This window comes from Neobacillus massiliamazoniensis, assembly GCF_001048695.1.
GTDB classification, from domain to species: domain Bacteria; phylum Bacillota; class Bacilli; order Bacillales; family Cytobacillaceae; genus Neobacillus; species Neobacillus massiliamazoniensis.
Genome location: NZ_CVRB01000001.1, coordinates 1 through 57671 on the forward strand (window position 1 = coordinate 1; position 57671 = coordinate 57671).

A 57671-nucleotide genomic window follows, 5' to 3' on the forward strand; every position below is an offset into this window, starting at 1 on the left:
AAGTAAATAGTCTGGTGGCGATAGCGAGAAGGTCACACCCGTTCCCATACCGAACACGGAAGTTAAGCTTCTCAGCGCTGATGGTAGTTGGGGGCTATCCCCCTGTGAGAGTAAGACGTTGCCAGGCTGTTATATATGGAGGATTAGCTCAGCTGGGAGAGCATCTGCCTTACAAGCAGAGGGTCGGCGGTTCGATCCCGTCATCCTCCACCATAATTTTTTACAATGCCGGTTTAGCTCAATTGGTAGAGCAACTGACTTGTAATCAGTAGGTTGGGGGTTCAAGTCCTCTAGCCGGCACCATTTTTTTGTTTGAGCCATTAGCTCAGTTGGTAGAGCATCTGACTTTTAATCAGAGGGTCGAAGGTTCGAGTCCTTCATGGCTCACCATTTTAAACGAATATGCGGGTGTGGCGGAATTGGCAGACGCACCAGACTTAGGATCTGGCGCCGCAAGGCGTGGGGGTTCGACTCCCTTCACCCGCACCATTTAAGTGATTACGCGGAAGTAGTTCAGTGGTAGAACACCACCTTGCCAAGGTGGGGGTCGCGGGTTCGAATCCCGTCTTCCGCTCCAATGTTGCCGGGGTGGCGGAACTGGCAGACGCACAGGACTTAAAATCCTGCGGTAGGTGACTACCGTACCGGTTCGATTCCGGTCCTCGGCAGTAGCTCAGTCGGTAGAGCATCTGACTTTTAATCAGAGGGTCGAAGGTTCGAGTCCTTCATGGCTCACCATTTTAAATGAATATGCGGGTGTGGCGGAATTGGCAGACGCACCAGACTTAGGATCTGGCGCCGCAAGGCGTGGGGGTTCGACTCCCTTCACCCGCACCATTTAATATGCGGAAGTAGTTCAGTGGTAGAACACCACCTTGCCAAGGTGGGGGTCGCGGGTTCGAATCCCGTCTTCCGCTCCAATTTTGCCGGGGTGGCGGAACTGGCAGACGCACAGGACTTAAAATCCTGCGGTAGGTGACTACCGTACCGGTTCGATTCCGGTCCTCGGCACCATTTTAATAAAATATTGCGCCCGTAGCTCAATTGGATAGAGCGTCTGACTACGGATCAGAAGGTTATGGGTTCGACTCCTTTCGGGCGCGCCATATTTCGGGAAGTAGCTCAGCTTGGTAGAGCACTTGGTTTGGGACCAAGGGGTCGCAGGTTCGAATCCTGTCTTCCCGACCATTCTCAATATCTTTTGGGGCCTTAGCTCAGCTGGGAGAGCGCCTGCTTTGCACGCAGGAGGTCAGCGGTTCGATCCCGCTAGGCTCCACCATAATTTAATTATATATTTGGCGGTGTAGCTCAGCTGGCTAGAGCGTACGGTTCATACCCGTAAGGTCGGGGGTTCGATCCCCTCCGCCGCTATAATAAACAATTAATACTAACGTTAAAGTTGGTATTAATGGACCCTTAGCTCAGTTGGTTAGAGCAGACGGCTCATAACCGTCCGGTCGTAGGTTCGAGTCCTACAGGGTCCACTTTAATATGGAGGAATACCCAAGTCTGGCTGAAGGGATCGGTCTTGAAAACCGACAGGCGGGTCAAACCGCGCGGGGGTTCGAATCCCTCTTCCTCCTCCATTAATTAAAAAGTAATATTATAATCGTCGCGGGGTGGAGCAGTCTGGTAGCTCGTCGGGCTCATAACCCGAAGGTCGTAGGTTCAAATCCTGCCCCCGCAATATGGTCCGGTAGTTCAGTTGGTTAGAATGCCTGCCTGTCACGCAGGAGGTCGCGGGTTCGAGTCCCGTCCGGACCGCCATTTTTATCCAGTAGGCTAACTCTACTGTTGATATAGATATATTTTTTGTGGCTCAGTAGCTCAGTCGGTAGAGCAAAGGACTGAAAATCCTTGTGTCGGCGGTTCGATTCCGTCCTGAGCCACCTTTAAATTTAATGAGTTATTTAGTGGAGGGGTAGCGAAGTGGCTAAACGCGGCGGACTGTAAATCCGCTCCCTCAGGGTTCGGCGGTTCGAATCCGTCCCCCTCCACCATTATGGCGGTTGTGGCGAAGTGGTTAACGCATCGGATTGTGGTTCCGACATTCGTGGGTTCGATTCCCATCAGCCGCCCCATTTATTTTATTATTATTGGGCTATAGCCAAGCGGTAAGGCAACGGACTTTGACTCCGTCATTCGTTGGTTCAAATCCAGCTAGCCCAGTCATGGCAGCATAGCCAAGTGGTAAGGCACAGGTCTGCAACACCTTTACCCCCGGTTCAAATCCGGGTGCTGCCTCCAATTAAATGCGGGTGTAGTTTAGTGGTAAAACCACAGCCTTCCAAGCTGTTGTTGTGAGTTCGATTCTCATCACCCGCTCCAATATGGGCCTATAGCTCAGCTGGTTAGAGCGCACGCCTGATAAGCGTGAGGTCGATGGTTCGAGTCCATTTAGGCCCACCATATTAATCTATTTTCTGTTCCGCAGTAGCTCAGTGGTAGAGCAATCGGCTGTTAACCGATCGGTCGTAGGTTCGAGTCCTACCTGCGGAGCCATTTTTATGTTTATGGGGAAGTAATAGGTCGGATAACCGGCACGAGGGTCCATATAACCCTTCTCCGCCATAGATATCATGCGCCTTTAGCTCAGCTGGATAGAGCATACGCCTTCTAAGCGTACGGTCAGAGGTTCGAATCCTCTAAGGCGCGTATAAAAACAGAGCGATAAAGCCCGCCAGATAAGCGTTTTATGAAGTTAAATGAAACGGTCAAATTCGGATATGCACCCGATGAACGACCGCTTGATAAATTTAACGGCATAGGAGGCTTATTTTTTTATGACGAAAAAGTAAGTGGTACTTACAATTACAGCGATAGGTTTATTAAAAAAGGTGCAAATATTGTTTACATATCAAAGACATTAGGGCATAGTAATTTGGCGGTTACTAGTCAATACCTACATCTTGATAAAGCAGAAGTTGTAGAGAACTAACGACAGTTCTTAAGACCATTCATAAAGAAACTTTGGGGCGCTTAGGCGCTCTTTTTTTCTAAAGCTGCCTCTTCTTTTCGTTGTATAATGGACTAAAATACGAAAGGGAGCGGCGCATATGAACATGGCACGTCCAAACTTTATAGATAGCGAATATTTTTATTGGAATGAGGAAGGTTTTACCGTACGTGAGCGCATGTGTCTATAAATAAAAAATGCGAGGTTTATCCCCGCCTGGTTTTATATTTTTGCAACATATTGATCACGATGCCGAAGTCCACGATCGTCCTGTCGACCTTTTGGAACCAAATCGAGAAACTGGTATGTGATATTCATCATGTCAATGCCACGAGCGTAAGTCGAGTAAGTATGAAATATTTTTCCTTCTTCATCTTTGTAAAAAACGCTTACGCCCTCCCTATCAGTACTCATAGGATTCTGCAGTGTATAGTTGTAAAATGCTTGCTTTTTCTCTACTTCTTCTTCGGTAAAAGATGCTTGAAAATCATAATTAAAATCCGTATGTCCCGATGAATACCAAGGAAATGTCCACTCCATTCGTTTTTTGAATGCTTCCAGTTTTTCTAACGGTGCACGGGAAATACAGACAAAAGTAACATCGCGGTGATATAAGTGTGGAATCATCCCACTGTAGTGATCTGCCCAAAAAGAACAATGTTTGCAGCCTTGATTCCAACTAGGATCGAACATGAAATGGTATACAATCAACTGACTTCTTCCATCAAATAAGTCTGCTAGTGACATCTTACCGTGTGGACCTTCAAATGTGTATGACTTGCTGACAGCTTCCCACGGCAAATCTCGTCTCTGCTGCGTGAGTTCATCCAGCAACTTCGTAAATTCCTTTTCTTTCTGTAGCAGTTCTTTCCTAGCTTCGATCCATTCATTCCTTAGCAGAACTTTATGTTCCATAACAACACCTCATCATCTCGTTTTTCCCATTTATTCTTTCCAATATTACATCTGGTAATGCTTTTGCCTCTTCCATATAAGTTTAAGTTGTTATGGCACCTCTTTCATTTATAGAAAGTAAGATTGTGGAAAAATGTACGAACGGGTGCGATTGTGGAATAAAGGCAATCGCTTTTTTTCTTCTTGAGCTAAAGGTTTAGGTTAGTTCAATTATGAAATCTTTTAAAGGAGAAAGGTATATAGAAAGGGAATTGTTTACTTATCAGAATTTAGGAGGAAATTTTAAATGAGTGAGAAATTATTAAGGGTCGGAACCACATATATTCCAGTAACTAATGTGGAACTTTCATCTGTATGGTATGTAAATAAATTAGATGCAGAATTAAGCTATAAAGATGAAGATAAAGCGATTTTAAATCTTGCAAACCAAAGCATTTTTCTTGTTAAATCAAAAGAACATCAAAGTTCCAATTTCATTGATATTTATGGTGAGGAACGTTTTTCTTTAACATTTGAAGTGAATGGTTTAGATGCTTTAGAAACAATACATAAGGATTTTATAGGTAAAGGGATTAGAGTTGGAGATATTGAAAACAGAGGTCACTCTGGAAGGAATTTTGTTTTTTATGATTTAGATAGTAATAAATTCGATGTATGGAGTGAACTTAGTCCAATTTTCAGAGAAAAATATTTTATCTCAGAATAATCAAGAATTATTATTTATTGTTGTGCTAACGGGTCCATTCCTCTAATAAGGGATGCTTTTTCTTATTGAAGTAAAGGGTCAGGTTCAATATGGTTTAAAAGAAAAAGAACACATTAAGTGTTCTCGATCTCATTTTGTATTTTGGGGAGGCTTACTGTGTTCGTACTTAATCAATTCAACTGGTGGATATTCTTTAGGAAGATTCTTCATTGTTCGACGAGATGACTCGACCGCAAAGTATTAAGTGTCAGTTACAAAGATTTTTCCATTACTGGATGAAGGAATTAAGGTGATTTTCAAGACATATGAATATTTTTCCAAACCTTTGTACTATTTATTTCCTTTAAACGAAATAGATACCGTTTCAATTTGTGAAGGTGTTGCATAGACGTTAATATTGGTATCGAAATATTTTTAAGAAAAATAGTTGACACCCTGGCTACTCGGTGTTACGATGTACTTATAATAAGTAATACTGAATAGCGTGATTTCCCAAAAGCTATTCAGTAAAAATTTACCTCGGTACTATGTTATACTGAATATAAGTCAGACAAAATAGAGGTGGTTCTGAACATGGTAAATTTTTAAGAAAAATAGTTGACACCCAACGCTACTCGGTGTTACAATATACTTGTAATGAGTAATACTGAATAGTTGGATTTCCCGAAAGCTATTCGGTAAAAATTTACCTCAGTACTATGTTATACTGAATATAAGTCAGACAGAATAGAGGTGACTCTGAACATGGAAAATTTAACTGAAATGCTGAAGGGTTCGCTGGAAGGCTGCGTGCTGGAAATCATCAGCCGCCATGAAACCTATGGCTACGAGATTACCCGCCGCCTGAACGAGCTTGGGTTTACCGAAGTCGTGGAAGGGACGGTCTACACCATCCTCGTGCGATTAGAAAAGAAAAAACTTGTGAGCATAGAAAAGAAACCGTCAGATATGGGGCCGCCCCGCAAGTTTTACTCACTTAATGAGGCTGGCCGCCAGGAACTTGAATTGTTTTGGGAAAAATGGGATTTTGTATCATCAAAAATCAACGTCTTAAAATCAATCTAGCTTCATAAAATATTACGTCCGATATTTTTGGAGTGTCTTGTTCAGCTTTATAAAAAAAGGAGGAAAAATAACATGATGGAAATGTTCAAAAAAATGATTGGTGATAAAAAAGAATACAAGATGATGATGGCACGGGTTGAAGCCCTGCCAGAGGACTACCAGTTTGTATTTAAGGAAATTCAAAACTACATGTGGAAATTCACAGCGGGCAACGGGATGGATATGCTGCACATACAGTATGAATTAATCGATTTGTTCGAAGCCGGTGCAGCGGAAGGCAGACAAGTGCTGGAAATCACTGGGGACGATGTGGCGTCCTTTGCCGACGAACTAGTGGCAAACGCTAAAACCTATTTCGCCAAGTATCGTGAAGATTTGAATCAGAGTATCTTGAAGCGACTGGGAAAAAATAAACTCATTAAATAATACTGACTGAATAGCTGGTTACAAATATGAATTGCCACCTTCGTTATTCAGTTATATTTTTAGCTTAGTAATAAGTGGTACGTATTATCAGTGAGACTAAATAGTAGAGTTTAGGCAATCTAGCTCCGCAAGGAACTTTTAATAAGGAGGAAAATAGTATGAGCAATGCAGCGATTTCTGTAAAAGGGTTAAAAAAATCCTTTAATGACAAGGAAGTCTTAAAGGGGGTGGATTTTGAGGTGCGGCGTGGCGAAATTTTCGCACTGCTGGGCTCAAATGGAGCGGGCAAGACGACGACGGTCAACATCCTCTCGACGCTGATGAAACACGACGGCGGAGAAGTAAGTATTTGCGGCTTTGACGTCCAGCGTCAACCGGATCATGTTCGCCAGAGCATCAGCCTGACAGGGCAGTTCGCAGCTTTAGACGGAATGCTCACCGGGCGGGAAAACCTGATAATGATCGCCAAGTTGCGGGGAGTTTCCAATCCCGTTCAAGTCGCCGACAATCTGCTTGCAAGATTCAGCCTGACCGATGCGGCCAACCGCAGGGCGGACCAATATTCCGGCGGGATGAAGCGCCGGCTTGACATCGCCATGAGCCTGATCGGGAAGCCAGCAGTCATTTTTCTCGACGAACCGACAACAGGGCTTGACCCAGAAGCGCGGATTGAAGTCTGGAATACCGTCAAGGAGCTTGCAGGCGGCGGCACGACCATCTTGCTGACGACCCAGTACTTGGAGGAAGCCGAACAAATGGCGGACCGTATCGCTATCCTGCATGGCGGAAAAATCATCACGACCGGTACCCTTACCGAACTCAAAGAGATGTTCCCGCCAGCAAAAGTGGAGTACATCGAGAAGCAGCCGACATTGGAGGAAATTTTCCTCGCGATCATCGGCAAAAAGGAGGAGATGTAAATGAAAAGCAAAACAGGGGTATTACTAGGGCGTTTAATGCGCAACATCATGCGCAGCCCGGATACGATTATCACGGTGGCGATTACGCCGATTATGATGATGCTGCTGTTTGTCTACGTATTTGGCGGCGCCATAAAGACAGGAACGGACAACTACGTCAATTATTTATTGCCGGGAATCTTGCTGATGGCCATCGCATCCGGAGTCGCTTACACTTCCGTGCGGCTGTTTACGGATGTAAAGAGCGGGCTGATGGCGCGTTTCATTACCATGCCCATCAAGCGCTCGTCGGTATTGTGGGCTCACGTGTTGACATCGCTTGTTTCCAATGCGCTTACTCTCGTGGTGGTTTTCCTTGTCGCGCTCTTGATGGGCTTCCGTTCTAACGCTGGTATCCTGGATTGGCTCGCGGTAGCTGGGATACTCGGGCTGTTTACTCTGGCTCTGACATGGCTAGCGATCATTCCCGGATTGACAGCGAAGTCTATGGAAGGGGCGACAGCCTACTCGTACCCGCTGATTTTCCTGCCGTTTATCAGTTCGGCCTTTGTTCCCACCGAAACCATGCCTAAAATTGTCCGTGCGTTCGCTGAGAACCAGCCCGTGACTTCAATCGTGAATGCGATTCGTGCCCTCTTGTATGGAGGGTCGGTTGGCAACGATATCTGGATCGCGCTTGCCTGGTGCGTCGGCATCATGGTCATCGCTTACATCTTCGCCAGTAAACAATTTAAACGCCAGTTAGGGTAAGTACACCATTATGGGATTAGCCATATCAATAGTCAGCCGCTGCGATGAATGCATTTGCTATCACATGGAAGGCTGTTAAAATGCCGGGCAACCATCGATGAAATCATGGAAACCCTCAAAATTGGTGTGATTGGTGGCGGCTCGATTACTTATCCCAATGCGAGGTTTGCCATACATGCTTTAGAAGAATTTACAGGGTGCAATAGTTAAATTTTTAGGGGTTCTTGCAAACAATTTTGAAAAATGCTATTCTAAATATGAATTATTTTTGTTCGGTGTAAAGGATTTGTATTAGTTTAAACTTTTCGTCTTGATGATCACTGAGAGCAAGGATAGTATTACATTGTGTGTATCTACACACTAGGAGGCAACAAAAATGGAAAACGGTAAAGTAAAATGGTTTAACAGCGAAAAAGGCTTCGGATTCATCGAGCGTGAAGGTGGAGAAGACGTATTCGTTCATTTCTCAGCTATCCAAGGCGAAGGTTTCAAATCTCTTGAAGAAGGTCAATCAGTTACTTTTGACGTTGAACAAGGTAACCGTGGACCACAAGCTGCTAACGTTCGTAAAGCTTAATTAAAAACAACAGATGGACTCCATTTTGGAGTCTGTTTTTTTATGCTTAAAAAAAAGAACCCCATTCACGAATGAATAGGGAACATGAAAACAGTAAATCAAATGGTATACAAAGTGTAACATACGATTAAGGAAAATCCTAATTTTTAAAAGAGGGCTGGTGGATCGCGTTATGTCCATCTTCATCTTAGCAACGATGTTAAACAAATTCTAACCACAATTCTAATTGTTTCACCGCTTCTGGATTAATCGTCTTCATTGGTTCAATAAGTATTTCACCTCGTTGACGCTTTATTTCTTTGGCCAGGAGTGGAATATCATCAAACAAACCTTCTTCTTCAATTGAAATCTTTAAGTACTTCATCCTAAAAAACTCGTTTTCTATAGTGTTTATTTCAAAATGTTCGATTAACATTTCAACCCAGATATCTAACGATTCTCTCATGTAATCATCTCCCATATAGTAACTATTACTTCAACATTATCGTTGACCACAATATTGCTGCAACCTATTTCCATTGAGAAAATAAATTCACACATGCTATTCGTGTATAGTAATAATTCTACATTGGGTCTATGTAATCCTATCGGATAATAAAAACCGTTAAATGCGCAGAAGTTTACTTCCAATTTTATTGGTAATATAATGGAATGGACAATGATAATAGGGGGATTAATAAATTGAGAAATAACTCTATTGAAGCTATTCCGCTGATTCATGATTTTTGTCATTGGCTGAAGGAACAAAAGAAATCTCCTAACACGATTACAACCTACAAGAGGGACTTGGAAAGGTTTCAAGAGTGGCTTCAAGAGAAAAAATCGGATATTAACCATTTAACAAAGGATGATATCCAAGCATATATCTCATTTTTAGAACAGAAGCAGAAAAGTGTGGCAACTATCGATAAGACAGCAGGTGCTATACGTACGTTTGCTAAATTTTTAGAGAAACCAGATTTGATTTTCGGGATAAAGTTAGAGCCAGTTACAAAAGAAGATATTGAGGTGTTGTCTTCAGACCAGTATGAGCTGCTTTTAACTCAGGTTAAAGACGATGGAAATCTCAGAGATATCGCGATCGTGTATTTACTTTTGCATACAGGTCTACGTGTTTCCGAACTATGCAGCTTAAATCGTTCTAGTGTTAATTTTTTTAAAAATGAATTAATCGTAGAAAAAGGTGAAGAGAGACGCACAATCCCTCTTTCAAATGATGCTAAGACTCGTTTAGAAGATTATCTAAAGTCTCATTCATCTAAGGAAGCAATATTCATTACAAAATTAGGTGAACGGATTACCGAGAGAACTGTTCAATATATGCTTAAGAAATATAATGTCAATCCCAATAAATTAAGACATACGTTCTGTCAAAGGCTTGTGGATTCCAGGGTTGATTTAGATGTTGTTTCAAGACTTGCTGGAATTAAAGACCTTAATGTCATTAAGAGGTATGTAAAAAGCTCACAAATAAAAGAGAATAGCCTAGGAGAGATCATAAATAATTCATTTATGGAACACTAGGTTGGGTTGTCACGCTATGAGTTTTTGGAGAAACATTGGCAGTAGAATATAAATTAGCGTATTAGATCGCATACCAAATGGTTTGCGATTTTTTGTTGTTATAGCAATGTAATAATTCTTATTACTTCTATTCTAAAGGTAAAATGGCCTCTACTCTACCAGTCCATCCCCTTTGGTACCAACGCAAAAGTGTTAATTCAATTTAGCGAGAGAAACATTCATCTCACCTACCAGCACAGCTCCTTTCAAATTATGTCGAAAGACCTGCACCTAACTGACGATGAAGCACTCGATATCTTTAAACATTTTGCTGTTAAAGAAGGTAAAAAGTTGCCTACCTAGCCAACGGCCAGAGAAAACCACAAAAAAAGCAGCAGATTATGGCAAGAAAAGCGAGCAAAAAAATCAAGTACTAAGTACTAAAGGTTCACTTCGCTGATACTTCAGTACCACTTTGGTGCCTGACACCTCTGTAAAATCGTTATAATTTGGCAAAATTTCTTCCTTTATGACAAATTGAGAAGGAGATTTAATGATTTTGTAACATAGCTGGCATATTCTTTTGTTAAACTTCCTGAAGAAGGGGGAAAAAAGTATGACATTTTTAAAACGAATTACAATCGTCATGTTTACATTGATGTTATGTGTACCTTTTTCTTTGGAAACGCATGCACAATCAAACACAGATGCCCTACAAAATCTCCAGCAACAACTTAATCAGAAAGCAAATGAAAAGCAAGCTGTGAAAAATGAGATGGACAGTGTTCAACAAGAAATGCAGTCGATTTCTACATATATTTCACAAAACAAAGACGCGATGGCAAAAACCGAGCAGAAAATTGCCGATACTAACCGTCTGATTGAACAGAAGAAAGAAGAGATTGTCACTCTTGAAGATAAAATTCTTGCTCGTAAGGATGTCATGAAGAAGAGACTTGTGGCGCTCCAGCAGCGTGATGATAAAATCGGATTAGTTATCAGCGTATTTATGGATGCGAAAAATCTTGACGATTTTATTCAACGCGCTAGTGCAGTGAGCACACTGTTTGGTGCGGACAAGGATATTCTAAATGCTCAGCAGGATGACCTAAACCAAATTGAAGTAGATAAAAAAGAGATTGATAAACAAGAACAAGTTGCACTAGCAGAGCAAAAATCGCTTGCAAAGCAGCAAGCTGATCTTGATCAAAATCTGCAAAAGAAACAAGCAGACTTAAACACATTACAGCAGCAAAGCAGTCAAATTGATCAGCAAATTACAGCTGATTCCCAACAAAAGGCTAATATTCAAGCACAGATCAAAGCTGCACAAGATCAGATTCTTCAACAACAAGCAGCAGCAAGAGCTGCGGCTCAAGCAGGAGCAGGTGCAAATCAGCCATCCGCACCACAACAACCATCCGGAGGCGGCCAAGAATTTTATGTCACGGCAACTGCCTACAGCTGGGAAGATGGTGGCATCATCACAAGATTAGGCTACAACATCAAAGATAATCCTAATATGAAACTAATTGCTGTTGACCCGTCTGTCATTCCATTAGGAAAAAAAGTATGGGTAGAGGGCTATGGAGTAGCGATTGCTGGTGACACTGGCGGTGCCATTGTCGGCAACCGAATCGATGTCCTAATGCCTTCAACGGCTGCCTCAAATGCATGGGGTAGAAAAACGGTGAAAGTAGTTGTTTTAAATTAGTAGTTTACTATAAAAATAGCGAGGAGACCTGACATGAACGTGTTGGGTCTCTTTTTTCGTAGACTGATATGAAAAATATCCTGGACAAAACGGCACAAATAATTTTAAAACGGCACATATCTAGGCCAAAACGGCACATAAACCATTTTTACCTCTCAAACCTTAAATCCACCCATCAAAAAGCAAAAATCAGCCCGCCTCGTTCGTGAGGCGGGCAATTCTTTACAATTGGCGAGTTCCAACATTTTCGACTGTCCACTGGAGAAAGACAAATGTCCACGGACGGTGCCTGACACCCAATCTCACCCCAAGTGCACCAGGTCTCGCAGTTCGTCGGTGGAGAGTTCGGTGATCCAGTTTTCGCTTTGGATGATTTGGTCGTTCAGGTGTTGTTTTTTCTCGAGCATGGCGTCGATTTTTTCCTCCAATGTGCCGGTGCAGATAAGTTTGTGCACGTGGACAAATCGTTGCTGACCGATACGATAGGCGCGATCGGTTGCTTGGTTTTCGACGGCAGGATTCCACCAGCGGTCGTAGTGGATGACGTGGTTCGCAGCGGTCAGGTTCAGACCGGTGCCGCCGGCTTTCAACGAAAGTAAGAATACAGGGAATTCCTGGTTCTGGAACCGATCAATCATCGAATCGCGCTGTGCTTTCGGTACGCTTCCATTCAAAAATGGCACTTCAACCCCAAACTTCTTTTTCAACGTTGTTCTAATCATTTCACCCATTTCAATATATTGTGTGAAAATGAGACAGCTTTCGCCCTGTTCTAAAACGGCATCTACTAAGTCAACCAGCTTCTCCAGTTTATTAGAGCGATCAAGGAGGTGCCGGGTCGCCCCATTTTCTTTTAAATAAAGAGCGGGGTGGTTACAGAGCTGTTTTAAGCGGCTTAGCATTTGTAAAATTAATCCTTTGCGTTCAAAACCGGTTAGTTTTTCAATCTCAGCAAACGTATCGTGAATCAGCTGCTCGTAAAGTGAAGCCTGCTCGGCCGTTAGTGGGCAGTATTCCTTTTGTTCCTGCTTATCAGGGAGGTTGAGGGCAACCTCTTCATCCTTTTTCGTGCGGCGGAGCAGGAATGGCCGGATTAGCCCCTGAAGCTGCTGCACTTTTTCCTTCTTCTCATCCTTTTCAATCGGAATAACGTATCTTTTTTGAAATTGTCCCAAGCTGCCAAGATAGCCGTGATTGGTAAAATCAAAAATCGACCACAGCTCGGAGAGACGGTTTTCCATCGGCGTTCCCGTTAAGGCGATGTGATGGCGGCCCCTTAGCTGGCGAACAGCCTTCGATTGCTTTGTTTGGGCATTCTTGATATTTTGGGCCTCGTCAATCGCAATCGAGCTCCAAAGCAGTGATTGGAACTCAGTGGAATCCAGATGGCTCAGTCCATAAGAAGTGAGCACGACATCGACATCCTTAGCTTTCTCCGTAAACGCCTCTTCCTTCAGGCGGTTGGAGCCATAATGCAAATACACCTTCATCTCAGGAGCAAAGCGCTCCAACTCCTTCTGCCAGTTCCCTAGAACCGAAGTCGGGCAAATGATCAATGCAGCCTTCGTCGGAACCTTGACGGGAACCAGTGCAGGAGCAGGGGAAGCCCCTTCATCCTTCTTGCGATGACCTTTTTTGGTGCCACTTTTGGTGTCAGGCACCTGGTTTACATAACTCGTGTTGTCAGGCACCACATCGCCTTCCTTCACCTTCAACAGATAGGTTATGAGCTGGACGGTTTTGCCGAGACCCATATCGTCGGCTAGGCAGGCGCCGAAACCGTACTGTCTTAGGAACCAAAGCCAGCTCATTCCGAGTTGCTGGTAGGGGCGGAGCTCGCCATTTAATCCCGCAGGCACCGGTTGTTCTGGAATTTCGTTCGAATCAGAGAGCTGCTTGACCATTTGCTTCCATTGGCGGTTCAACTCAATTTGAATCCGTGCAAATGCTTTTGGATTTTCCAATTCGTCCTCGGAAGCGGCGCCGGACTCCACCATCTCTTGCTCAAGTAGGTCACGGACATGCAGACCTTCCTTTTCGGCTCGCTTCATTAAATCTTGAATTTGCCGAATGAATTGCGGATCAAGCTTTACCCAACGACCTCGGATATAAACGAGCCGTCTTTTTTCTTCGACGAGCTTGGCGAATTCATCTTCGGACAGATCGACACCGTTCATCGAAAACCGCCAGTTAAAGTCCAGCATCGCATCAAGACCGACAAACGATGGACGATGGCTCGATGATCCTTTCACCGACGCCTTAACTCGCAAGTTGGCATTTTTCATCGCCTGCCACCAGGAAGGGAGAAGGATTTCGACATCAAGCGCAACCAAGGTTTCACTGGCCTCGGTTAAAAACATCCACGCTTCATCCTCGGTCAAGTGGTTTTTGATGAGAACGGGACCGTCCTCGTCATGATCCTCACCCAACCATGGAATCAGTCGAACGAAGCGGCTCTTTTCCCGATCCACCTTTTCTAAATATGGCTGCCATTTTACCGGAACCTTTAATACGCCATCCAATCCAACCATTTCATCGGGATTTTTTTTACTGCGCAAAAATAAATCCAGGCTCCAAAGTCCTTCACCATCTACCGGTTCCTCAAGATGTAGCCCAATCGTAAATGGTGTATCGCTTTCCTTGATTCCGACCCATTCCAGCCAGCTTTCCTCGTCAAAATAACGGGCAAGATCCCCGCCAGAAATATTCTGCTTTTTCAAAAGGTCCAGCTTCGGTCCGAACAGCTCTTGCATTGAAGCATTTCTCGTCAAATAACCATCGAGTGCGCCGTTGTATAAATCGGAGATGAAATCAATAGTGGGATGACCGTTTACTAGCTGTTCCCAAAAGGGCGAAGCGAACTCATCCTTTACTCGATCCGGAAGCTGCCAGCGGAATTCACCGTGCTCCCATACCGAGAAGTCGGGGAGCCACTCTTTTTCCAAAATGCTTTCATAAAGGGCATGTGCTGCAGCAAGGCAAACTTCCGACTGCTCGCTCCAATCCCAATCGATGAAGCGGTTGAACGACTCCTTGGCAAAAAGGGAAACAAGCTGCCAGCCACTCAGCGGCACCCCCTCTATCCCGTTCGCGATCTCGCTCTCAAGAAGAGTCCCGAAAAAACTCTCCTCATGGCGGCTAAACACAAGATTTTTCCAGACAGAAGTAGCCATTACCTGATCCTGTTCGTCTTGCGCCGTCAGCAAATAGCGACCATCCTCTAATTTAGTTGTCAGCAATTTAATAAATCTATTTTTAAGCATCAATTTATATGCTCCTTTGAGGCAAAAGCCTCGAATTCTTTCAAAAACTTATCATTATTTATGGTACGGTACGCGAAATGAAGTGGAATCATAGAATTGAGTTATTAGCGCTAAAACAGAGCTTAGAGTCTCTAAAAATGTAACTAATAAACGTTATTGGCGTCAAAACAGAGCTTAGAGTTTCAAAAAATGTAACTAATAAGTCTTATTAGCGTCAAAACAGAGCTCAGAGTCTCTAAAAATGTAATTAATAAGCGTTATTAGTGTCAAAACAGAGCTTAGAGTCTCTAACAATGTAACTAATAAGCCTTATTAGCGTCAAAACAGAGCTTAGTGCCTCTAAAAATGTAACTAATAAGCGTCATTGGCGCCAAAACAGAGCTTAGAATCTCCAAAAATGTCGTTAATAAGCGTCATTGTCGACAAAACATAACCGAGAATCTCCAAAAGTGTCGTCAATAAGCCTCATTGCCGAAAAAACTATGCTTTTGTCTACAAAAAGGGTGTCAGGCACCACTAATGTCACAACTAATCACAACTGTCCACCCAGGGCGTACAAATGTCCACGAGCGGTGCCTGACACCCAATCTACAACACCCAATCCAATCTACCCCTCGATCAGCTTCCCGCGCTGGCATTCTTCGTGGAAGGCCCGGAGGCGTTTGGTTCGGTCGAGCAAGGTGTTAAGGAAGTAGTGCCAGTCGTCCTGGCGCTTCATTTTTTTATATAGTGTGCGCAGTTTTTTCAGGTGGCGGACGGCCAGTTTGTAGCTTGGGCGGTTTTTTTGGTCGATTTCAGCTTGGACTGTTTGGTGGAGGATGCCGAGCAGCACCTCAGGCTGTTCTTTTTCGACGATTTTCACTTTGCTCGACGGAAGATCGGCATAGTTTAGCCCCACGAATGCTTGGAGCTCACCCCAGCGTTCGTAGTGGCCGCGTTCAAAGAGCATGTATTCATAATCGGCAAAGCTGTAAGGCAGCGTCTGCAACAACGCGCGCTCGAACAAGTCGGTGCGGTTCGTTTCGACACAATACGGCGCTATCGTCTTCAGCGCCTCCCTAGTAAAGCCCGTGCACGAGTGGTAGCTCCGGAGCTCATCCAAATACCCTCTGATTTTTTGTAAAAATAATTCAATCATTGTCCCGACGCGTTTCCAGGCTTTTAACTGTGTCAACTGGTCAATCCAATGAAGCATAAAAGGGGTCGCAATGTCATCCTCGATCTGCCTAAGCAAATTCAGCGCCGACTCGTCGTCACCCTGTAAATAATGCAAATGAATGCTGGCAATCAATAGCGGCACCGGATTCTCACCCTCCCGCAAATCCTTCAGGCCGAGGCGAATCTTTTCGGTCTCTTCAGCGCGCCAAGTCTTGTTGCGAAACAACCCTGACCACAACAGGCGATAGAAGGAAATCCGCTCTTGCTCCAATCCACTGACGCACGTCAGCAAGGTAAACGTATCATCCTTTAATTTTAAAATAAATGCATCAAAATCAAACGGCAGCGATTGCACGCCGATTTTCGCTACCAAATCCTCGACATCATCGATCATTTGATGGAACAGGTGAAGGTAAGACCGCTTCACCATGTCCTCCGTATGCCCAGCCTGCTCACTCAAAACGGCAAGCTTGCGAAATGAAACAACCGTCGCGATGAGCTCATAGAGCATACGCCATTCCTGCTCAAGCGGTGCACTGGCAGAAAGTCGCCGCTCGTAAATCTCAAATAAATCAGCCACGACAAACGGGCTCATCGTCTTTTTCGTCTGCACTAGCGTATCAAAGCTGTCCTCGAAAGAACGGACCCAGCCCTCATAATCCGGCTTCAACACTCCATTTGCCTTGATCAAATCCTTTGCTTTCTGGATGCCTAAGCTCGTGAGTGACTTTTTTTCCATCATCGGTTCGCGCCACTCCTCAAGCCACTTGGTCACACTGCCTACAGTCGAAAAAGCCGCGAAAAAAACCGCTATCTTGTGCCGGCATAAGTCTTCAGCAGGGCACGAGCACTCGCTCAAGCCCAAGAAGTTGAGGTCAAGCTCAACCTTGCACGGGGTCACATCTTGGACGACAGCTGTAGCCAAATATTCGTTTATATGTAACTGATGCACCATCCCCTGCCGGTACAGCATTAACCCCTTTTGAACGAGCCGCGCATCTTCGGTAGACGATGGGTTTAAGAGTTCTTTTATATCATCGGAAAGGCTATGTATTAACTCCAAGCGAGAAGCCCCCTTTTTAAATAGTAGAATGAAAAAACAATATGGCTACGCCACTTTTAAAAAAATCCATATTCCTTAATTATACCCAAAAAACTGTTGTTCGAGGAGGGTGAATCTATGAAAAAAACACCTTGCTTAGCAAGGTGTTTAGTAAAAGCGCTTAAATCCTTCAAAATGATTTTTGAAATAGCCGGTTAAGCTCGAGATGGCAATGCCACGGTTTTCATCGGCGTGGATGAATTGGTTGTCACCAAGGTAAATGCCCACGTGGGAGATGCCCTTTTTATATGTATTTTGGAAAAAGACAAGATCCCCAGGCTGCGGCTGGTCGACATAATGGGAGCGGCTGTAGAAGCCTTCCGCAGTTGTGCGGCTTGTCGAAAAACCAGCCTTGTTGAACACATAATAAATGAAACCGCTGCAATCAAAGCCTTTCATGCTGCTACCGCCCCAAACATAAGGGACGCCCATGACGGCTTTTGCTTCACGAATGACATCTGTCGCCAGGTTGGAGGTACCAGGCTGCCCTGTAGTTGGAACGGACTGACCTGCAATCTGCAATTTTTGCCCGACGTAGATGAGATCGGAGACCAGGTTGTTCTGCCTTTTAATGCTGCTGACAGTAACACCGAACTGGGCGGCAATTCTTCCGAGGGTGTCACCATTTTGAACAACATAATTCGTCACCTCAGAAGGAGCGGCAGGTGGAGCAGGCGGAGCAGGTGTCGGCGGTGCTGTCACTGGAACGCTTCCTCCCGAAACCTTTAACGTTTGACCCACATAAATCATGTCAGAGATCAGTTGGTTTTGCTGCTTCAAATCATTAACCGTACAGCCGAACTTGAGAGCGAGTGCCCCGAGAGTATCGCCGCTTTGGATGACATAATTCGCCACCGTACCAGATGAGTCAGATGCACTAGACCCACCAGATCCACCAGGACTCGTAGGGACTGCCGGCGGTGCATCGCCATTATTCGCTACCTTCAGCTGAGTTCCTGGAAAAATAAGCGAGCTGTTCAGGTTGTTCCACTGCATTAAATCCGAGAGCTTAATCCCGAATTTATAGGCGATGCCACTAAGCGTGTCCCCGCTTACGATCGTATAAACGGAGGCAGCCGAAGCCGCTGGCGGAACTGCTGGCGGAGCTGCCGGAGGAACTAGTCCCGGCGTAGAACTTGAACCGATTTGAAGAACCTGGTTGACGCGGATAAGGTCGGATCCAAGGTTGTTCAGTTTCTTAATATCTTGGACACTTGTTTGAAAATTCTTCGCAATCTGCGAGAGCGTGTCCCCTTTTTGAACCGTGTAAGTGCTGGCGGAAGCCGCTCCTGCATATGTAGACGATAGGATTGCAACGGTTGCCACCGCAGATACGACTTTTTTCTTCATTAACAATCACCCCAGACTATTTTTTCTCTATTTTACCACATTTATCCGCTTGTTTTTACAAAATGTAGCAATATTGTTATCGGAAAAATGGCAAAGTTGTTTAGATTCCAAAGACATAGGTCTTTTATTCTGTTTTCTAAAAAAATTCCAAAAAACCAAAAAAAAACACTTCAAATTTCTTACTTAGAGAGGTTTAATAGAATATGTTGGTTTTTATAAGACAATATACCAAAACATACGACAAATTATGCTATACTAAACATGTTTTGACATACATTTAGTAGTACAGGAGGACAAAATGGAAGAAACGATTAGTTTAAAAGATCTACTTGAAACCTTAAAAAAAAGGTTCACGTTAATCCTATCGATTACATTAGTTGCCGCGATAGCAAGCGGGGTTGTCAGTTACTTTTTCATCACCCCTATATATCAAGCCTCGACGCAAATTCTGGTCAATCAATCGAAAAATAACCAAACGATGTACACTCCCAATGAGGTGCAGACAAACCTTCAATTGATCAATACATACAATGTCATTATTAAAAGCCCGGCAATCCTTGATAAAGTGGCAGAAGATCTTCATTTAAAGCTGACCACCGTACAACTGAATAAAAAGATTACCGTTGCAAGCGAAAAGGACTCTCAGGTTATCAATATATCCGTTCAGGACTCGGATCCAAAAATGGCAGCAGATATTGCCAACAAGATAGCAGCGGTTTTTCAATCGCAAATTTCAACAATCATGAAGGTCGATAACGTTAGCATTCTAGCAAAGGCCAATGTTGGCGACAATCCGTCACCGATTAAGCCGAAAAAAGCAATGAACGTCGCGATCGCTGTTGTTGTTGGATTAATGGCAGGTATCGGGATCGCTTTCTTGCTCGAATACTTCAATAACACCATTAAAAACGAACAAGATGTAGAAAAAACACTCGGGCTACCGATTCTAGGGACTATTGCTCATATTGACGATCAAAAAATAGAAGAGTTAAGAAGACAGCGCGCATCAAGAATGTCAACAAGAAGGGGTGAGACTATTGACTCTTAAGAAAAAAACGACGAAAACAAGTTCAAGACGGAAGCTCGTGACCATACTCGATCCAAAATCACCGATTGCGGAGCAATATCGAACGGTTCGGACTAATATCCAATTCTCCTCCGTTGATCAGGAACTGAAAACCATTATGGTAACGTCATCCGGCCCAGGAGAAGGGAAGTCGACGACAGCTGCCAATTTAGCAGTAGTATTTGCGCAGCTTGGAAAAAAAGTATTAATTGTGGATGCCGACCTACGTAAGCCAACCGTTCACCATACGTTTGGGATCAACACTCACATTGGTTTTTCAACGGTTTTGACCAAACAAGCTGACCTTACCAGTGCAATAGTAAAAACAGAAGAAAAGGATTTATATGTGTTACCAAGCGGGCCAATTCCCCCTAATCCATCAGAGCTGTTAAGTTCCAAATCGATGGAACAATTTATCGCCGATGTAAAAACCGTATTCGACTATATTATTTTCGATACGCCGCCATTGTTAGCGGTCGCTGATCCACAAATTCTGGCAAATCAGTGTGATGGTGCCATTTTGGTGGTGTATAGTGAAAAAACCGTACGAGAGCATGCCGTAAAAGGCAAAGAAATGCTTGAAAATGTGAAAAGCAAGCTGCTTGGGGTCGTTTTAAACCATAAAGAACTACAAAAAAATGATTATTATTATTATTATGGGAACAAGTGACAAATTTCGACACCTTTTGCCATTTTCTTTGTGTTATAATCTGAAAGTCCTATGAAAATTATCCTATTTCGGAGAGAGTGTAGCGAAAATGATCGATTTACATTGTCACATCCTGCCTGGAATTGACGACGGGGCACCAAATTTGTCAGAAAGCATCAGAATGGCCAAGAAAGCTGTCGAACAAGGAGTACACACCATCGTCGCAACACCGCATCATATGAATAATCAATACGAAAACCGAAGGAACAGTATTCTTAAACGAGTCGAGGAATTAAACCAAGCCCTCCTTCAAGAACAACTGAATGTAAAGATTATTCCCGGACAGGAAGTGCGGGTATATGGAGAGTTGGTCGAAGACTTTCTTACTGGGGAGATTCTGCCGATCAATGATAGTCCATATGTACTAGTTGAATTTCCATCCAGCCAAGTCCCACGCTACACGGAAAAACTTTTTTACGACATGCAGTTAAATGGACTGATTCCGATTATTGTGCATCCGGAGCGCAACCAGGAAGTGATCGAACATCCGAATCTCCTCTACCGCCTTGTGGAGAAGGGGGCGTTCACGCAGATCACGGCTGCTAGCCTCTGTGGTGATTTTGGAAAAAAAATCAAGCAATTCTCCCAGCAATTAATCGAGGCTAACTTGACTCATTTTATTGCCTCAGATGCTCATAATACGAGCAATCGAACCTGTCGAATGCGAGAAGCGTTTGATATCGTTCAAAAGAAGTATGGCAATGAAATGCTGTATATCTTCCAAGAAAATGCAGAAATTGTGTTAGAAGGCGGTCATCTATATAAGGAAGTACCTGAGCGAATTCAAAAAAAGAAATTCTTCAAACTATTCTAGTCAAAGCAGCTAAGTTTTTCCCAAAAGTTGTATGATACATCTATTCAAGTAGTGAACTTGAACGGCGAGGCTTCCTGTCCGTTATCCATGGGGGCACTCGATCATGCTGTGGGTCCCGCTTTCGGGACCTTAGATGCAGGTCGTCGAGAGCATGATGTGAGGATGGGTTAGATGCCCAATTTATAAAAACCTTAAATATCTAATGAAAGTACAGGTGTCACGACACATGAGTTTCCATTAGGTATTTATTTTTTTGTCAAAATACTTTAAAGGTACAAGTATATTTGAACATGTTTATAGAGAGATAATGTGGGGGAATGATGAATTGTCATATAAAGCTCGCCTTTTTACATTAGGAATATTAGATTCCTTACTGATTTTTTGCGCTTATTACTTAGCTTATTTTCCGTTACAGCCCTCTATCCCTGATCCTGATTGGGAGGAAATGGCTCTGTGTTTGTTCGCCCTTTTAGCCAGCTATCATTTCTTTGCGAGCTTTTACCGGCTGTATAACAAGGCATGGGAATATGCAAGTGTCGGCGAGTTAGTTTCGATTGTGAAAGCTATTACTTTTTCAGTCCTAATCACTGCCCTTATACAGTACATAGGCCATTTGACGATTTATTTGGGAGCATTACTGACGACTTGGATGATTTATGTCATCTTGATAGGTGGTTCTAGAATTGTTTGGAGGCTGTTCCGGGATAGTTATTTAAAGCAGGATACGAGCAAAAAGAGAACGCTTATTATAGGAGCGGGTGCTGCCGGCAGAATGGTAGCTCGTCAATTAGTGACAAATGCGAAGGCAGAGCTTCGTCCTATTGCATTTATCGATGATGACCCATTTAAGCACAAGCTGCACTATCTGAATATCCCAATTGTCGGGAGTACCCAGCAAATTCAGGAGGCGGTCACAACCCTCAATATTGACTATATCGTGATTGCTATTCCCTCTTTGAAGCCAAAAGGGTTGAACCGAATTTTTGATGAATGCTCCAAAACAAAAGTCAAAACGCAAATCATTCCGAAGCTCGAGGATCTGATGACAGGGAAAGTGTCGGTCAATCAATTCCGTGATGTGCAGGTCGAGGATTTACTAGGAAGAGAACCGGTAGAGTTAGATATTGCGAGTATTTCAGAATACATAGCTGGAAAAACTGTATTAGTCACAGGGGCGGGTGGATCCATCGGTTCGGAAATTTGCCGACAGATTTCTACGTTTCATCCACGAAAAATGGTTTTAGTCGGCCATGGGGAAAACAGTATCTACCATATTAATATGGAACTCCGCAAACAGTGCCAAAACGAAATCGAAATTGTTCCGGTCATCGGCGATGTTCAAGACCGGGGAAGAATGTTTGAAGTGATGGAAGAGCATCGACCAGATGTCGTCTACCATGCAGCAGCCCATAAACATGTCCCTTTAATGGAGTACAATCCGAAAGAAGCAGTTAAGAATAATATTTTCGGAACGAAAAATGTGGCGGAAGCGGCGGATACCTTTGGTGTTGGGACATTTGTGCTGATTTCCTCGGATAAAGCGGTCAATCCCACCAATGTGATGGGGTCAACGAAGCGATTTGCCGAATTGATTATTCAAAGCTTAGCACAAACAAGTAAAACAAAGTTTGTCGCTGTTCGGTTCGGAAATGTCCTTGGCAGCCGCGGAAGCGTGATTCCGTTATTTAAGAAACAAATCATGGCGGGTGGACCGGTGACCGTTACCCATGAAGAGATGACGCGTTATTTTATGACGATCCCTGAAGCCTCACGCCTCGTTATCCAATCAGGTGCATTAGCAAGAGGTGGCGAGATTTTTGTGCTCGATATGGGCGAGCCGGTGAAAATAGTCGATTTAGCGAAAAACTTGATCAAGCTCTCAGGCTATACGATAGAAGAAATCGGAATCAACTTTACGGGACTGCGACCCGGCGAGAAGATGTACGAAGAGCTTTTAAATGAAAATGAAATCCATCCTGAGCAGGTTTTCCCAAGCATCCATATTGGAAAAGCCAGAGTCATTCAAACCGAAGTATTAAGCAAGCTAATTGCTCGATTATTGGATCTGTCTGAGAATGAATTGCATGAGACGCTGATTGATGTTGCCAATAATCAGTACGATTACTCTTCTTTAATGGAAATAGCAAATTAATATACATAATAAAGTTCGTTACTAGTAGAAGTTTATTGTCTGATTTTCGTTTTTAAAAAATGGTATAAATAGATTTTTTTTCTTATATTAATTATTTTCGGAAAATAGAATCAAAGGTTTAGTAATTGAACCGTAGTTTTTGCAAATCTATTTTTGGTCAGGATGTTTTGAAGCGTAACACATTACTTGAAACAACTGAACAATATTTAAGCAGTAACCAATTAATACATAAAAAAATAATCCGATAAAGTAGACGTCTTTTGTCTACTAGTCGTTTTTATAAAGGTGGAATAAAGAATGAAAAAAGTTAAAAAAGCGATTATCCCTGCAGCAGGATTAGGAACAAGATTCCTTCCGGCAACGAAAGCGATGCCGAAAGAAATGCTGCCGATTGTCGACAAACCAACGATCCAATATATTGTCGAAGAAGCGATTGCATCAGGAATTGAAGATATTATCATCGTCACCGGTAAAGGGAAACGAGCCATCGAAGACCATTTCGATTTAGCACCAGAGCTGGAACAAAATCTATTAGAAAAAGGCAAGCTAGATTTATTGGAGAAGGTCCAATATTCTTCCAATCTAGTTGATATTCACTATATTCGCCAGAAAGAACCAAAAGGTTTGGGACATGCCGTCTGGTGTGCCCGGAACTTTATTGGTAACGAACCATTTGCGGTTCTTCTCGGCGATGATGTTGTTCAAAGTGAAACACCTTGTTTGAAACAACTGATCGATGTATATGAAGAAACTCGTTCATCCGTCATTGGGGTTCAATCGGTTCCTGATGATGAAACCCATCGTTATGGGATTGTGGAGCCATCGATTCAAGTAGGAAGAAGGTATCAGGTAGAGAACTTTGTCGAAAAGCCGGCAAAAGGAACAGCCCCTTCCAATCTTGCGATCATGGGTAGATATATTCTAACACCAGAAATTTTTATGCTCTTGGAACAACAGGAAACCGGGGCTGGCGGAGAGATTCAGTTGACAGATGCGATTCAGAAGTTGAATCAGATCCAGCGGGTATTTGCTTATGATTTTGAGGGTAAGCGATTTGATGTTGGTGAGAAGATTGGGTATGTGAAGACTACGGTTGAGTTTGCACTGCAGCACAAAGAGTTAAAAGAGGAATTATTAACATACCTTTCCACGTTATTGGAAAAAGAACTAGTCCGTTAGATTAGAATACTAATTACTTATCAAAAGGATGATTACTTAATGAGTAAACCAATTTCTCCTTCGATACTAACTGAGGGAAGAAGGAATATACCATTCTCTCCACCAGATATTACTGACATTGAAATTAACGAGGTTGTAGATACATTAAAATCTGGATGGATCACAACGGGTCCAAAAACAAAACTATTAGAAAAGAAAATAGCAGAGTTCACCAATACTTCAATGGCGGTTTGTTTAAATTCAGCAACGGCTGCTATGGAACTTACTTTGAGGGTCTTAGGAGTTGGACCAGGTGATGAAGTAATAACATCCGCTTATACCTATACTGCCTCTGCAAGTGTGATCGATCATGTTGGGGCGAAAATTATTCTTGTCGATACGGCAGAAAATTCTTTTCAAATGGACTATGAACAGCTGGAAAAGGCAATTACACCAAACACAAAGGTAATTATTCCAGTGGATTTAGCTGGAGTGATGTGTGATTATGACAAGATCTTTGAAATTGTGGAACGGAGAAGAAGTAACTTTCATCCGAACAATGAATTACAAGAGGCGTTTGGGAGAGTAGTAGTTTTAGCTGACGCGGCACACTCCTTTGGTGCAACCTATAAAGGAAAACAAAGTGGGGAAGTGGCGGATTTCACTAGTTTTTCATTTCATGCTGTCAAAAACTTCACAACTGGCGAAGGTGGAGCAGTAACATGGCGTGATATTCCAGGAATAGAGAATGAGTATATTTATAAACAATATATGCTTCTCTCTCTACATGGTCAATCAAAGGACGCGCTTGCTAAGACAAAACTAGGTGCATGGGAATATGATATAGTTTCACCTGCCTATAAATGTAATATGACGGATATTGTTGCATCAATCGGTTTGGGGCAAATGGAAAGATATCCATTAATTTTGGAAAGAAGAAGACAAATCATCGAAAAGTATAATAGCGGTTTGATTGATTGTGAAGTTGATGTTTTAAAACATTACGGAGATAACTTCTCATCAAGTGGACATTTATACTTAGTTCGACTTCTAGATAAAGATGAAGAATACCGTAATAAAGTTATCGAAAAAATGGCAGAGTTAGGTATTGCAACAAATGTTCATTATAAGCCACTGCCAATGCATACGGCTTATAAGAAATTAGGTTTTGATATAAAAGATTATCCAAATGCTTTTGATATGTATAGGAATGAGATTACATTGCCACTACACACTATGTTAAGTGATGAAGATGTAGAGTATGTAATAAAGAGTTTAGATAGAGTATTGAAAGAAGTCGTAAGCGATGATTCTCATGTTGGGTGATAGAAATGTATAAGAGTTTCTTTAAAAGAGCATTCGATCTCATAATAGCTATCTTAGTCCTTCCATTATGGTTTATTGTCTTAGCCATTATTGGACCCATTATTTATTTTCAAGACAAAGGATCCATTTTCTATAATGCTCAACGTTTGGGTAAAGACGGAAAAGTATTTAAGATGTATAAATTCCGATCGATGAAAATGAATGCACCAGACTTAAGGAATGAGGATGGTTCAACATTTAATTCAGAGGATGATCCGAGGCTAACTAAGATCGGAAAGTTTATTCGAAAAACAAGTCTTGATGAAACACCGCAGATATTAAATATCATTATAGGTGACATGAGTATCATCGGTCCGAGACCAGATTTGCCTGAACACCGTGAATTATATGAGAACGAAGAAGAGCGAAAGCTAGAAATTAGACCGGGTGTTACTGGATATAACCAAGCTTACTTTAGAAATACCGTTCCTTGGAAAGAAAGAATCCAAAATGACATTTACTATATTGACCACCTCTCATGGTGGCTTGATATAAGAATATTTTTTAAAACAGCTAAATCCGTTTTGAAGCGGGAGGATGTATTCGTAACGGACAATGAGACAAAAGTGAAAAAAATTAATGATATAGGAATGTAGGAGGAGGATTTGCTTATGATAGGAAAAAGCATAGAAAGTGCAGTAACCTTCTACGAATTAAAGTGGGATACAGAGTTTTTTGGTGTCTCATGCGCTAAAGCAGTTTTAACTAAGCCACTTTCATTAGATGAATGGAATGAATTGAAAGTTAGATTTCAAGAATATCAGTTTATTTCAATCGAAAATCGTGACTCCAATCCTTTTAATGCACAGTTGTTAGGAAAGGATACTACGGCATTTTTGGCAGATGTGAATATTCAATTTGTGAAGAAACTTGAAGGTGCGTATGAGATTCCAAAAAATATTTCAGTTCATCAGGCACTAGAGAGAAATGGACATGTCATTGAAATGGCAGATTTTAAGTATTCAAAGTTTATAGAGGATCGTGAGCTCTTAAAACGTGGCGGTGACAAAGTTTATCATCAATGGCTTATTAACTCTTTTAATAAGCCAGATAAGTACTATGCATTATCCAAGGATGAGCAAGGTGAAATAAACGGTTTTTTACTGCATTCTTATTCAAATAATGCTTGCGTTATAGAGCTTATTGCTGTATCAAGTACTACTACTAGAGGGGGTACGGGTACAAGCTTATTTAAAACAGTAGAATATGCAGCATACCAAAATGGTTGTAACAAAATAAAAGTTGGTACGCAAGTAAGAAATATTGGTGCGATTAACTTTTATCATAAAGTTGGATGTAAGCAAGTTGGATGCCATCAAGTTTATCATTTGTGGAATTAGGTGGATGATAAAGTAAGCCTAATCAATATCTAAATACATATAAAAATAACAGCACCATGGTTTGTGTAAAAGGGAGAGAGGTATGAAGAATATTTTATTCATATGCACTGAAGGATTTGATACACCAGGACCTTCTAATCATTTGATTAGTTCTTTGATAGAAGATATGCTGGAAAATAATTTCAAAGTTACTCTTATTCAAAGTAGAAGAACACAGATAAATGATGATCTTCCTGACACATTGAAAAATCAAGAACATTTAAGTGTAAATATAGTTGATAGAAAGATTATTGAGAAAAGCTCATTTGTTCGTAGGTATCTTGAAGAATCATCATATGCTTTTAGATGTTTTAAAATCTGGAAACAAATGAAAGATGTTGATGCTGTTTTTGTCCAATCTTGCCCGACTGTTATTTTTTCAATTTTATTACTTAGGATATTTTTGAAAAAACCTATTTTATATAGTGTTCAAGATATGTGGCCTGGTAGTGCTGTTAATAGTGGAGTTCTTTCAAATAAGTTTATCGCTAGCATATTCTACAAGATCCAAAAACTGGCCTACAAAAATAGCAATGTTTTAACAGTAATTTCCGAAGATATGAAAACAAAGGTAGTTGAGCAAGGAGTACCAAATGACAAGATTTATCCCATTGTTAATTGGTTTGATGACCGTTCTGTTAAAGAAGTGTCTTGGGAAGATAATAGGTTTGTCCAAAAATATAATCTTTCAAGAGATAAGTTCTATGTGCAGTATGCAGGCACGATGGGATACGTTTTTGATTACAAGATGGTTTTGGATGTCGCTGAACTACTGAAGGAATATAAAGATATTCAGTTTCAAATGATAGGGCAGGGTAGTCAAAAGGATGCTTTTGTTAAAGAAAAGGAGAAACGAGGGTTAGAAAATATTATTTTTTATCCACTTGAACCACAAGGGATGGTTTCAGATGTTTATAGTACCTGTACAATTTGTTTGATTCCTTTGAAAAAGGGTATTATCGGAAACTCTGTGCCAAGTAAAGCTGGATTATTAATGGCATGCAACCGTGCTATCGTGAATTCAGTGGATGAAGAATCTGATTATTATAGAATGTTTAATGAAAATGAAATGGGAATCTCAGCTCCTAACGATAATCCAAGAGCAGTGGCAGATGCAATTCTAGATTTATATAATCATAAAGAAAAGCGTGATTCAATAGCAAAAAATGGACATGATTTTGGAAAGAAATATTATTCTAGAAGTGTAAATACTAAAAAATTTATAGAACTATTTGAAACAATGGTAAGAGTAGAAGGGAATAAATAATGAAGGTTCTTGTTCTTGGATTTACTAAAATTTCATACATGCCTTATATGCATTTTTACATTGAGCAGCTCAAAAAGTATAACTGTGAAGTACATCTTCTATATTGGAAAAGAGATAATAATCCTGATTCAGAAAGTCCTAAGGGGATAGTCACTCATATATTTGACCGATATCAAGAAGATAGTGTCCCTTTAAGAAATAAAATTGGTAGTTTTCTAGAGTATCGTAAGTACGCAAAACAAATATTAAAGAAACATAGTTTTGATCTGATTGTGGTATTACACTCTACCCCAGGAGTATTACTATCTGATGTATTAACAAGAAAGTACAAGAAAAAATATGTACTTGATTATAGGGACTTCACTTATGAAAATTTTACCTTTTATAAAAAAATAATTCACAAATTAATAACAAATGCCTCTGCGACATTTGTTAGTTCAGATGCATATAGGAAATATTTGCCTTTAATAGATAATCTCTATACATCTCATAATATTGTAATAAGTGATTTAGAAAATCGTGAAATTAGGAAAAATAAAAACAGAGATATTAGTCCTATTAGGCTTAGGTTTTGGGGATTTATCAGGCATAAGGAAATAAATATGACCATAATTAAAAAGTTAGCAAATGATAGAAGGTTTGAACTTCATTATCATGGACGCGAACAAAAAACTGGACAATTCCTGAAACAATATTGTGTAGAAAGTAAAATTAAGAATATTTTCTTTCAAGGCGAATATAAGCCTGAAAATAAATATGATTTCATTAAAAATACGGATCTGGTACATAACATTTATGAAAATGATATAAAGACAACTAATGCTATGGGAAATAAGTATTACGATGGATTAACTTTTTATATTCCTCAGCTTTGTAATGAAGGTTCATTTATGGGTGATCAATTGAAAAAAAATAAGGTAGGGATAGCACTTAATCCAGACTCACCAAACTTTGCTGATGAAATATATGAGTATTATAGATCTATAGATTGGTTAAGCTTTGAAAATTGCTGTGATAATGCCTTAAATAACATAATTATACAATACAATGACGGAGTTAAAACCATTGAAAGGATAATTAATGGAAAGAGGGTTAATTAAGATGTTTAACGGAAAAACCTTATTAATAACAGGTGGCACAGGTTCTTTTGGAAATGTAGTTCTCGAAAGATTTTTAAATACTGATATAAATATTAAAGAAATAAGAATTCTTTCTAGAGATGAAAAAAAGCAGGATGATATGCGTAGGCATTATCAAAATGACAAAATTAAATATTATATTGGTGATGTAAGAGATTTGAGTAGCTTAAAGAATGCAATGCATGATGTAGATTATATTTTTCATGCAGCAGCACTTAAGCAGGTTCCATCCTGTGAGTTTTTCCCTATTGAAGCTGTAAAAACTAATGTAATGGGAACTGAGAATATGTTAACAGCAGCTATCGAAGCAGGAGTTAAAAAAGTTATTTGTCTTTCAACAGATAAAGCAGCGTATCCAGTTAATGCAATGGGGATTTCAAAAGCTTTGATGGAAAAAACATTTATTGCAAAGTCAAGAACTGTTTCTCCTGATAAAACAATAATTTGTGGGACAAGATATGGAAATGTAATGGCATCAAGAGGGTCTGTAATTCCTCTATTTATACAACAAATAAAAAGCGGGGAACCTTTAACGGTAACTGACAGTAAAATGACAAGGTTTATTATGAGTCTTAACGAAGCCGTTGAATTAGTATTGTATGCATTTGAAAATGCTGAAACAGGAGATATCATGGTACAGAAGTCTCCTTCTTGTTATATTGGTGATTTAGCCCAAGCTCTTAAAGAACTATTTAATGCGGATAATGAAATTAAAGTTATAGGAACCCGGCACGGTGAAAAGATGTATGAAGTCCTTCTTACTAAAGAGGAGGCAGCTAAGGCAATAGATATGGGGGATTTTTATAAAGTTCCTGCTGATAATAGAGATTTGAATTATGAAAAATATCTTGAAAAGGGATCGCATAGGATATCTTTAACGGACGAGTATAACTCAAATAATACAAAGATTCTTTCGGTTGAAGAAATTAAAGATCGACTATTAATGCTTGATGAAATCAACGAAGAGTTAGTTAAATGGGAGGCAAAAATGAAACAAAAAGAAGTGGTCAAAATAGGAGGCTAGACGTATGAAAGTTTTGATTACAGGATCTAGAGGCTTTATTGCTAAAAATTTGATTATAACTTTACAACAAATGAAAAATATTGACGTCGTAACTTTTGACAGAAATGATGAATTGGAGAAATTAGATTTATGTACTAAAGATTGTGATTTTGTATTTCACCTTGCTGGAGTAAATCGGCCACAAGATGTAGAAGAATTTACTCGAGGAAACTATGGGTTAACTAGCAGATTGTTAAATTCGTTAAAAAAGAATGAGAATAAATGTCCAGTACTATTTTCTTCATCAATTCAAGCAATGCTTGATAATCCTTATGGAAAGAGTAAAAAGGCAGGGGAAGATTTACTGTTTGAATATAATAAAAAAACTGGAGCGAAGATTTTAATTTATCGATTCCCAAATGTATTTGGTAAATGGTGTAGACCTAATTACAATAGTGTAGTAGCTACTTTCTGCTATAATATTGCGAATGAATTACCGATCAGTGTAAATGATCCTGGTGTTAAGATGAATTTAGTATATATTGATGATGTAGTAGAAGAAATGATCAATGCTTTACACGGAAATAAAAACTTGGTTTGTACCTTTTGTGAAGTTCCAGTAGTTCACACTATCACTCTTGGGGAAATCGTTAAATTGATTTATTCATTCAAAAAAAGTCGTGAAGAACGCTCTATTTCAGATATGTCAAATGAATTTACGAAAAAATTGTATAGTACATATCTAAGTTATTTACCAGAAAATCAATTTAGTTATGAACTTAAGATGAATGTAGACCAAAGAGGTTCTTTCACAGAATTTATCAAGACTCCAGATAGAGGTCAGGTTTCTGTAAATATATCTAAACCTGGTATAACCAAGGGCAACCATTGGCATCATACAAAAAATGAGAAGTTTCTAGTGGTAAGTGGAAAAGGAGTAATTCGTTTTAGAAAGATAGGCTCAGATAGGGTAATTGAATACCATGTAAGCGGTAATAAGCTAGAAGTGGTGGACATCCCAATAGGTTATACACATAATATTGAAAATTTAGGTGAAACAGATATGGTGACAATTATGTGGGCGAATGAACCGTTTAATATTGAAAATCCCGATACCTATTATTTAGAGGTGTAGAAATACAATGATTTAAGGAAGAAAGGTGATATAAATGGGTAGACCATTAATATCAATAATAGTGCCTATATATAATGTAGAACGATACTTAGATAAGTGTGTAGAGAGTTTAATAAATCAAACGATGAAAAACATTGAGATTATTTTAGTTGACGATGGAAGCCCAGATAATTGTCCAAAGATATGTGATAATTATGCATTAAGAGATAATCGAATAAATGTTATTCATAAGAATAATACTGGTTTATCAGATTCAAGAAATGTTGGCTTGAAAATAGCAAAAGGTGATTATATTTTATTTGTAGATTCTGATGATTATATCAATAAAAAGACGTGTGAGTATTTTTATAAACATATAATAGAAAATTCGTATGATGTTATTATTGGAGCTGCAATGAAAATTGAAGAAGGATCAACTACTGATTACTCTAATAGTCGTGGTTTTAAAACAAACCAATGTTTAAAAGGTAAAGAATTTCTTAAAATCGGTTTTAAACATGGAATTGTTAAAATGGCGGTTTGGTGTAATTTATATAATAGAAAATTTTTACTTGAGAATGAGTTATTCTTTAAAAAGGGATTATTACATGAGGATGAACAATGGACACCCCGAGTTCTATTGTTAGCGAATAAGGTTTTAGTATCTGATATACGCTTTTATTATTATATTATTAGAGATGAGTCAATAACTAATACCAAAAAATTTAAACGTAATGCAAAACATATAATATCTACAGTTAAAGAATTATATAATTTATACGAAAAGATAGATGATGAAGAACTGAAAATATTGCTAAATGATTATTTAGTATCACTTTACTTATTTGCATTTAGAAAAGGAAAGTTATTTGAGGAAGATAATAAATATATAAATAAATCTTTTGTTATGAAAAATTCAAAAAGAAATAAAATAAAATCTTTTATTTTCTGTATTAGTCCAAAGTTATATTCAGAATTAGTAACTAAGATACGTAAATAAAAATATTTTGTTCATTTTTTGTTAGGAGAGAATTTCTATTGAGTTACATCGCATCCTATCCCTACTCTACAATATTTTATACATTTATTTTAATATTTAGTGTATTATTTGCTTTTTTAGCACAGATTGTTGCAAAAAGAGTATCGGCAAATATCATGATTGGAATAATTGTGTTAATATTGTCGATTACAGCTGGTTTAAGGAGCTCGATGGTTGGATTAGATACTATGCAATATATACGAATAATAGAGAGCACTTCTTCAACCTACTCAGGTGAATTATATTATCGCTATTTCGAAATCGGATTTCAGATTCTGATAAAAATTTTAATGTTTCTAGTAAAAGAGCCACACTATGTACTTTTGCTTATCTCCTTAATTACAAATAGCTTAATAATAAGAACGCTTTGGTTTTTTAGAGAAAAAATTAGTTTTTCGCTTTCTATTTTTTGTTACATTACAATGTTTTACTTTGAGACTTACAATATTTTAAGACAATGGTTAGCAATTGCAATAATATTCTTCGCAATCAGATATTTACTTAAATCAAGATATGTACTATTTTTAATTTTTGTTATCATTGCGTCAACTATTCATTATTCTGCTATTATTTCTTTAGTTTTCATACCCATTCACCTTTTTATCAAAAAAAAGCTATCTTTTAATATAATTCTTACATTTTTAATAACGATACCCCTGGCACTCTTTGGAATGAAGACTTTTATTGGAAATTATAGTTATTATTTAAATAGCAATATTTCCTTTGGATCTAAAAATATAAACTTTGGATTATCGTTTATCGTAAATTTAGGTATAATTATTTTTTCGTTATTTCTTTATTTGAAAAAGGAGTATAAATTTAGTGATAGTAATTTCCAAAAACAAATTATTTTTATTTGTTTGATAGGTCAATTAATGTCCATATTGGGGTATATTTATATGTTTGCTGGAAGAATAGCATCATATGCAACTGTCTATCAAATCATTTTATTTTCTATGATGAGTAAAACAAAGACCCTATCGATAATTATTAAATTTGTAATTGTATTATTAGGTTTATATTTATTTTATACAGGACTTAATATTTCTTCACAGGGGCAAATGCCTTATAAATTATCTATATTTGATTAGTTAGTTAAATATCATCTTCAATTCAGTAGGTTAAATAGGAGAGTTTGGAACATGTTAATTAGGAGCATTTTAAACAATTTAGTGAAAATTAGTGCATTACGAAAAATTAATAAACTTAAAAAGTATAAAGAAGTTGAAAAAATTATATATTTACTATCTCCTGAACATGGAAATTTAGGTGATCAAGCAATAGCAATCGCAATAAAGAAATTCTTAATAGATCATTATAAAAATAAAGAAGTTATTGAGTTTTCGTATCTGGAGTACATGTATATAAAAAAACGTATTTCCAGTATTTCAAATGATGGTGACATTATATTTTTGCATGGTGGCGGTAACTTAGGAAATTTATATATTAACGAAGAGAATTTAAGAAGAGATGTTATTGAAAGATTCGAAAAGAATAAAATAATTATCATGCCACAAAGCATCTCTTTTTCTGAAGACAATTTTGGAAAAATTGAAATTGAAAAGACAAAGAAAATATATAATAACCATAAAAATTTGTATATTGTTTGTAGAGAAAGTAAAAGCTTTGAAACTGCCCAAAGTATATTTCCTAATAATAATGTAATATTATCACCAGATAGTGTTTTATACTTATCGGATTATTATAATAAGAGTCCTTTGAGAAGTGGGGTACTTCTAGCATTAAGAAGTGATAAGGAAAAAGTAATTGACGATTCTAGGGTTAATAAACTAAGGGGAATTTTGGAAAATTTGGAAGAAAATTTAGTTTTTAAAGATACCATTATAAACAAAAGAGTAAATGAAAAAAATAGAATATTTGAGTTTGAAAAAATTCTAAAGGCATTTGGTAGTAGTAAATTGGTTATTACAGATAGATTCCATGGAGTCATATTTTCTTTTATAACAAAGACACCTTGTATAGTATTTAAGTCATTAGATCATAAAATATCTGAGGGGATTAAATGGTTTAATGATATAGATTTTATTTATTATGCAGAAAATGATAGTGAAAATCTGAGTAATGTAATTAATAATTACCTTAATATGGGAAATCTTAATGTGGATGAAAAATTAAAAATGGAATTTATTAATGCTTTACAAAAAATTATATGATTCTATTAATTTTTTAGTTAGTGCATTACTTAATTAAGGAATAAAAGAATGCTCAGTATTATAAATAATAACATTGTATAAAATTTAGATTTAATTGTGGAATTTCATCTTGCTTTTTATCGCACTGATGATTAAAGAGAAAAATGAAATTAATTTTCAGTAAGGTTGTAAAAAATGAATATGTATAAAAAATTGGTTACTAATTCACTTATATTTGCAGTAGGAAACTTGGGAACTAAATTAATTACATTCTTTTTAGTCCCTCTTTACACATACTATCTAACTCCAAGTGAATTTGGCATGGTGGACTTGCTAACAACTACTATTAGTTTCTTAATGCCGATTGTCACCCTGAGTATTTTTGATGCGGTTTTAAGATTCGTAATGGATAAAAGCCATGATAAAAAAGAAGTATTAATTAATTCTCTATTCATAGTATTAATTGGTTTTTTTTTAATATCTTTATTTTATCCTGTGTTGATCATTTTATTACCTTTTGATGATTATATACATTATTTTTATCTATTATTATTAGTTCAGTCAATTAATACTATTTTGACACAATATATTAGAGCAAAGGGAATGATTAGGCTATTTGCTCTTAGTGGAATCTTTAATGTATTTACTGTTTTAATTTTTAATATAGCGCTCCTTATGATTTTCAAGATGGGGATTGTAGGGTATTTAATTTCTATTATTTTAGCTAATATTATTAGTACTATATTTGTTATTATTAGCGGCAAAGTTCACCATGATTTTATCATTAAAAAAGTAAATATTAAATTAATGAAAGAGATGTTACACTATAGTATACCATTAATCCCTAATGCTTTAATGTGGTGGATTATGAGTTTATCAGATAGGTATATTATTACATATCTATTAGGAATAAGCGCAAATGGAATTTATGCTGTTGCTAATAAAATACCGAGCATATTAAATATAGTTAATTCTATTTTTTTTCAAGCATGGCAAATGTCAGCTATTGAAGAAGCTAATTCAAAGGAAAAATCTCATTTCTTTTCAAATGTTTTTAATGTGTTTTCAATAGCTATGCTAGTAACAACCTCGCTATTACTGGTATTTTTAAAATTAATAATGGGAGTATTCGTTGCAAATAGTTATTTTATCGCTTGGAAATATGTACCGTTCTTGCTATTAGGTGTAGTATTTTCAAGTTTTTCTGGATTTTTAGGTACAAATTATATCGCTACAAAAAAAACATCTGGTATTTTTAAGACATCTGTGATTGGTGCAATATTAAATATCGTTGTAAATTTATTATTAGTACCTACCATTGGTATCAATGGTGCTGCTATAGGAACTATGATTAGCTTTGCGGTAATATGGCTATTAAGGATTAAAGATACAAGAGAGTTTGTAAATATAAAGTTAAATAAGAGGAAATTGTTCTTAACTTTATTTTTTGTATATGTTCAAATTGGTATATTGTATTTAAATATTAAGCTAGGAAATTTATTTCAGATTGTCTTACTGATGCTTATAATCCTGCTGAATTTTTATGAAATTAGGGGAATATTAGAAAAAATAATTATTATTATAACAAAAAAATCTAAGCAATCTAAATAAAGTATGAAAGAATAATGTAAAAACTAGTAATCACAAGATGGATCATGTGATCTTTACCGATAAAAAAATCTAAAATCTAAAGGGCATGTCAATACAATTTGGTGTTGAAATTACTTTTACAAATTCAATGGTTATCACTGTGTGATAAAAAGTGATGGTGCATGAATTTAAAAAAATATTAATCTACTAGGGTATAATGGTATCCCTATTAATCTGATGCCATTTATTACTCAGGTCGCAGTTGGAAAGTTAGCAGAGTTGTAAGTGTTTGGCAATGATTATCCTACTGTTGATGGGACAGGTGTAAGAGATTATATTCACGTAGTTGACTCTCGCCAATGACCACTTAAAAGCATTGGAGAAATTAATGTTCTCTAATGGTGTGGGAACCTATAATCTAGGAACAGGAACTGGTTATAGTGTACTGCAGCTTGTTTCAGCTTTCGGAAAGGTTTAATGTTGTAGATAGACGACCTGGAGATATAGCCATCTGCTATGCCGATCCTTCGGAAGCACAGAATGAACTAGGCTGGACTGCTGAAAGAGGAATTGAAGACATGTGCCGGTATTCCTGGAGATGGCAGAGGATGAATCCGAATGGGTATGGGGATTAATAGACATAAGGGATTTAATGAATCGGAAAATATTTTAACAAAGGCAGAAGGTCATGGGTCTTCTGCCTTTATAATTTTTTTTCTCTATCTTTATTAAATACTATTTAGCCTTCGACAATTATTTTCCACTTTTTAAGGGGGAAACCCTTTATTGATAAAGGGAATAGTTCGATTTAATCAAAAGTTTGATTAGAAGGGAAAAAGCCACAAAAGAGAAGAAAAATGTTATCAATTTTTTTATAAGAAAATAAGAGCGAATCCTTAGGATTTTCTAAACAACTTTCCGCTATTTTTCCAGCCGATGGAGTTAGATTTCGTTGCCATTATGGGAAATCTCGCTGTTTTAATAAAACGTTTAATTAACAATAAAACGCCCCGGAAAGTGTAGAAAAATATGCTTTGATAGATAAAAACTCATCCTGTTTGTTTATGACGAATGTTTCAGATGAATACCACATCAACTGACAATTCATGCAGCCGTTTTCGACCAAAAAGGTTTATTTGATAAAGGTGACTGGAGAACTAAGCAAACGTTTGATTAAATCTGGATGTGGTAGAAATCTGATAAAGATTGTCTAATTCTAAGGATAAAACAATAAGATTAAATCGATTGAGGATAATTATGATTAAGTGGATTGAAAAAACATATATTTTCATATTGTACAGCTTTTTTAGCTTATATATCATTCTCATTTATCCATGGGGTGATAACTACTACTATGCCAATGCAAAAGCCTATTATTTCATAGGGTGTATGTTCCTGCTAGCTCTATTAGCCATTTCTTTGAGGGTGGCAAGGGATGATAGGTTCGTCTGGAAAATAACTACTCCGGAAAGTTTGATGGTTATATTTTTGATTTTAATAGCGTGTTCCACGCTTTTCTCCGTTAAGAAATCTCTAGTGGGGGATGGAACAGAGCACCAAGGAATACTGATTATGCTCTCTTGTTTCCTCTTATTTTGCTTGGCCTCCCGCTTAGAGCCTAGACATATGGAAAGGCTTTGTCAGTTGATTATTTTTAGTTCATTCCTGGCTGCAGTTTATAGCATTTTGCAGTTTCATCATCTAGCCTTTTTGCCACAGGATGCTGTCATGCAGTTTGGTCGAAGGACTTTTTCCTTTTTTGATAATCCGGATTATTTTGGTTCCTATCTCACATTGGTCATTCCAATAACGTTTACAGCATTCCTTTTGACTCTAAAGAGCAAGAGAAGTGTCCTTTATTTTATAATTCTTTGCACACAGCTTTTGTCACTACTTGAATCACAAACAAGAAGTGCTTGGATAGGTGTGGCTATTGGCTTTTTTATTATTGCTATTTGGGTCGTTCGGAAGAGGAAGCAGCTAGTTAAAACGCTGGCCTTGATGATCGTTGCGTTTTGTTTAATCTTTACTGTCTCTAGTTCGTTTTCGCACCAAAATAATGCTTCTCGGGCGCTTTCCATCACAAAGGATGTTCAAAAGATTGTTAAAAACCAAAATGCTGGTTCGGCAGGCGCATCACGTTGGTATATTTGGCAAGTCTCCATGCCCCTGATTGCAAACCATTTTTGGCTAGGAACTGGTCCGAATACATTTGAACAGGTTTTTCCAAAGGATTCCAGCCAAACAAAAAAGTATTTTGGGAATGACAAAGTTTATGATGAGAATAATGACTATTTGCAAATTGCCCTTACAATGGGGGTACCGGCATTACTCATCTACTTGCTTATTTTATCCCTCATTTTGTTCAAAGGGTTTAGGAAGGCGGAAGAATTAGATGTACAACAGCAGCTTGCCTCCTATGGGTTACTAGCAGCGATCATTGGATACTTGGTTCAGGCATTCTTTAATATCAGTGTCATTTCCGTTGCCCCTTATTTTTGGCTTCTCTTAGGGTTTGTGGTGAACCGGAATAAGGAAAGCTTTCACTATTAATATATGGATTTTATGGTCAAAAAGGACATGGTGATGGAAGTTTATTTGTGGAAAACGAGTGAATTCTCTTTTTTAAAACAACTTTGTTGAGTAAAACATAGAAAGGTATATTATAGCTGCAGCACAATGTATTTATCTCTGTTGTATTCTTTGTAAGTAATCTCTGGTATTGCTGGGTTCAATCGAAGCTTTTCCTCATTTCATTTTAAAACGTTACACAGGCCAATTTGAGTAATGGAATGGTCAACAACTATTATGGAGATGATTCGAGGTTCGTCACAAAATTTTTAAAATTAGTTAGTAAAATTTTGTGACAAACCAATAATTTATTTCGGTATAAGCTAGAAATCTGGTGAAGCTTGTATATTCATGACCCTTCAGGATCTGTTATTGCACATACACAATCAAATGTGTTTGAAGGGCAGGATATTCATGATGCCTCAGGATCACTTGTTGCTCAAACGCAGCCTAATGTATTAGGAGGAGAAGATGTATCCTAATTTAACGGGAATTAGGGTTTTATCACCACTCAGCTAAAGTTTAAGGCGTTTGAGGGAAGGAAAAAGGAAAAATCAAGTCGTGATTTTTAAGCGGCTTGTTTTTTTATGTTCTAGATTTACCCATCTGTTTGTACCATCTAAACTTAAGATAAACGAGCATTCTTCTAAATTTATGTAACCAAGCATAAAATATCGCGATGGAATTGATTAATATATCAATAGAAAAGTGTATATTCCCTCAAAGTTGTAGATTTAGTTTTTCTATATTCTCATATGAGGTGGTATGAAAGTGAAAATTGCGGTAGCAGGAACTGGTTATGTCGGTTTAGTAACAGGTGTTTGTCTTGCTGAAAAAGGGTTTTCAGTTTCTTGTGTAGATATAGAAGAACGGAAAGTTGATTTAATGAGGTCTGGAATTTCACCTATTTTTGAACCTGGCTTGGAAGAATTAATGATCAAAAATAGGAAGAAGTTGAACTTTACAACGAATTATAAAGAAGCGTATAAAGATGCAGATGTAATTTTTATAGGAGTAGGGACTCCGGAGAAACATGATGGTTCTGCTAATTTAAATTATGTCTATTCAGCAGCAACAGAAATTGCTGAAAGCATTGAGAAAGATTGTGTTGTCGTTGTTAAATCTACTGTACCTGTTGGAACAAATGATAAGATCGAAGAATTGATTAAATCAAACCTTGCTCACAATGTAAAGGTTCATCTTGCTTCAAATCCAGAGTTTTTAGCCCAAGGCACCGCCCTAAAAGATACCTTAAATCCTTCTAGGATTGTCATTGGAGTAGAAGATTCTATTGCAGGTGAAATATTACAAGAGGTTTATAAGGGCTTTGATGCGCCGGTTTTAGTTACGAACAGGAAAAGTGCAGAAATGATAAAATATGCATCCAATGACTTTTTAGCGCTGAAAATTTCTTTTATTAATGAAATTGCAAACCTCTGTGAAATTATTGGTGCAGATATTGATGATGTGGCACTTGGAATGGGGTACGACAACCGAATTGGAAATCGATTTTTAAACGCGGGGATCGGTTACGGGGGATCTTGCTTTCCTAAAGATACAAAAGCACTGCACTGGTTGGCAAATTTCCATGATAATGAGTTAAAAACCATTAAGGCAGCGATTGATGTTAACGAAAATCAAAAAATCAAATTGATTAAGAAATCCCGGAAATATTTTAATAGTTTAAAAGGGTTGAATGTTGCTGTCTTGGGATTAACCTTTAAACCTGGAACAGATGATCTAAGGGAGGCACCATCACTAGTAAATATTCCTATCATGCTTGAGGATGGAGCGAATATTAAAGCTTGGGATCCTGTTGGCATGAAAAACTTCCAAAAGAAATATCCAGAGGGTGTAACTTATTGTTTTACCATAGAAGAAACCCTTAAGGATGCAGATCTATGTTTTATATTTACGGAATGGGATGAAGTCAAAGAATTTGGCCTTTCAAAATATAGACAACTAATGAGAAATCCTATCATTCTAGACGGAAGAAATTGTTATGACCTTACTAGTGCTAAGAAGGCGAACATCATTTATGATTCGATGGGGAGAGAAACGATCAATAGTGTAAAGGGTTCACTTGTTTAGTTTATAGGTGACACAATCAGACAATTATTTAGCCTCTTTGAAGGAGACAACGCTTTATCATAAGAGGTAAGCTCCAATTTAAACAAACGATTGATTAAATTGGAAAATGCCAGAAAAAAGGTGAAAAGTGTCATGGAATGATTTTTATAAGAGAAAAGGGGCGAATATTTTTCGATTTCCAGACATCTTTCAACCATATTTTCATGCGATAGGGGTCAGACTTTCGTTGCCATAAAGGGAAATCATGCTGTTTTAATCAAACGTTTATTTAACAATGAAACGCCCCGAAATCAGTAGAAAAATAGTGTGCTTTGACAAATAAAAACCCATCCTGCGAATTTCTGACGAATTGGTCAGTTGAATAACGCATCAGCTGACAATTCATGCCGCCGTTTTAGACCGAAAAGGCTAATTTGATAAGGCTGACAGGAAAACTAATCAAACGTTTAATTAAATCAAGATGCGGGTGAAGTTTGATGAAGATTGTCTAATTTTAAAGTTTATCAAGAGGGTTTTCCTTGTCAGCATCCTCCATTAATTCTTACAGTTCCTTTATGGCAAATTCTACACTCCCTTCTTTATCTTCATGTAAACCTGCCCCTAATAGGTGATCGTGGTGGATATACGAATTTCTTGCAAAGCTTTTAAAACCTTCTGGAACTTTAAATATTTCGATTGTGATAGTGAGTGCTTTGTTTACGGTTATTTCTCTTATTTCTAAATCATCCCCATAACTTTTCGTTCTTGTCCGCATACGATTTTCCTTTTCTATTTATGTAGATTTTGAAGATGAAGCCATTTCCAGTTTTGGAGACATAGGTTAATTGGGTAAGCTCTTAATCGATTTGGTGTCAGGCACCACTTGAAAAACGAAATGAAAAAAGAAGAGCAAACTGCTCTTCTTAGTTTTGTTCAATTTGGCTTAGCAAATTGTAGGCTTGTTCTTTTGATGTAATGGAGAGTAGTTGGTCTCTGTACTCTTCATTCATAAGCTTACGTGAAAGCATTTGAAGAATTTTTAAATGTTCGTTGCCAGCAGCTTCTTCTGGAACTGCGATCATGAAGATTAATTTTGCGAGCGTTCCGTCATAGCTGTTCCAATCCACGCCTTCATTTTTCAGGCCAAAGACAACAGCAGGTTTTGTTACGGCTTTCGATTTTCCATGCGGGATGGCAATGGAAAATCCGATTCCTGTAGAGCTTTCTTTTTCGCGGCTAAGAATGGCCTTCTTAAATTTCCGTTTGGAGTTAATAGCTCCACCTTGGTCTAACTTTCCAATCATTTCATCTATGACAGATTCTTTCGTTGTTCCTTTGATATCTGTTTCAATAAAATCGAGGCTGAGTAAATCTGTAAGTTTCACTTTCGTCACTCCACATTCTTTTTCAAAGCATTTACCATGAAGGCAGTTATGAAGATCCCAACAATAATTGCTAATATGAACATTACAACATGATCAATAGCTCCTAAGGCTGCAACAATCAAGCCGCCGTGAGGAACGTGGTCGCCAACATGACCAATCATCGCAATGACCGCACCGACCATTGAACCAACCATGATACTTGGAATAACACGAATTGGATCTTTTGCTGCGAATGGGATCGCACCTTCTGTGATCCCGAATAAGCCCATGAAAAATGCTGCTTTTCCTGCTTCTCTTTCTGCTTCTTCGTATTTTTTCTTATTAAGAAGAGTTGCAAGACCCATACCGATTGGTGGGATACAGATTGCTGCTGCAATAGGTCCCATGATCGTATAGTTTCCAGAAGCTATCATAGCAGAACCGAATAAGAATGCAACTTTATTAACTGGACCACCCATATCAAAGGCAATCATTGCTCCCAAGATTAAGGCTAATAAAATCGAGCTTGCACCTTGCATACCGTTTAAGAAGTTTGTTAAGCCTGTGAATACAGCGGCAACCGGCTGTCCTATGATAAAGATGAAAATCGCTGCCACTACGGTAGTTGCTAAAATTGGAATAATTAAGATTGGCATAATTGGCTGAACCATTTTTGGAACTTTCCATGTCTTGATCCATTTTGCCAAATATCCTGCAAGAAAACCGGCAATAATCCCGCCTAGGAATCCTGCACCTGCTGTACTATGATAAAATTCCCCGTGAGCTGCAATCCAGCCGCCGACCATACCAGGTACTAAACCAGGACGGTCCGCAATACTCATTGCGATAAATCCTGCTAATATTGGAACCATAAATCCGAATGATGCTGCACCAACGTTGAGGATGGAATTCCAAATCGAGTTTGGATCGACCTGCATTCCTTTTGCCGTTGGATGACCGCCAAGACCTAGTGCAAGGGCAATTAATATACCCCCAACCACGACGAAGGGAATCATGTAAGATACACCATTCATTAAGTGACGGTAAATCGGGTTTTGCTTGTCTTTCATTTCTTGTTTATATTCAGCAACAGATTTTAAATCTTCTTGATGAACAGGAACGTCGCCGGAGAGAACGTATTCGATTAGTTCTTCTGGTTTTCGAATCCCGTCTTGAACACCTGTGACAAGTAGTTTTTTACCAACAAATCGAGATTTGTCTACACTTTTGTCGGCAGCGATGATGATTCCATCCGCTTCTTGAATTTCTTGTGCTGTTAGTTCATTTTCAATTCCGATTGAACCTTGTGTTTCTACTTTCATTTGATGGCCTAGCTTCTCCGCAGCTTTTTGGAGGTTTTCAGCTGCCATATACGTATGAGCGATCCCGTTTGGACAGGACGTAATCGCTAATAGCTTCATATATTTCATCTCCCCTGAGCAAATTTAATTGTCTATATATTAGTTATACAATTGAAATCGCTTTCAAAAAGGCTGAATTTTTACCGCAATATACGGAAAAAACTTTTTAAAAGGCTGTGTTAAAGCTCATTGTTGGGTACTCTCTTGGCTCAAAGAAATTATTTTCCTAATACTCACTGCTATTTGTTACACTATTATTAATAACTACAGGAGAGAGGAAGCTTACACACTCGAAAAGGGATTAATTCATAATCTAAATATATTAAATAAACAATTGAAACCGCTTACGATGAAGGGTCATTCGTTTTATTAGTAAAAGTGGTGGCATAGTACCAAAGAAGTGTCTAATCAACATGGACATGACTAGTGAAGATTCTTTTTTAATTATACAAGGCAACTCAGCCGGAACATGTTAGGAAAAAATGTTTGTATATAAATAATGCAATTATGTAAAATAGAACTGATATAACATTATTATGTTAATCGAAAGGGGAAAATAATGGTAAACAAACTTAATACGGATAGAGATGCTGCTCCACTTTATCTTCAAATTAAAACAGAGTTAAAAAGAAAAATTGAAGAAGGCGATTGGAAGCCAGGAGATAAAATACCATCTGAACTGGAACTTTGTGAATTATATGACGTTAGCCGAATAACTGTAAGAGAAGCTATAAATGAGTTAGTCTGGGAAGAATATCTTATTAGGCAGCGCCCAAAAGGAACGTTTGTCCTTGATTATCAGCAAAAAGGATCCGACAAAGATTATTTTACTTATGTGAAAAGTTTTACTTATGAAATGAATGAGTCAGGAAAAAAAGTGAGTACTATACATGCGGAGGTGAAAAAAGTAAAGGCAGATCAATTTTTAGCAAAACAATTAAATATTAAATTAGGAGATGAAGTGATTGAACTTAAGCGTATAAGAGGATTGGTAAATAAAAAACCAGTTTTCTTTAAAACATATTTGACATATAAACCCAATTTATCTCTTCAGTCAAATGAATATTATGGCTCTTTATATGAAAAATTAAAGGAAAATGGCATTATTTTAACAAACATAAAAGAATATTTGGAAGCAGTTAGACCTGATAAGGAAGTGCAAAAATGGTTAGATACTTCTGAAGATACGCCTATTTTAAAAAGGGTAAGAAACGCTAAAAACCATAAAGGTGATTTTGAAGAGTATACGGAATGCTATTATATTGGTGACAGTTATCGCTATTATATTGATTTAATTCTAAAATAAAAAAATGATTGTTATTCTTATATCCCTATGATAATATGAAATCAAGTTAATGTCATAACATTATGACATTAACGTTTATAGTCATAACATTATAACTATGATTAGGAGATTTGATATGTCAAACTATGATAAATTTCCAGAAATTAGGATTCTAGGGAAAGAAAATAGTGCGTGGCAAGGATATAAGGATATACAAAATGAGATTTCTAAATCAATAAATGATATTCAAAACAGTAATGTAGTGCTCATGGTTGATTGTTACCCTGGGGTTCGGTATCAAGAGATTTTAGAAGGTCTTATTTTACCACTTCGCCCTGATCTCATTATTCATTCAGATGATCTTGCTTTTTCAGGAGAAAAAATTACCGAGATGATTCAGCGAAATTTAACAGATGACCGAGTTTTTGGTGTAATGAGCAGTCATAAATTAAGTGAGTTTTTTGATCCAACTCTCGTTGATAATGCAAGAGCAAGCATTGCTAAAATTGAAAGCGGTTTAATTGTTGTATATGGGGTTGGTGCCCGACTTATTTGCAATCCAAATGTTCTAATCTATGCTGACTTAGCAAGATGGGAAATTCAACAACGTTATCGGTCAAAAGAATTAGGTAACTGGAAAATGAAGAATTTTGATGAGGACACCCTACGGAAATATAAGCGTGGATATTTTGTAGAATGGCGTTTTGCTGACCGACATAAAAAAGAGTTATTTACAGAAATCGATTACTTGTTAGATACAAATGAAAAAAATGATCCGAAAATGATTAGTGGTCATGCTTATTTAAATGGACTTCAACAAATAGTTACACAACCATTTCGTGTTGTACCCTACTTTGATCCAGGTGTATGGGGCGGACAATGGATGAAAGAAGTTTGTAACCTAGATCGAAATCAAGAAAATTTTGCATGGAGCTTCGACGGTGTTCCTGAAGAAAACAGTCTTTACCTTCGTTATAATGATGTGAAAATTGAAGTACCAGCAATTAATCTCGTATTCAGGCATCCGGTTGAACTTCTTGGAGATAAGGTGCATGCTCGTTTCGGAACAGAATTTCCAATTCGATTTGACTTCTTAGATACAGTAGAAGGGCAAAAATTAAGCTTACAAGTTCATCCTTTAACAGAATATATCCAAGAAAACTTTGGTATGCATTATACGCAAGATGAAAGCTATTATATTCTAGATGCAAAAGAAGATGCGACAGTATATCTAGGTGTAAAAGAAAATGTTAATAAAGAAGAGATGTTTGAAGATTTGCGAAAAGCAAACGAAGGGCTAGAGTCTTTTAGAGCTGAAAAATACGTGAATAAATTCCCTGCTAGAAAACATGATCACTTTTTAATTCCTGCAGGAACCATTCATTGCTCTGGGGAAAATTGTATGGTTTTAGAGATTAGTGCAACCCCTTACATCTTTACCTTTAAGCTATGGGATTGGGATCGAGTCGGATTAGACGGTTTACCAAGGCCAGTTCACATAGAGCATGGAGAGAAAGTCATCCAGTGGAATAGAGACACAAAATGGGTAGAAGAAAACTTGATTAATCGAATTGAAGCAATAAAAGAAGAAGAGCACTGGATTGAAGAAAGAACAGGGCTGCACGAACGAGAATTTATCGAAACAAGAAGACATTGGTTTTCGAAAATGACAAGCCATCAAACAAATGGTAGTGTACACGTATTGAATCTTGTGGAAGGTGAAGAAGCCATTATTGAAAGCCCAACTGATAATTTTGAACCATTCATTGTTCATTATGCAGAAACTTTCTTTATCCCTGAAAATGTAAAAGAATATACAATTCGTCCTTATGGGAGAGCAGAAGGAAAGACAATAGGAGTCATACAAGCATTTGTTAGAGTTTAAGAATCTTAAAGGAGTGGGAATAGAGATGAAAGCGATTGTTGTTACGACCCATGGAACTTTATGTAAAGGTTTATTAGAAACAGCAGAAATGATGGTTGGACATTTAGAAAATACATTTAGCCTATCTTTAGATGGAGAAGGGATAACGAAGTTTTCTGAATCCATGGACAAGCTTATAACTGACTTGAAAAATAATTATGATGAAATACTAATACTATGTGATTTAAAAGGAGGGTCACCATACAATGAGTCAATGAAGCATTTCCTTCTAAATCAAGATGTGGTAAAAGTTGTGGCAGGTGTCAATTTGCCGATGTTTGTAGAAGTATATATTCAGCTTCAGTCAGTAAGTTTAGATGAATTGCATAAGCTTGCGATTGAAACAGGTCAACAATCAATATCAAACTAATTGTTTACTACTTAGATAATTTGAGGAGGAAATGGTATGCCAATATCTTTTGTAAGAATTGATGATCGAGTAATTCACGGGCAAATTGTAGCAAGATGGTCGAAGTTGAAACCATGTAATGGAATTTTGGTTATCGATGATAAGATTGCAAGTGATCCGTTACAAAAGGGAATTTTTATGCATGCAGCTCCAAGTAATATAAAGGTAGGGATTTACACAGCTGAAGAAGGTGTTGAAAAAGTTAATAAAGCAAAACAAGCTAAAAATAGTTATTTTGTAATTGTTAAATCACCAGTTACACTAAAAAAAATAAACGAACTTGGCGGTGATTTTGGTACTGAATTGAATGTGGGGCCAATGAGTGCAAGAGGTACTACGAAAACGATTGGAAAAAATGTTTCTATTACGGAAGAAGAAAAGGAGGCATTTGATTTTCTTCAAAATAAAGGAATTAATATCACGTTTCAATTAGTTCCAGAAGAAACACCTGTTAAGTGGGAAAAATTGAAAACGCTATATACAAGGGAGGAGAAATAGATGGATGTGACATTGTTTATTCAGGCATTATTAATTGGTATTTTCTGTTACTTAGGATCTGTTTCCTCACCGTGGCTTATGGGGGTTACAGGCGGTTATTATGTGGTAGGAAGACCACTCGTTGCCGGGTTGATTATCGGAATTATTTTAGGTGATGTAACTACTGGTGTGATTTTAGGTGTAGCTGTCCAAGCCGCATTTATTGCTACAATTTCTACAGGTGGAACGCAAAATATGGAGATTACCTACGCCTCATATGGTGGTATTGCACTTGGAATGTTAGCGCATGCTACACCAGGGGTTACCGTAACTCTTTCTGTTGGAATTGGCGCACTTGGTCTTATTCTTTTTAATTTTATGATGGTAACCAATTCATACTGGAATCGACGAGCAGAACGAGCAGCTAATAATGGAGATGATAAAGGAATTGTTTTAAACAATGCAGTCTTTCCACAAATTGTTGCATTTCTTTTACGAGTTATACCCGTTACTCTAGCAATATATTTAGGACAAGGTTTTGTCGCACATACATTGGCTATTATTCCTGTACAAATTACAAAGATGATGGGTGTACTTGGCGGTCTACTTCCTGCTCTAGGAATCGCCTTGTTAATGAATCTATTAATCAGAGAAAAAGCACATTTCATTTTCTTCCTAACAGGATTTGTATTTATTAGTTTTATTTCAAAAAGTATGATAGCACTTACGGTTATTGCTTCTTTAGTAGCTTATATTGTGTATTTAACTAAACACAATGCGGGAGAAACTTCCGTAGAATTAGAAGATGAGGTGATCTAAAATGCCGAAATTAGAGAAAAAGGATTTGCGTAGAGGTTGGCGTTCTTGGGCTATGTACCATCTTTCTTCAATGAGTTTCGAAAAATTAGAAGCACACGGATTTGCACACTCGATGATACCTGTTCTTAAAAAATTGTATAAAAACAAACCGGAAGAATATCAAGAAGCTTTAAAGAGACATTCGGTTTTTTATAACGTTGAACCTCAGGTAGGGAGTCTTGTAAATGGAATTGTAACCTCTATGGAAGAGGAACGAGCAAATGGAAAACAAATTGATGATGACATGATTCACACCGTTAAAACAAGTATCATGGGTCCGTTATCTGGGATTGGTGACTCCACAATCCAAGGTATTCTAATTCCGATACTGTTAACGATTGCCATGGCTATTTCTAATCAAGGTAGTCCTATAGGTGTATTATTATATATTTTTGGGTATTCATTCATTATGTTATCTCTATCGTACTTCATGTATATGAGTGGGTATAAATTCGGTATTAATTCCATCGATACTATTATTGGCGCGGGATCGAAAAAATTAAGAGACTCTTTTAATACACTTGGAATTATGGTGATCGGTGCTCTTGCTGCATCCTTTGTACACGTAACAACCGCCATTAAGATTCCTAATGGTAAAGCAGTGCTAGATCTTCAAAAAACATTTGATGGCTTTTTCCCAGGATTATTATCTTTATTAGCTGTTATGTTAAGCTGGTATCTTATTTCGAAGAGGAAAATGAGTACGACGAAGGTACTATTACTCCTTGTTGGAATTTCTGTTGTTGGAGTGTTATTGGGATTCTTTTAATGAATATAGCTTTAAGGAATCCTTAAAAATGGCAATAATCATTGGCATAACTATATTAATTATTGGTTGTAATCTTTATTCAACTAAACGGGGGCGATACTTAAACAAGAAGGATTGGATGAGTTCTAAAGTAATCAACCAGCTGTATCACCTCAGCAGGACTGATCTCTTTATTGGGCCGATCCATACCACCATGTTGATAGGAGCGGAAGGCGCGAGATCCTCGAAAATACTATCGCATTTCCTTCGTGCGGTGTTGATTCAAGGATGCTAATTCAACGTCCTGCGGGAGAAACGGGTCAAGGGAGACTCCACAGGTGCACTGCGCCGAGGAGGCTCCCGAACCGCCCGCGGATGCTCGCTTCTTAAGCGTAAATCAACAGCCAAGTTTAGCACAGCCTTTTAAAAAAGAAACCATCCAACCAAATAGTGGTTGAACGGTACGAATTAGCCTAAAGAGTGCATAAATTCCTTAGCTGTTTTCTGTTTTGTTAATGTATTGACGGTTAAAGGCTGATCACATAATTGGCCAATTTCTTTGAACAATTCTTTTGTGTTTCGGTATTCTCCCTGTTTTGTGGCCAAAAAAAGTACAAGGGAGACGTATTCTTTTCCCCAAAGCAGCGGCTTCTTTAATACACCAACGGCAATAGCTGACTTTTTTATTAATGAAGGATCGCCATGAGGAATGGCAATGCCACCGCCAATGGACGTAGAAGAGTGTCTTTCCCTAATCACTGCTGATTCGATACAAGCTTTTTCAACGTACCCTTCTTGGGTGAGTTTTGCGGCTAATGCTTCGAGCACTTCAAAGCGGTGCTCAAAATCTAAATTAAGAAGAATTAGATTTTCGTTTAAAAGAGCTTGTAACTGAGGAAAACTGTCTTTTCCTGTGCGGTCAGCCTTTTCGTTATTGTGTCCTTCAATAAAGGACTGAAGTCTATTCTCCTCCTCGGCGGACAGTAATGGTGTAACGACGATGACAGGTACAGGAGGATTTGGAATCGGTACAGTCGATATGATGAAATCAATTTTTTGCTGCAAATACTGTTGGATATTTTTCGATGATACCGTATCGATAATATCTAACGAATGAAATTTCCTTTCCAATTTCGTCCGAAGCAGGACAGATGCTCCGATTCCCATTGGGCAAACAATAATGACCTTCTTGTTCTGGCCACTTTTCTTCTGTAGCCTTTCCACCGACGCTTGAAAATGAAGGGTTAGATAGGCCGCCTCTTCTTCTGGAATTTGAGTGCCAATTTCCTTATTAAGTTGGAACAATTCGTTCATGATCGTATCAAAGAGATAGGGAAACATCCGCTTGATTTCATCTAAGATAGGATTGGTTACACTTAGCCCATGCTTAATTCGGTTCATGGATGATTGTAGATGGACCTGTAGTCCTAAAAATAACTCTTGATCCTGGGTAAAATCAACATGCACGATCATTGAAATTCTACTAACAATTCTTTGAACAAGAAAAGAAATCTCTGGATTGTTCTTTTCTTGAATTGCTTTTTGTACCCTTCCCCCCATAAAGTGAAGCGCAATATAAGCGATTTCATTTTCCGGAAACCTAATGGAAAACATAGGGCTCAGTCTCTTCATTACATTGAGTGCATACTGAAATTCCTTTGTCTTTTTCAAATCTGTGACTTCTGCAGTTGCTAGAGGAATCGAGTGACCTAATTTCAGACGTTTGATGGAAATAAGAATATGGATGGTCAGATTCATGATTGTTTCATCAGTATAAGGATTGGATAAGGTCTTATTGGATTCTTCTAATGATTGCTGTACTGCTTTTATTTCTTGTTGGATAAATAAGTATTTGAAAAAGTCCAAGCGGGTGTGTGGCTCTGCACCAATAAAGGCAGGAATTCTTGAGATGGCCAAGCGCCAGTTTTGTTCATTTCCATCTACTTCCACACCTGATTTCCGCTTTGTTGTTACGTTTAGGTTTGATTGTTCAAGAAAGGCCTCGATCTTTTCAAGGTCTTTTTTAATAATCGCTTTATTGACATAAAATAGCTCGGCAAGTTTTTGGAGAGTAACCGTTTTCTTTTCAACTAAAAGTATTTCGAGAATTCGTGCCAAGCGGTCTTTTTCCTCCACTTCCTGGTCAACGAATTGTAACTGATATAGGGAGTTTAATAGTGAATTTCTCTCGGAGTCACTGATTTCTAAGCGAAACCCAATGTTCGGCTTACGGGAAAGTGTTGCATGTGAATGCTCACTTAACCATTCATCAAGTGCTTTTGAATCATTTCGCACTGTCTTTTCGGAGCAACCTAACAAATCAGCGATATTTTGAGAGGACATATAGTCTAAATCGGACTCTAGTAAAATTTTCAGCATTGCTTTTTGGCGATCGTTCATAACTTTCACCTTTCTATCTTTATGGATGCCTGACACCAGTTGATAGTATTATCATATCATTTAGGGAGGAGAATGAGGAGGAGTGTGACATTTTTCCTATATTCTCTTATTTTTTTTGTTTGTTTCTTTGAAGATCCTTTTAAAGGTGATACCTTTATAGTAAATTGTAATTTTATTGGAGGGAACAGTAATGCTAGGTGCGATTGAAACAGGGGGGACAAAATTTGTTTGTGCTATCGGGGATGAAAAAGGGAATATAGCGGAGCGAATTCAAATCCCAACGACGGAACCTGGGGAAACGCTGGCGAAAGTAATTGCGTTTTTTCAACAGCATCGGCTTGACGCCCTAGGTATTGGCTCGTTTGGACCAGTTGATGTGAATCGAGATAGTCAGACCTATGGCTATATTACATCTACACCGAAAACCGCTTGGAGGAATTATCCGCTGATTCAGACTTTAAAAGAGGCCTTTCCAGTACCTATTGGTTTTAATACAGATGTGAATGCTGCGGCCTTAGGAGAAATAACTCATGGTGCAGCAAGGGGATTAGATAGCTGTTTATATATTACTGTTGGGACGGGAATTGGTGCAGGTGCGGTTCTTCAAGGAAAGCTCCTACAAGGGTTGTCACATCCTGAAATGGGCCATATTCTTGTTCGACGCCATCCAGATGATCATTATCAAGGAAAATGCCCCTTTCATCATGATTGCTTGGAAGGACTGGCTGCCGGACCCTCTATCGAAGAGCGTTGGGGTGATAAGGTGATTAATCTGGCTGATCGAAGGGAAGTGTGGGACCTAGAGGGATATTATCTTGCACAAGCACTTATGCAATATATTTTGATTCTTTCACCCAAAAGGATTATTCTGGGTGGAGGAGTCATGAACCAGAAACAGGTTTTCACTTCTATTTATACATATTTGGAGGATTTTCTGAACGATTATGTTTCCTTACCGAAGATTTCGGATTATATCGTGAGCCCTGGTTTAGGAAATGATGCAGGAATTACTGGTTCACTAATTTTAGCCTACCAAGCATGGGAAGAAGCGAATCAATGATAAAACAACAGGAGGAGGTAAGGATTTTGAATCCGTTATTTTTAAAGCCAGTTTTTAAAGAAAGAATTTGGGGTGGAACAACCCTTAGGGAAGAATTTGAATATCCAATTCCATCAAATCAAACAGGTGAATGTTGGGCAATCTCTGCCCATCCTAATGGGCCTTCTGTGATTGAAAACGGATCATTTTCTGGTATATCCTTGGACGAGCTATGGACAAAACATCCGGAGCTATTTGGTCATCCGAAGGAAAAGGTCTTTCCTTTGTTAACTAAAATACTAGATGCGAATATGGATTTATCGGTTCAGGTTCATCCAGATGATTCCTATGCGATGGCACATGAGAATGGGGAATTAGGAAAGACCGAGTGCTGGTATATCATTGATTGTAAAGAAGATGCAGATATGATTTTTGGTCACAACGCTCTTACTAAAGAGGAAATGATTGAGCAAATGAATGCCGGCAAATGGAGTGAGTTGCTTCGCCGAGTCAAAATTAAGCCAGGTGACTTTTTCTACGTACCTAGCGGAACAATTCATGCATTATGTGAAGGCACCCTTGTATTAGAAACGCAACAAAGTTCGGACACAACTTATCGTGTATATGATTATGACCGTCGAGATGCTGAAGGGAACCTTCGCGAGCTTCACTTGGAGAAGGCAATCGAAGTAACAAATGTGCCACATCAAGATACAATGGTTACTCCTTCTGTGGAGAAAAAGGACAATGTAAAGATTACCACATTTGTGAAATCTGAGTTTTTCTCAGTCTATAAATGGGATGTTCAAGGGAAGGCTGTCTTTTCTTTTGATGACAAGTATTTGCTCCTCAGTGTGATAGAAGGAGAAGGATCGCTTGTTCATAATGGGGAGTCATATGGAGTGAAAAAAGGTACACATCTTATTATCCCTGTCGGCTTTGGAGGATTCGAAATAAATGGTCAATGTGAAATAATCGTTTCGCACACATAATCGCGAATCGGAACCTGAAAAAATAATAAATTCGTGGATTAGTCAACTCTAGTCCTAAACCTCCAATTTAGTTGGAATTTAATAAGCTTTAACTTTCAGTCTATCAAAATTGAAATCCTTTATGTTTAGGCATAGAGGATTTTTTTTATTAAATACATAGTTTGGATTTACAAAGATATAGCTCTAATGTGTTTTCATAGTAACCGAGCTATTGGACAATTTTTTTCCACTTTTTAAAGGGGAAACCCAATATTGATAAGGGGAATAGTTCGATTTAATCAAACGTTTGATTAAAAGGGAAAAAGCCTGAAAAGAGCAGAAGAATGCCATGAATTCATTTTTATAAGAGATGTGGGGCGGAACCTTAAGATTTTCTAGACAACTTTCCACTATTTTTTTATGTGATGGGGTCAGATTTTCATTGCTATAAAGGGAAATCTCGCAGTTTTAATCAATCGTTTGATTTACAATGAAAACCTCCGAAACGAGTAGAAAAATAGAATACTTTGGCAGATAAAAAACCATCTTGTGGGTTCATGAAGAATGGACCAGATGAATACCGCATCAACTGACAATTCGTGCAGTCGTTTTCGACGAAAAAGGCTTATTTGATAAGGCAAACAGGAAAACTAAACAAACGTTTGATTATAACGGGATAAAGTAGAAATCTGATGAATATTGCATATTCATAGGGCTGAAAGCTATAGTGAATCGATCGTGTGGAAGATGTTGGAGGCAAATGACGGCCGAGCCTGTGTCGTAACTACTTCTATATGGGGGCATAACAAAAAAGAGCACTTACCTTTTTGTGGTAAAGTGCTTTCTTTCGGCTGAAAACCTAGATTCAGTTAACAATCGCTTCATAGCATTCTTGAAGTATGTATGCAAGAATCATGCGCCTTTTTTAGGACCTTTCTTGATGGTTGGGGGATTATTGGTAATCCTGTTTGTCATTTTCATATATTGATCTGCAGTTTGCAGTTTATGATTAAAAGAATAAAGCTTCGAAGGAACGATAATGACCAATCCATTCGAGAACTCTACCTTGGTATTTCGACGTAAAGTGTTTGTTCTTATGATATGAGTAGGATTAAACCACATGGCATCAGGATGCTTAGCGGATTTATTTGGAAAAACACAAATCTTATGTATGGGGTTAATCATGACTGGACACATATGTTTATTACCAAGGAACAATTGGGCTGTTTTCATGGCTCCTCTTAAATCAAAACCGATACAGCGGATACTGTCATTTAGGATTTCTAAAGGAGATTTGTCAACAATAAACGTTCGATTTAATTCCCTGACGATTGTGCACAGCTTTGCATTTCGATCAAATACACCAAAAATATACATAAAATCAGGATGGATAATATAATTTTCTTTAACCTTCAAATGTTTCAACTCCTTTAATTCTTTTACTAGTACGTGTGGGACAGATCATCTCAGATTAATAGTTGAATTTTTCACCACTTCCTTTTTTAAAAATGGTTTATTTAAAGAAATAGGCTGTTTTCCAAACAAGCTATTTCGTTAAATACTAAGGTCATATTGGTAAACTAAGAAGATAGGAAAAATGAGCAAATAAATCCATATTGAGGCCGGGTCAAAGACGTTGATTTTATCCTTTGGTGTTGGATAGTTTAGAGTGATTCTGAGGATCCATGCAATCTATGGAAAAAGTGATTCATGCAGTGGATTTTGGACGCACATCTGTCATGCGAAGGACAGATTGATAACTGAGTAATATTACCTATAATTACAAATTATCACATTCTTAACATGGGGTGTAGGGTATATATGTTTTATTTTTGAATTATTTGTGAAAAAGCGAATTCATAGGTTTTTTTAAGCCGTTTTTCAGCAATTTTTTCATAAGCTTTGTAAGATTTTCATTGCTATAAAAGGAAATCCAGTTATTTTAAACAAACGTTTGATTAATGATGAAAGCCCCCGAAATGGGTAGAAAGAAGTTTGTTTTGAGAGATAAAAACTCTTCTTGACGAATAGTCAAAATGAATACCGCATCAACAGACAATTCATGCAGCTGTTTTCGTCGAGAAAGGTTGATTTGATAAAGCTGACAGGAAATTTAAACAAACGTTCGATTAAGTCGCAATAAAGTATATACATGCTGATAGCCGTCGTTTCATTGTAGAAGTGGGTATGCTCTGATATTCACCGTGAAAAACATTCCTACTCTTCCATTTCAACTAAATCTTTCACAAACAGCTCCTCAAATTTTTGATCTAAAATCCCATAGAAGTAAGCAATTTGGTTCCTCACTACCTGTGTCGTTTTTAGCTTTCGAATTAACTGCCTAAAGGCTGCCATCGCAATGACTAGGACTTTTTCTGTTTCTTTTTCAAAATTATTTCGATAGGCAGCGATTTGCGTCATTCTCCAGTATTCTTCAATCGTCTTTGCTTCTGAAAAGAAAACCTTCACTAGCTGTACAAAGGGTTGAGGTACACGGTCACTTACAAAATTGAAATCTAGATTGGACGATTCTTCTGTACGTTTATTTATCTTTTGATCTTTAGTTTTAGAAGGAATACTAGTTTCTTTAGGGTGGTTCAATTTTTCTTGTTTAGGTGGTTCATAGTTTGAAAAACGATTAAAGACATAAAGATTGCTAGACTGAGAGCCATTTTTTCTTTCCGTTTCATGAACTGTGATGATACCTAAAGTGATAGCCTTTTGCACCATTCTCTTAAAGGTTGAGCGTGAAATGCCATGGTCGTTATAGTCTTCATGAATAGCTTTTAATACCGTGCCAATTTTGGCATTGCAAACACCAGGAATCTTTGCCGAAAACCGTACCAGCCGTTTTAAGCCAACCAATTCACTTTTAGAAAGATCATGCTTATACGCTGACAACCACATTTCCAAATGATGGTTAAATTCATTAAGACTTGCAAACTGAGAAAACTCTTCAAAACGTTCAATTTCGCCCGATTTTAAATTCATATAAATGCACCGCCCTTTCACCTTTTATATAGGGAAAAAGGGGGTCAAAAGGACATGGTCGGTGGTTTAGGTGACAATATTGTGACCATAATTCAAACTAGCCCGCAAGCCCCCGATTTCAGTCGTGGGGATAGGGCATTTTTTACCAAAAATAGTTGATTAGATTTAGTTTTATGGTATGATTTAACTATGAAAAGTTATATGAAGTACAAATCAAATAACAATGTCGTTTATTCCTGTAAATATCATGTTGTATGGTGTCCAAAGTATCGGAGAAATGTTTTAGTTGATGGAGTAGATGAAAGACTCAAATCTATTCTATTAGAAGTAGCCAATGGGGTGAAAGCGGAGATTATCGAATTAGAAGTCATGCCCGACCACGTTCACCTTTTAGTCGAGGTAGACCCTCAATTTGGTATCAACAAATTGGTTCGCCATTTAAAAGGGGTTTCTTCCCGTATTCTTCGCAAAGAATTTCCTTGGCTAAAAAGCCGTATTCCTTCTCTTTGGACAAACAGTTATTTTGTTTCCACCGTTGGTGGAACTACTTTGGATGTAGTGAAACAATACATTGAAAATCAGAAAGGAGTTTAAAAGGATATGTCAGAAGAAGAAAAACGAGAATCCACCCCTACTTTTACCGCTACGATTCGCTTAAAAACCCCTCCTAAACAAGTAAAACATCTTCTGATGCTATCCGATTGTGCAAGGCAATTGTATAATGCTTGTTTAGGAGAAGGGATAAAACGACTTCACCGCCTTCAACACACGACCCTCTACCGAGAAACAGTTCAACTCCCGAAAACAAAGCGTTTTAAACACAGCGTTCTTCTCAATTTAAATTTTTAAA

48 protein-coding genes, 26 tRNA genes, 1 rRNA gene and 2 pseudogenes are annotated in these 57671 nt (G+C 38.2%); 67 read left to right on the top strand and 10 right to left on the bottom strand.

The window, feature by feature from the left end; all coding sequences use genetic code 11:
- The first annotated feature begins 10 nt into the window (after nucleotides 1-10).
- The 28 genes from rrf (at nucleotide 11) to BN1082_RS28780 (ending at nucleotide 2938) form a co-directional block, all read left to right on the top strand.
- Nucleotides 11-127 (top strand): 5S ribosomal RNA (gene rrf / locus BN1082_RS00005).
- A gap of 10 nt (nucleotides 128-137) precedes the next feature.
- Nucleotides 138-213, top strand: a tRNA-Val gene (locus tag BN1082_RS00010).
- A 14-nt stretch (nucleotides 214-227) separates the two neighbouring features.
- Nucleotides 228-303, top strand: a tRNA-Thr gene (locus BN1082_RS00015).
- Nucleotides 304-314: 11 nt separating this feature from the next.
- A tRNA-Lys gene (locus tag BN1082_RS00020) sits at nucleotides 315-390 on the top strand.
- A 14-nt stretch (nucleotides 391-404) separates the two neighbouring features.
- Nucleotides 405-489 (top strand) — tRNA-Leu (locus tag BN1082_RS00025).
- 13 nt (nucleotides 490-502) lie between these two features.
- A tRNA-Gly gene (locus BN1082_RS00030) sits at nucleotides 503-577 on the top strand.
- 5 nt (nucleotides 578-582) lie between these two features.
- A tRNA-Leu gene (locus BN1082_RS00035) sits at nucleotides 583-668 on the top strand.
- 84 nt (nucleotides 669-752) lie between these two features.
- Nucleotides 753-837 (top strand) — tRNA-Leu (locus tag BN1082_RS00045).
- Nucleotides 838-845: 8 nt separating this feature from the next.
- Nucleotides 846-920 (top strand) — tRNA-Gly (locus BN1082_RS00050).
- A 5-nt stretch (nucleotides 921-925) separates the two neighbouring features.
- A tRNA-Leu gene (locus BN1082_RS00055) sits at nucleotides 926-1014 on the top strand.
- A 15-nt stretch (nucleotides 1015-1029) separates the two neighbouring features.
- Nucleotides 1030-1106: transfer RNA gene (locus BN1082_RS00060), tRNA-Arg, on the top strand.
- A 5-nt stretch (nucleotides 1107-1111) separates the two neighbouring features.
- Nucleotides 1112-1188 (top strand) — tRNA-Pro (locus tag BN1082_RS00065).
- A gap of 15 nt (nucleotides 1189-1203) precedes the next feature.
- A tRNA-Ala gene (locus BN1082_RS00070) sits at nucleotides 1204-1279 on the top strand.
- Nucleotides 1280-1297: 18 nt separating this feature from the next.
- A tRNA-Met gene (locus BN1082_RS00075) sits at nucleotides 1298-1371 on the top strand.
- Nucleotides 1372-1410: 39 nt separating this feature from the next.
- Nucleotides 1411-1484: transfer RNA gene (locus BN1082_RS00080), tRNA-Ile, on the top strand.
- Nucleotides 1485-1493: 9 nt separating this feature from the next.
- A tRNA-Ser gene (locus tag BN1082_RS00085) sits at nucleotides 1494-1586 on the top strand.
- 27 nt (nucleotides 1587-1613) lie between these two features.
- A tRNA-Met gene (locus tag BN1082_RS00090) sits at nucleotides 1614-1687 on the top strand.
- A gap of 3 nt (nucleotides 1688-1690) precedes the next feature.
- Nucleotides 1691-1767: transfer RNA gene (locus BN1082_RS00095), tRNA-Asp, on the top strand.
- Between the two features lie 49 nt (nucleotides 1768-1816).
- Nucleotides 1817-1889: transfer RNA gene (locus tag BN1082_RS00100), tRNA-Phe, on the top strand.
- A 26-nt stretch (nucleotides 1890-1915) separates the two neighbouring features.
- Nucleotides 1916-2000, top strand: a tRNA-Tyr gene (locus tag BN1082_RS00105).
- Between the two features lie 5 nt (nucleotides 2001-2005).
- A tRNA-His gene (locus BN1082_RS00110) sits at nucleotides 2006-2081 on the top strand.
- A gap of 16 nt (nucleotides 2082-2097) precedes the next feature.
- Nucleotides 2098-2169, top strand: a tRNA-Gln gene (locus tag BN1082_RS00115).
- A gap of 4 nt (nucleotides 2170-2173) precedes the next feature.
- Nucleotides 2174-2247: transfer RNA gene (locus tag BN1082_RS00120), tRNA-Cys, on the top strand.
- A 7-nt stretch (nucleotides 2248-2254) separates the two neighbouring features.
- A tRNA-Gly gene (locus BN1082_RS00125) sits at nucleotides 2255-2328 on the top strand.
- Nucleotides 2329-2332: 4 nt separating this feature from the next.
- Nucleotides 2333-2409 (top strand) — tRNA-Ile (locus BN1082_RS00130).
- An 18-nt stretch (nucleotides 2410-2427) separates the two neighbouring features.
- A tRNA-Asn gene (locus BN1082_RS00135) sits at nucleotides 2428-2502 on the top strand.
- A gap of 79 nt (nucleotides 2503-2581) precedes the next feature.
- Nucleotides 2582-2655, top strand: a tRNA-Arg gene (locus BN1082_RS00140).
- Between the two features lie 40 nt (nucleotides 2656-2695).
- The gene (locus tag BN1082_RS28780) at nucleotides 2696-2938 is read left to right on the top strand and encodes a hypothetical protein (protein ID WP_245640251.1); all 243 of its coding nucleotides are present in this window, start codon (nucleotides 2696-2698) and stop codon (nucleotides 2936-2938) included.
- Between the two features lie 240 nt (nucleotides 2939-3178).
- Here BN1082_RS28780 and BN1082_RS00150 read toward each other — a convergent pair whose 3' ends face one another.
- Nucleotides 3179-3871 (bottom strand): DUF899 domain-containing protein, encoded by a 693-nt coding sequence (locus BN1082_RS00150; RefSeq protein ID WP_090629269.1) that lies wholly within the window; start codon nucleotides 3869-3871, stop codon nucleotides 3179-3181.
- Between the two features lie 286 nt (nucleotides 3872-4157).
- Between BN1082_RS00150 and BN1082_RS00155 the strand changes: the two genes are divergently transcribed.
- From BN1082_RS00155 to BN1082_RS00185, 7 genes are all read left to right on the top strand, one after another.
- Nucleotides 4158-4577: a VOC family protein gene (locus BN1082_RS00155; RefSeq protein ID WP_090629273.1), complete on the top strand. Its 420-nt coding sequence runs from the start codon at nucleotides 4158-4160 to the stop codon at nucleotides 4575-4577.
- Nucleotides 4578-5321: 744 nt separating this feature from the next.
- Entirely contained in the window at nucleotides 5322-5642 is a 321-nt protein-coding gene (locus BN1082_RS00160; RefSeq protein ID WP_090629275.1) for a PadR family transcriptional regulator, read from the top strand.
- 72 nt (nucleotides 5643-5714) lie between these two features.
- Nucleotides 5715-6068, top strand: coding sequence for a DUF1048 domain-containing protein (locus tag BN1082_RS00165; protein ID WP_090629278.1), 354 nt, complete (start codon nucleotides 5715-5717; stop codon nucleotides 6066-6068).
- A gap of 158 nt (nucleotides 6069-6226) precedes the next feature.
- A complete protein-coding gene (locus BN1082_RS00170; RefSeq protein ID WP_090629279.1) occupies nucleotides 6227-6988 on the top strand; it encodes an ABC transporter ATP-binding protein in 762 nt (253 codons plus the stop codon).
- Nucleotides 6989-7738, top strand: a complete 750-nt coding sequence (locus BN1082_RS00175; RefSeq protein ID WP_090629282.1) for an ABC transporter permease — start codon at nucleotides 6989-6991, stop codon at nucleotides 7736-7738.
- A 48-nt stretch (nucleotides 7739-7786) separates the two neighbouring features.
- Nucleotides 7787-7948: a hypothetical protein gene (locus tag BN1082_RS00180; RefSeq protein WP_218055130.1), complete on the top strand. Its 162-nt coding sequence runs from the start codon at nucleotides 7787-7789 to the stop codon at nucleotides 7946-7948.
- 166 nt (nucleotides 7949-8114) lie between these two features.
- Nucleotides 8115-8315 carry a cold-shock protein gene (locus BN1082_RS00185; protein WP_090629284.1) on the top strand — a complete coding sequence of 67 codons (201 nt, stop codon included), beginning with the start codon at nucleotides 8115-8117 and terminating at the stop codon, nucleotides 8313-8315.
- Nucleotides 8316-8514: 199 nt separating this feature from the next.
- Here BN1082_RS00185 and BN1082_RS00190 read toward each other — a convergent pair whose 3' ends face one another.
- Entirely contained in the window at nucleotides 8515-8760 is a 246-nt protein-coding gene (locus BN1082_RS00190) for a hypothetical protein (RefSeq protein WP_090629286.1), read from the bottom strand.
- 236 nt (nucleotides 8761-8996) lie between these two features.
- On the opposite strand from BN1082_RS00190, the gene BN1082_RS00195 reads away from it, so the two are divergent.
- Nucleotides 8997-9839: a tyrosine-type recombinase/integrase gene (locus BN1082_RS00195; RefSeq protein WP_176699596.1), complete on the top strand. Its 843-nt coding sequence runs from the start codon at nucleotides 8997-8999 to the stop codon at nucleotides 9837-9839.
- A gap of 595 nt (nucleotides 9840-10434) precedes the next feature.
- Nucleotides 10435-11532 carry a 3D domain-containing protein gene (locus BN1082_RS00200; RefSeq protein WP_090629291.1) on the top strand — a complete coding sequence of 366 codons (1098 nt, stop codon included), beginning with the start codon at nucleotides 10435-10437 and terminating at the stop codon, nucleotides 11530-11532.
- Between the two features lie 302 nt (nucleotides 11533-11834).
- On the opposite strand, the gene BN1082_RS00205 is transcribed toward BN1082_RS00200, so the two are convergent.
- From BN1082_RS00205 to BN1082_RS00215, 3 genes are all read right to left on the bottom strand, one after another.
- Entirely contained in the window at nucleotides 11835-14795 is a 2961-nt protein-coding gene (locus tag BN1082_RS00205; RefSeq protein WP_090629294.1) for a DEAD/DEAH box helicase, read from the bottom strand.
- 607 nt (nucleotides 14796-15402) lie between these two features.
- Nucleotides 15403-17016 carry an SWIM zinc finger family protein gene (locus BN1082_RS00210; RefSeq protein WP_090629296.1) on the bottom strand — a complete coding sequence of 538 codons (1614 nt, stop codon included), beginning with the start codon at nucleotides 17014-17016 and terminating at the stop codon, nucleotides 15403-15405.
- 147 nt (nucleotides 17017-17163) lie between these two features.
- Nucleotides 17164-18405: a C40 family peptidase gene (locus tag BN1082_RS00215; protein ID WP_090629299.1), complete on the bottom strand. Its 1242-nt coding sequence runs from the start codon at nucleotides 18403-18405 to the stop codon at nucleotides 17164-17166.
- Nucleotides 18406-18703: 298 nt separating this feature from the next.
- Here BN1082_RS00215 and BN1082_RS00220 point away from each other — a divergent pair, with 298 nt between their 5' ends.
- The 20 genes and pseudogenes from BN1082_RS00220 to BN1082_RS00310 all read left to right on the top strand — a co-directional run bounded on the left by BN1082_RS00220 (nucleotide 18704) and on the right by BN1082_RS00310 (nucleotide 41015).
- The gene (locus tag BN1082_RS00220) at nucleotides 18704-19453 is read left to right on the top strand and encodes a YveK family protein (RefSeq protein ID WP_090629301.1); all 750 of its coding nucleotides are present in this window, start codon (nucleotides 18704-18706) and stop codon (nucleotides 19451-19453) included.
- Nucleotides 19443-20141 (top strand): CpsD/CapB family tyrosine-protein kinase, encoded by a 699-nt coding sequence (locus BN1082_RS00225; RefSeq protein ID WP_090629304.1) that lies wholly within the window; start codon nucleotides 19443-19445, stop codon nucleotides 20139-20141. The genes BN1082_RS00220 and BN1082_RS00225 overlap by 11 nt, the downstream gene beginning before the upstream one ends.
- Before the next feature lie 88 nt (nucleotides 20142-20229).
- Nucleotides 20230-20994: a tyrosine-protein phosphatase gene (locus tag BN1082_RS00230; RefSeq protein ID WP_090629307.1), complete on the top strand. Its 765-nt coding sequence runs from the start codon at nucleotides 20230-20232 to the stop codon at nucleotides 20992-20994.
- 325 nt (nucleotides 20995-21319) lie between these two features.
- A complete protein-coding gene (locus BN1082_RS00235) occupies nucleotides 21320-23146 on the top strand; it encodes a polysaccharide biosynthesis protein (protein ID WP_090629311.1) in 1827 nt (608 codons plus the stop codon).
- Between the two features lie 297 nt (nucleotides 23147-23443).
- Complete coding sequence (galU, locus tag BN1082_RS00240; RefSeq protein ID WP_090629313.1) at nucleotides 23444-24325, top strand: UTP--glucose-1-phosphate uridylyltransferase GalU; 882 nt, start codon at nucleotides 23444-23446, stop codon at nucleotides 24323-24325.
- Nucleotides 24326-24364: 39 nt separating this feature from the next.
- Nucleotides 24365-25630 carry a DegT/DnrJ/EryC1/StrS family aminotransferase gene (locus BN1082_RS00245; RefSeq protein ID WP_090629316.1) on the top strand — a complete coding sequence of 422 codons (1266 nt, stop codon included), beginning with the start codon at nucleotides 24365-24367 and terminating at the stop codon, nucleotides 25628-25630.
- A 5-nt stretch (nucleotides 25631-25635) separates the two neighbouring features.
- Nucleotides 25636-26265, top strand: a complete 630-nt coding sequence (locus BN1082_RS00250; protein WP_090629319.1) for a sugar transferase — start codon at nucleotides 25636-25638, stop codon at nucleotides 26263-26265.
- Nucleotides 26266-26280: 15 nt separating this feature from the next.
- A complete protein-coding gene (locus BN1082_RS00255) occupies nucleotides 26281-27009 on the top strand; it encodes a GNAT family N-acetyltransferase (RefSeq protein WP_090629321.1) in 729 nt (242 codons plus the stop codon).
- Between the two features lie 82 nt (nucleotides 27010-27091).
- Nucleotides 27092-28315 (top strand): glycosyltransferase family 4 protein, encoded by a 1224-nt coding sequence (locus tag BN1082_RS00260; RefSeq protein WP_090629324.1) that lies wholly within the window; start codon nucleotides 27092-27094, stop codon nucleotides 28313-28315.
- Nucleotides 28315-29415, top strand: a complete 1101-nt coding sequence (locus tag BN1082_RS00265) for a glycosyltransferase family protein (RefSeq protein WP_090629326.1) — start codon at nucleotides 28315-28317, stop codon at nucleotides 29413-29415. Before BN1082_RS00260 ends, BN1082_RS00265 begins: the two co-directional genes overlap by 1 nt.
- 1 nt (nucleotide 29416) lies before the next feature.
- The gene (locus BN1082_RS00270; RefSeq protein WP_090629328.1) at nucleotides 29417-30478 is read left to right on the top strand and encodes a polysaccharide biosynthesis protein; all 1062 of its coding nucleotides are present in this window, start codon (nucleotides 29417-29419) and stop codon (nucleotides 30476-30478) included.
- Between the two features lie 4 nt (nucleotides 30479-30482).
- Nucleotides 30483-31592: a capsular polysaccharide biosynthesis protein CapF gene (locus BN1082_RS00275; protein ID WP_090629331.1), complete on the top strand. Its 1110-nt coding sequence runs from the start codon at nucleotides 30483-30485 to the stop codon at nucleotides 31590-31592.
- Between the two features lie 34 nt (nucleotides 31593-31626).
- The gene (locus tag BN1082_RS00280; RefSeq protein WP_090629333.1) at nucleotides 31627-32571 is read left to right on the top strand and encodes a glycosyltransferase; all 945 of its coding nucleotides are present in this window, start codon (nucleotides 31627-31629) and stop codon (nucleotides 32569-32571) included.
- 38 nt (nucleotides 32572-32609) lie between these two features.
- Nucleotides 32610-33701 (top strand): EpsG family protein, encoded by a 1092-nt coding sequence (locus BN1082_RS00285; protein WP_090629336.1) that lies wholly within the window; start codon nucleotides 32610-32612, stop codon nucleotides 33699-33701.
- Nucleotides 33702-33752: 51 nt separating this feature from the next.
- Nucleotides 33753-34784, top strand: coding sequence for a polysaccharide pyruvyl transferase family protein (locus BN1082_RS00290; protein WP_090629337.1), 1032 nt, complete (start codon nucleotides 33753-33755; stop codon nucleotides 34782-34784).
- 174 nt (nucleotides 34785-34958) lie between these two features.
- Complete coding sequence (locus tag BN1082_RS00295) at nucleotides 34959-36374, top strand: lipopolysaccharide biosynthesis protein (RefSeq protein ID WP_090629340.1); 1416 nt, start codon at nucleotides 34959-34961, stop codon at nucleotides 36372-36374.
- Between the two features lie 195 nt (nucleotides 36375-36569).
- Nucleotides 36570-36988: pseudogene (locus tag BN1082_RS00300) on the top strand (GDP-mannose 4,6-dehydratase); the annotation flags it as partial.
- A 622-nt stretch (nucleotides 36989-37610) separates the two neighbouring features.
- Complete coding sequence (locus BN1082_RS00305) at nucleotides 37611-38906, top strand: O-antigen ligase family protein (protein ID WP_090629342.1); 1296 nt, start codon at nucleotides 37611-37613, stop codon at nucleotides 38904-38906.
- Between the two features lie 359 nt (nucleotides 38907-39265).
- The gene (locus tag BN1082_RS27185; protein ID WP_176699597.1) at nucleotides 39266-39406 is read left to right on the top strand and encodes a hypothetical protein; all 141 of its coding nucleotides are present in this window, start codon (nucleotides 39266-39268) and stop codon (nucleotides 39404-39406) included.
- A 289-nt stretch (nucleotides 39407-39695) separates the two neighbouring features.
- A complete protein-coding gene (locus BN1082_RS00310) occupies nucleotides 39696-41015 on the top strand; it encodes a UDP-glucose dehydrogenase family protein (RefSeq protein ID WP_090629345.1) in 1320 nt (439 codons plus the stop codon).
- A 541-nt stretch (nucleotides 41016-41556) separates the two neighbouring features.
- On the opposite strand, the gene BN1082_RS00315 is transcribed toward BN1082_RS00310, so the two are convergent.
- Together BN1082_RS00315 and BN1082_RS00320 are read right to left on the bottom strand one after the other, a co-directional pair.
- On the bottom strand, nucleotides 41557-41769 hold the full coding sequence (locus BN1082_RS00315; protein ID WP_090629348.1) for a hypothetical protein: 213 nt from the start codon (nucleotides 41767-41769) through the stop codon (nucleotides 41557-41559).
- Nucleotides 41770-41917: 148 nt separating this feature from the next.
- Nucleotides 41918-43779 (bottom strand): annotated as a pseudogene (locus BN1082_RS00320) (fructose-specific PTS transporter subunit EIIC).
- A 499-nt stretch (nucleotides 43780-44278) separates the two neighbouring features.
- On the opposite strand from BN1082_RS00320, the gene BN1082_RS00325 reads away from it, so the two are divergent.
- From BN1082_RS00325 to BN1082_RS00350, 6 genes are all read left to right on the top strand, one after another.
- The gene (locus BN1082_RS00325; protein ID WP_090629350.1) at nucleotides 44279-45025 is read left to right on the top strand and encodes a GntR family transcriptional regulator; all 747 of its coding nucleotides are present in this window, start codon (nucleotides 44279-44281) and stop codon (nucleotides 45023-45025) included.
- A 115-nt stretch (nucleotides 45026-45140) separates the two neighbouring features.
- Nucleotides 45141-46889: a class I mannose-6-phosphate isomerase gene (locus BN1082_RS00330; protein WP_218055131.1), complete on the top strand. Its 1749-nt coding sequence runs from the start codon at nucleotides 45141-45143 to the stop codon at nucleotides 46887-46889.
- The gene (locus BN1082_RS00335; RefSeq protein ID WP_090629355.1) at nucleotides 46876-47298 is read left to right on the top strand and encodes a PTS sugar transporter subunit IIA; all 423 of its coding nucleotides are present in this window, start codon (nucleotides 46876-46878) and stop codon (nucleotides 47296-47298) included. Before BN1082_RS00330 ends, BN1082_RS00335 begins: the two co-directional genes overlap by 14 nt.
- Before the next feature lie 36 nt (nucleotides 47299-47334).
- Nucleotides 47335-47835, top strand: coding sequence for a PTS sugar transporter subunit IIB (locus BN1082_RS00340; RefSeq protein WP_090629358.1), 501 nt, complete (start codon nucleotides 47335-47337; stop codon nucleotides 47833-47835).
- Nucleotides 47836-48633 carry a PTS mannose/fructose/sorbose/N-acetylgalactosamine transporter subunit IIC gene (locus tag BN1082_RS00345; RefSeq protein ID WP_090629360.1) on the top strand — a complete coding sequence of 266 codons (798 nt, stop codon included), beginning with the start codon at nucleotides 47836-47838 and terminating at the stop codon, nucleotides 48631-48633.
- Between the two features lies 1 nt (nucleotide 48634).
- Nucleotides 48635-49441 (top strand): PTS system mannose/fructose/sorbose family transporter subunit IID, encoded by an 807-nt coding sequence (locus BN1082_RS00350; protein ID WP_090629363.1) that lies wholly within the window; start codon nucleotides 48635-48637, stop codon nucleotides 49439-49441.
- A 447-nt stretch (nucleotides 49442-49888) separates the two neighbouring features.
- Here BN1082_RS00350 and BN1082_RS00355 read toward each other — a convergent pair whose 3' ends face one another.
- On the bottom strand, nucleotides 49889-51820 hold the full coding sequence (locus BN1082_RS00355; protein ID WP_090629366.1) for a BglG family transcription antiterminator: 1932 nt from the start codon (nucleotides 51818-51820) through the stop codon (nucleotides 49889-49891).
- Between the two features lie 190 nt (nucleotides 51821-52010).
- On the opposite strand from BN1082_RS00355, the gene BN1082_RS00360 reads away from it, so the two are divergent.
- Together BN1082_RS00360 and manA are read left to right on the top strand one after the other, a co-directional pair.
- Nucleotides 52011-52880: an ROK family protein gene (locus BN1082_RS00360; protein WP_090629372.1), complete on the top strand. Its 870-nt coding sequence runs from the start codon at nucleotides 52011-52013 to the stop codon at nucleotides 52878-52880.
- A gap of 23 nt (nucleotides 52881-52903) precedes the next feature.
- A complete protein-coding gene (gene manA / locus BN1082_RS00365) occupies nucleotides 52904-53851 on the top strand; it encodes a mannose-6-phosphate isomerase, class I (protein WP_090633036.1) in 948 nt (315 codons plus the stop codon).
- 891 nt (nucleotides 53852-54742) lie between these two features.
- On the opposite strand, the gene BN1082_RS00370 is transcribed toward manA, so the two are convergent.
- Nucleotides 54743-55246, bottom strand: a complete 504-nt coding sequence (locus BN1082_RS00370; protein WP_090629375.1) for a competence protein ComK — start codon at nucleotides 55244-55246, stop codon at nucleotides 54743-54745.
- A gap of 801 nt (nucleotides 55247-56047) precedes the next feature.
- Nucleotides 56048-56821, bottom strand: coding sequence for a hypothetical protein (locus BN1082_RS00375; RefSeq protein ID WP_090629377.1), 774 nt, complete (start codon nucleotides 56819-56821; stop codon nucleotides 56048-56050).
- Between the two features lie 201 nt (nucleotides 56822-57022).
- Between BN1082_RS00375 and tnpA the strand changes: the two genes are divergently transcribed.
- Entirely contained in the window at nucleotides 57023-57415 is a 393-nt protein-coding gene (gene tnpA / locus BN1082_RS00380; protein ID WP_090633038.1) for an IS200/IS605 family transposase, read from the top strand.
- A gap of 6 nt (nucleotides 57416-57421) precedes the next feature.
- Nucleotides 57422-57670, top strand: coding sequence for a hypothetical protein (locus BN1082_RS00385; RefSeq protein WP_090629379.1), 249 nt, complete (start codon nucleotides 57422-57424; stop codon nucleotides 57668-57670).
- Nucleotide 57671 lies beyond the last annotated feature (1 nt).

Bases quoted from the DNA above. Each gene is read 5' to 3' on its own strand.
- BN1082_RS28780 (WP_245640251.1), top strand. From the start codon at position 2,696: ATGAAGTTAAATGAAACGGTCAAATTCGGATATGCACCCGATGAACGA.
- BN1082_RS00150 (WP_090629269.1), bottom strand. From the start codon at position 3,871: ATGGAACATAAAGTTCTGCTAAGGAATGAATGGATCGAAGCTAGGAAA.
- BN1082_RS00155 (WP_090629273.1), top strand. From the start codon at position 4,158: ATGAGTGAGAAATTATTAAGGGTCGGAACCACATATATTCCAGTAACT.
- BN1082_RS00160 (WP_090629275.1), top strand. From the start codon at position 5,322: ATGGAAAATTTAACTGAAATGCTGAAGGGTTCGCTGGAAGGCTGCGTG.
- BN1082_RS00165 (WP_090629278.1), top strand. From the start codon at position 5,715: ATGATGGAAATGTTCAAAAAAATGATTGGTGATAAAAAAGAATACAAG.
- BN1082_RS00170 (WP_090629279.1), top strand. From the start codon at position 6,227: ATGAGCAATGCAGCGATTTCTGTAAAAGGGTTAAAAAAATCCTTTAAT.
- BN1082_RS00175 (WP_090629282.1), top strand. From the start codon at position 6,989: ATGAAAAGCAAAACAGGGGTATTACTAGGGCGTTTAATGCGCAACATC.
- BN1082_RS00180 (WP_218055130.1), top strand. From the start codon at position 7,787: ATGCATTTGCTATCACATGGAAGGCTGTTAAAATGCCGGGCAACCATC.
- BN1082_RS00185 (WP_090629284.1), top strand. From the start codon at position 8,115: ATGGAAAACGGTAAAGTAAAATGGTTTAACAGCGAAAAAGGCTTCGGA.
- BN1082_RS00190 (WP_090629286.1), bottom strand. From the start codon at position 8,760: ATGAGAGAATCGTTAGATATCTGGGTTGAAATGTTAATCGAACATTTT.
- BN1082_RS00200 (WP_090629291.1), top strand. From the start codon at position 10,435: ATGACATTTTTAAAACGAATTACAATCGTCATGTTTACATTGATGTTA.
- BN1082_RS00205 (WP_090629294.1), bottom strand. From the start codon at position 14,795: ATGCTTAAAAATAGATTTATTAAATTGCTGACAACTAAATTAGAGGAT.
- BN1082_RS00215 (WP_090629299.1), bottom strand. From the start codon at position 18,405: ATGAAGAAAAAAGTCGTATCTGCGGTGGCAACCGTTGCAATCCTATCG.
- BN1082_RS00220 (WP_090629301.1), top strand. From the start codon at position 18,704: ATGGAAGAAACGATTAGTTTAAAAGATCTACTTGAAACCTTAAAAAAA.
- BN1082_RS00230 (WP_090629307.1), top strand. From the start codon at position 20,230: ATGATCGATTTACATTGTCACATCCTGCCTGGAATTGACGACGGGGCA.
- galU (WP_090629313.1), top strand. From the start codon at position 23,444: ATGAAAAAAGTTAAAAAAGCGATTATCCCTGCAGCAGGATTAGGAACA.
- BN1082_RS00245 (WP_090629316.1), top strand. From the start codon at position 24,365: ATGAGTAAACCAATTTCTCCTTCGATACTAACTGAGGGAAGAAGGAAT.
- BN1082_RS00250 (WP_090629319.1), top strand. From the start codon at position 25,636: ATGTATAAGAGTTTCTTTAAAAGAGCATTCGATCTCATAATAGCTATC.
- BN1082_RS00255 (WP_090629321.1), top strand. From the start codon at position 26,281: ATGATAGGAAAAAGCATAGAAAGTGCAGTAACCTTCTACGAATTAAAG.
- BN1082_RS00260 (WP_090629324.1), top strand. From the start codon at position 27,092: ATGAAGAATATTTTATTCATATGCACTGAAGGATTTGATACACCAGGA.
- BN1082_RS00265 (WP_090629326.1), top strand. From the start codon at position 28,315: ATGAAGGTTCTTGTTCTTGGATTTACTAAAATTTCATACATGCCTTAT.
- BN1082_RS00270 (WP_090629328.1), top strand. From the start codon at position 29,417: ATGTTTAACGGAAAAACCTTATTAATAACAGGTGGCACAGGTTCTTTT.
- BN1082_RS00275 (WP_090629331.1), top strand. From the start codon at position 30,483: ATGAAAGTTTTGATTACAGGATCTAGAGGCTTTATTGCTAAAAATTTG.
- BN1082_RS00280 (WP_090629333.1), top strand. From the start codon at position 31,627: ATGGGTAGACCATTAATATCAATAATAGTGCCTATATATAATGTAGAA.
- BN1082_RS00290 (WP_090629337.1), top strand. From the start codon at position 33,753: ATGTTAATTAGGAGCATTTTAAACAATTTAGTGAAAATTAGTGCATTA.
- BN1082_RS00295 (WP_090629340.1), top strand. From the start codon at position 34,959: ATGAATATGTATAAAAAATTGGTTACTAATTCACTTATATTTGCAGTA.
- BN1082_RS00305 (WP_090629342.1), top strand. From the start codon at position 37,611: ATGATTAAGTGGATTGAAAAAACATATATTTTCATATTGTACAGCTTT.
- BN1082_RS00315 (WP_090629348.1), bottom strand. From the start codon at position 41,769: ATGCGGACAAGAACGAAAAGTTATGGGGATGATTTAGAAATAAGAGAA.
- BN1082_RS00325 (WP_090629350.1), top strand. From the start codon at position 44,279: ATGGTAAACAAACTTAATACGGATAGAGATGCTGCTCCACTTTATCTT.
- BN1082_RS00330 (WP_218055131.1), top strand. From the start codon at position 45,141: ATGTCAAACTATGATAAATTTCCAGAAATTAGGATTCTAGGGAAAGAA.
- BN1082_RS00340 (WP_090629358.1), top strand. From the start codon at position 47,335: ATGCCAATATCTTTTGTAAGAATTGATGATCGAGTAATTCACGGGCAA.
- BN1082_RS00345 (WP_090629360.1), top strand. From the start codon at position 47,836: ATGGATGTGACATTGTTTATTCAGGCATTATTAATTGGTATTTTCTGT.
- BN1082_RS00350 (WP_090629363.1), top strand. From the start codon at position 48,635: ATGCCGAAATTAGAGAAAAAGGATTTGCGTAGAGGTTGGCGTTCTTGG.
- BN1082_RS00355 (WP_090629366.1), bottom strand. From the start codon at position 51,820: ATGAACGATCGCCAAAAAGCAATGCTGAAAATTTTACTAGAGTCCGAT.
- BN1082_RS00360 (WP_090629372.1), top strand. From the start codon at position 52,011: ATGCTAGGTGCGATTGAAACAGGGGGGACAAAATTTGTTTGTGCTATC.
- BN1082_RS00375 (WP_090629377.1), bottom strand. From the start codon at position 56,821: ATGAATTTAAAATCGGGCGAAATTGAACGTTTTGAAGAGTTTTCTCAG.
- tnpA (WP_090633038.1), top strand. From the start codon at position 57,023: ATGAAGTACAAATCAAATAACAATGTCGTTTATTCCTGTAAATATCAT.
- BN1082_RS00385 (WP_090629379.1), top strand. From the start codon at position 57,422: ATGTCAGAAGAAGAAAAACGAGAATCCACCCCTACTTTTACCGCTACG.